Below are 57033 nucleotides of genomic sequence, written 5' to 3'. Positions count from 1 at the left end.
TTCGCGGGCCTCGGTGTTGTCCTCGTCGGCGAAGACGGCGTGGTTGAGCAGGGTCGCGGCGAAACGCAGGTCCCCCTCGCGCACGTAGCGGCGGGCGTGTGCGACGACGGCCGCGGCGCCGCCCAGGCACTCGACGTAGCGTCTGGCCTGCGGAACGGGCGGATGCTCCCACAGGTGGGCCGGGTTGCCGTCGAACCAGCCCAGGTAGCGCTGGTAGATCGCCTTGACGTTGTGGCTGACGGATCCGTAGTAGCCGTGGGTGTGCCAGGCCTGCTCCAGGGCGGGCGGCATCCGCATGGTCTCGGCGATCTCGACGCCGGTCAGGCCGTGGTTCATCAGCCGTACGGTCTGGTCGTGCAGGTAGGCGTACAGGTCACGCTGCTGCGACAGGAAGGCGACGATGTCGTCCCTGCCCCAGGTGGGCCAGTGGTGGGAGGCGAAGGCGACGTCGGCCTTGTCGGTGAACAGCGTTATCGCCTCGTCCAGGTAGCGGGCCCAGACCCGCGCGTCACGGACCTCGGCGCCGCGCAGGGTGAGCAGGTTGTGCAGGTTGTGGGTGGCGTTCTCGGCCATGCACAGGGCCCGCCGGTCGGGGAAGAGGAAGTTCATCTCCGCCGGGGCCTCGGTGCCCGGGGTGAGCTGGAAGACGATCCGTATCCCGTCGATCGTCTCCTCCTGCCCGGTGTGGGTGACGTCGACGGTGGGCGGGATGAGGGTGACCGTACCCGCCGAGGTGCCCATCCCCAGTCCGCAGCCGAGCTGGCCCTCGGCGGTGCGCGGCAGGAGCTGGCCGTACATGTACAGGGCCCGGCGGTTCATCGCGGTGCCCGCGTAGACGTTCTCCGAGACGGCGTGCTCCATGAAGCCGGCCGGGGCCAGGATCGGGATTCCCTCGCCGTCGGTCACGCCGCGGGCTCCGCCGAAGTGGTCGACGTGGGAGTGGGTGTAGATCAGGCCGGTGACCGGCCGGTCGCCCCGGTGGTCCCGGTAGAGCCGCAACGCCGCCGCCGCGCACTCGGTGGAGATCAGCGGATCGATGACGACGACGCCGGTTTCGCCCTCCACGATCGTCATGTTCGACAGGTCCAGCCCGCGCACCTGGTAGACGCCCTCGGTCACCTCGAACAGCCCCTGTTTGGCGCACAGCTGCGCCTGCCGCCACAGGCTCGGATGCGCGTCCTGCGGGCAGTCGCCGTCCAGGAAGGCGTAGACGTCGTTGTCCCAGACGACCTTCCCGTCGGCTCCCTTCACCAGGGCGGGGCTGAGTTTCGCGACGAAGCCACGGTCGGCGTTGTCGAAGTCGGCACGGTCATGAAAGGGAAGGTCTGCCATGAAACCGTGCTGCCCCCACCCCCTCCAACCAAAGGCCAGGAAAAACCCAAAAATCCCCTTATACGGGCTTCGACACCGTCGTGGCGGCGACTCGCGTCCAAGGACGACGCCGCCGTGTCGGCAACGACACCGCGACCCCGGCGATCCAGATCGTCAACGACGGCTCCGTCCTGCCCGACCGCCTCGTCCGGCCCGGCCGTCGTCCGGCGCCCTGGCCGGGAACCACAACGAGGACGGCCGCTGGAGCGGCACCGCGGGTGACCGGCCGGACCGGGCCCGTGGGTGGTACGGCCCGCGGACCCGCGCCCCGCACCCGGCGCGTTACGCCGTGACGGCCTGGGCGGGCTGGGGCAGGCCCGCCGTACGGTCGAGGGCGGCGACGGCCGTGGCGCAGGCGAGACCGATCACCGTCAGGGCCAGCCACGACAGGGCGGGCAGGCCGGTGAAGGGACCGGACGACAGCGGGCGCGCCTCGGTGGCGGGCGCCACCGTCGCCGCCCCGCACAGGCTGTGGTCGTGCTCCGGCGGATCGGGGGCGGGGCAGCGCTCCGGCACCCGTTCCCGCGGTGAACCGGCCACGGTGACGGAAATGCCCGACTGCCCCGGGCCGGGTCCGTGATGGTGGTGCGCCACCCGGGTGTGGGCGGCGGAGAGGATCAGATGCGCGAGCAGGGCCGCCGCGAGCGCGGCCAGGCACAGCACGAGGGAGAGACCCGCGCGCTGTACGGCTCGTCGCATCGGTGCGATCACCCCACAACCGCACATCACCCTTCGCCATCAACTGATGACAGAGGGTAGCCATTCGGACCTGGGGTCAGCGTGGCGGTTGCCAATGCGACATTGGACGGCAAGATGGGACATGTGCCGCCCTTACCGATGACGTTGCGCCTGCTACGGGCGTTGGCGTTCACCACCGCCTGCCTGGCGGTCTCGGCGGGCGGGCACGCCTTCAGTGCGGGGGCCTCGCTTTCCGTCGCGGCCCTCGCGGCCGGCGCGGCGGGCCTCCTGGTCGTGGTGTTGCCGCTCGTCGGCCGTGAGCACCCACCGGCGGCGGTGGTCGGCACCACGATCGGCGCCCAGGTGCTGCTGCACGAGCTGTTCGCCCGCACCTCCGGCGGGTTCGCCGCCCAGGACGGGCACGGGCACCAGGCGGTCGGCATGGCGCTGGCCCACCTCGCGGTCGGGGCGATGAGCGGCTGGTGGCTGCACCGGGGCGAGAGCGCCTTCTGGCTCATGCTGCGCCTGCTGCGGCCCTCGTGGCCCCTACTGCTCCGGCCGCCGTCCGCCGCCTCCGACGACCCGCCGACGCCTCGGCCTGTCGCCCCCGCGTCGTGGCCCCCCTCCGGCCTCGCCCGGCGGTGGCTCACCTCCACGATCCACCGCCGTGGACCTCCCGCGGACGACGCCGCCCCCTCCGGGGAGCGGCGCACCCGTGTCATCGACGCCCGCACGCACGGACGTCACCTTCGCCCCGGCCATCGCCGGGCCGTCTTCGGGAGTTCCCACCTTGTCATTCCTGACCTCGGCGGCATCGCCGCGCCGAACCGTCGGCACCGTCCTGGCAGCCGCCGTCGGCTGCCTGCTGGTGCTGATCGGCACCGCCTCACCGGCGTTCGCCCATGACCGTCTCAAGAGCAGTTCACCGGCCGCCAACGCCAAGGTGACCAGCCCCGAGACCGTCACCCTGGAGTTCTCCTCCCGTATGCGCTTCGCCAAGGTCGTCCTGACCGGCCCCGGCGACGAGACGACCAAGCTCGACGCACCGGACGAGGGGAGCACGATCCGCGCCAAGGTGCCCGACCAGCTGGCCCCGGGTCGTTACCAGATCGCCTGGCACGTTGCCTCCTCCGACGGTCACCCCATCAGCGGCCAGATCCCCTTCACCGTGATCGCCGACCCCGACAGCCCCTCCCCCACCCCGGAGTCCCCGTCGCCGTCGGTCTCCACACCGGCGAGTACGGCGGAGGCCTCCGCCGACCCCTCCGAGGCCGTCCCTCCCCCGGCCGCCAGCGAATCCTCCGCCGCCGAGCCCTCTCCGGCCGCCGCGTCCGAGCCGAACGGCACCTCCGGCCTGCCCGGGTGGGTGTGGCCGGTCGGCGCGGTCGTCGTACTCGCCGGGGCGGGCGCGTGGCTGATCACGCGCCGCAAGGGGACCCAGGGGTAGGTCCCCCGCGCTCTCGGACACCCCGGCGTCATCGTGGGCATGGCGGCGGGGGCCGGGTGAGAGAGCGGCGGTGGCGCACCACGGTGTGCGCCACCGTCCGCGGCGTGCGCCGTACCGACCGGACGGACCAGCTGTGCCGACCGGGGCGGACCAGCCGTACCGACCAACAGGGACCAGCCGTACCGGCCAACGCGGGCCGGCCGGGCCGACCAGCACAGGTCAGCCGACCCGGCCACCGCGGACCCGCCGTACCGGCCCGGCCGACGCGGGCCGGTTGACAGCCCGGTGACCCCACTCGCTAATCTGCTCATATGAATACCTATTCAGATGTTCCATCGATTGACGGATGTGTCGTCAGGAAGGTCGATCCCGACCGGGTCGCCGACGTGCGGGAGCGCATGCCCGCCCCCCGTGATCTCTCCGACGTGGCCGACGTCTTCGGCCTGTTGTCGGACGCCAACCGGTTGAGACTGCTGGTCGCCCTGCTTGAGGGGGAGATGTGCGTGTGCGACCTGGCCGCGGTGACCGGGCAGAGCGAGTCGGCCGCCTCGCACGCGCTGCGGCTGCTGCGCGCCCACCGTGTCGTGACCAGCCGCCGCGCGGGCCGGATGGTCTACTACCGGCTGGCGGACCCGCACGTGCGGATGCTCCTCGACGTGGCGTTGGTCCACATCGAGCACACCGAGCTTCTGCACCCCGAGCGCGACGGAGAGGGCTGAGATGGGAACCGGACACGGCCACGGGCACGTCCAGGGACACGCGGGAGGCCGTCACCGCAGGCGGCTGGCCCTGTCCTTCGTGCTGATCGGCGCCTTCTTCGTCGTCGAACTCGGCTACGGACTGGTCTCCGGCTCGCTGGCACTGCTCTCCGACGCCGGGCACATGGCCGCCGACGTGGTCACCCTCGGCGCGGCGCTGGTGGCCACGAAGATCGCCACCCGGCCCGACACCACCGGCAGGCGCAGCTACGGCTCCTACCGGGCCGAGGTGTTCGCCTCCCTGCTGGCCGTGGTGCTGATGCTGGGCGTCGCGGTGTACGTGGTGGTCGAGGCCGTCGGCCGTATCGGCCAGACCGCCGAGGTCTCCTCCGGCCCGATGCTCGTCGTCGGCGCCATCGGCCTGCTCGTCAACCTGGTCGCGTTGCTGCTGCTGCGTTCCGGCGCCGGTGAGAGCCTCAACGTCAGGGGCGCCTACCTGGAGGTCGTCGCGGACACCGCGGGATCGGTCGGCGTCATCGTCGCCGGTTGGCTGGTCGCGGCCACCGGCCAGGTGCTGTGGGACACCGTCGTGGCGCTGGCCATCGGCGTCTTCGTCGCGGTGCGTGCCCTGTCGCTGGGCCGCCAGGTCTTCGCCGTCCTGGGCCAGCACGTGCCCGAGGGCATGGACGCCGCCGCGGTGGCCGCGGACCTGGCCGCCATCGACGGGGTACGCGACGTGCACGACCTGCACCTGTGGACGCTGACCTCCGGCATGAACGTGGCCACCGCCCACCTGGTCGCCACCGACTTCGCCGACGGCCATGCCGTACTGGACCGCGCGCGTCACCTGCTGCGCACCCGCCACGGCGTCGAGCACGCCACCCTGCAGATCGAGCCGGCCGACCACCGGGGCTGCGACGAACTCGGCTGGTAGCCGCGCCGGGACCATCGGCGCCGGTCGCGGGACCAATGGCCCTCTTTCGTACGGACTCGGCGGAGGAAGGCTGAAGGTACCTCTCGGGAAGGGGACCGACGATGATGTGGGGTTACGGAATCGGCTCCTGGCTGGTCATGGGCATAACGACGATCCTGCTGTGGGTGTTGATCATCGCCGGGATCGTCGCGCTGCTCCACTACGTCAGCGGCGGGCGGCGGACAGGCTGGCTCGCGGCGGGCGGGCGGGTCCCTCCGGAGGAGGTGCTGGCCGAACGGCTGGCCCGGGGAGAGGTCGACGCCGAGGAGTACCGGCAACGCCTTGAGGTGCTGCGAAACCGGCGATGACCGCCCGCTAAATCCCGTTGCGGGGCTTACACACGGCTCACCATGCTCGGGGACATGACCATCCCCTATCGCCAGATCCGCGCGGCCTTCACTGAGGAGGCCATCACCGTCTACCAGGCCTACGACCCCGCCATCGCGGACCCGGCCGTCGCCGCCCAGCGGTTCGTTCCGCCCTTCAAGCGCGAACGGATGACCTGGATCAAACCCTCCTTTCTCTGGATGATGTACCGCTGCGGCTATGCCACCAAGCCCGGTCAGACCAGGGTCCTGGCCGTCGACATCAGCCGGGAGGGCTTCGAGTGGGCGCTCCGGCACTCCTGCCTCAGCCACCCCGGCGACGGCGTCGATCCCGAGGTCTGGCGTCGGCGCCTGCGGGAGAGCCCGGTGCGCGTCCAGTGGGACCCCGAACGCGGCCCGCGCCACAATCCCCTGTCATACCGGTCGATCCAGATCGGCCTCTCCGGCGACGCCGTGACCCGCTATCTCGACCGGTGGACACTGCGGATCACCGACCTGACCGGCCGGGTCCACGACATCCGTCAGGCACTGCGCGACGGCCAGGACATCACGGACATGCTGCCCGTGGAACGCCCCTATCCCCTGCCGGACGAACTCGCCCGGATCACGGGGGCCTCCGAGCGTGCCGTCCCGGCAGGCCGGTGACGCCGATCGTGCCGCCTACGGGCGGCCCTCGCCGTACTCGGGGACCGGCACCCGCGTCTTCCTGTGCGCCCGGTTCCGCACCTGCTGCGGGAGCCGTATCCGGGGGGAGCGCGGTGCGCCGTCGCCGCCGGGGTGCGCCGGAAGGCGGATGGTGAACGTGGCGCCGGCGCCCGGCCGTCCGTCCACGCCGACCGTGCCGCCGTGGGCGTCCACCACCTCGCTCACCAGGGCGAGACCGATGCCCAGGCCTCCCTGGTGGGGCTTGCCGACGTGTCTGGCGAACAGGTGCTCACCGTCACGCGGGTCCAGTCCGACGCCGTCGTCCCGCACGCTGAGCTGGACCCATTCGGGACCCGAGCGGAGGGTCATCCAGATGTCGCCGCCCTCGCGGGCGTGCCGCAGCGCGTTGTCGAGCAGCGCGGAGATCACCCGGCGCAGCGCGGACCGCGCTCCGCGCACGACGTGCTCGCCGGGACCCTTCCTCACCTCGATCGTCACCCCGCGCTGCTCGGCGCGGGCCGCCTCCGCCGTGGCGAGTTCCTCGGTCAGCGCGGCCAGGTCGACCGGGCCGAACGGCTGGAGCCGCCGTCTGAGCTGGGTGGACAGCAGCAGGTCCTCGATCACCTCGCCGAGTTGCCCGATGCCCGCGGCCAGCTGGTCGACGTCGCCGACGGCCAGGAGCGGTTCCGACCCCCGGCGCAGGTGCCGGGCGGTGAGCTGGGCGCGGACGTGCAGCCGGGTCAGCGGGGTGCGCAGTTCGTGGCTGACGTCGGCGGTGAAGCGCCGCTGCCGGTCGAGGGCCTCGCCCAGTGGCGCGATCGCCCGGCCCGCGAGGACCTGGCCGATCAGCAGCGCCGCCAGCAGCCCGGCGAGTTCGGCGGCGCCGAGGGTGCTCAGCAGCCGTTCCCGGTCGGCTATCCGGAAGCGCAGGTCCATCACCGCCTGCACCACGACGTCGTCACGTCGCTGGGTCCTGATCAGGTAGGTCAGCCCGCCGACCTCGGCGACCTCGACCCGGGGCCGCCCGTCCGCGGCGACCAGGTCCATGAACGCGCGCACCGGCAACCGGTCCGGGGACCCGGGAGACCTCCGTACGGTGCCTCCGCCCAGCTCGAACAGCCACATGCAGGGCGGGGGCTGGGTGATCGAGGCCGACCGTGCCGCCACGAACAGGTCACGCCGCGCGGCGACGTCCTGGCCGTTGACCGTGACGTAGTAGACCATCGCGCCCATGAGCGCGAGCACGAGGGTGAATCCGCCCGCGATCTGCACGGTGATCCGGCGGCGGGTCCGGATCAGCAGCCGCCGTTCCGGGTCGAAGCGCCGCCGCCCGTTCACAGCTCACCCAGGCGGTACCCCACGCCCCGTACGGTGCGTACGACGCCGTGCCCCAGTTTGTTGCGCAGGTAGTAGACGTAGGTGTCCACGACCGACTCGGTCTGGGCGCCGTCGAAGACCCGCTGCCGCAACGAGTCGCGGGTGTGCACCTGCCTCGGGCGGACCGCCAGCGCGTGGAGCAGGCGGCACTCCTGACCGGACAGGGTCACCTGCTCGCCGGAGGGCAACCGTACGAGGTGGGAGTCGGAGTCGAGCCAGGCCGCGCCGAGCGGCAGCAGTCTGGCCTGGTCCAGGTTCCTGCGCCGCAGGGCGCGCACCCTGGCCAGCAGCTCGTCGATCTCGAAGGGTTTGACCAGGTAGTCCTCGGCGCCAGCGTCGAGTCCGCTGACGCGGTCGGCGGTCGTGCCGAAGGCCGTGAGCACCAGCACCGGCACGGTGACGGCCTGCCTGCGCAGCCGTCGCAGCAGGTCGAGCCCGTCGATCGCGGGCAGTCCCCGATCGATGATCATGATGTCGTAACCGCGGCTCAAACCCAGGTGCAGGCCACGTTGCCCCTCCGGTGCCAGGTCTACGGTGTATCCCTGGTCGGCGAACACTTCGGCCAGCATGTCCGCCAGATCACGGTCGTCTTCGACGAGCAGCAGCCGGGAAGAGCGCGGTTCGGATGTCGCCGGTATCCGTGCCACTGGTCAACAATTGCACTGATATTGGTAAATTTCTAGTCAACTCTGGCGCAAAGGCAGGCGTGGCGCAGGCGTGGCGCGTGCGTCGCGCCCGCGCCACAGCCCGTCACGGTCCCGGCGACCAGGCATGATCATCAGCTCACCGGTGTCGCCTCCCGTCCGCGCGCCCCCTCACCGGTCCCGGCGGGCTCTTGGATGCTCGCCCGCTCGTGGCGCTCGGGCATGGCCAGTTTGTACAGCGGCAGCGCCCCCGCCGTGGTGAGCACCGCCACCAGGACGAGCATCGCGAAGACCTCCTGGGTGATCAGGCCCTGGGCCAGGCCGATGTTGATGAAGATGAGGATCATCAGCCCCCGGGCGTTCATGATGGCGCCGATCGCCCACGACTCACGCCAGCCGAACCCCAGCGCCCTCGTGGACAGCGCGCAGCCGAAGTACTTCCCGCAGAAACCCGTGAGCAGGATCGCGACGAGCACCAGCAGCATCGAACCGCCGGTGATGCCGCCGAGATGGGTGTTCAACCCGGAGAAGGCGAAGAAGACCGGCAGCAGCAGCGTCGAGACGACGTCCATCATGCGGCCGTGCAGCGCCTGACGGAACGCCGCCTCGCGAGGCATGGCCAGCCCGGCGACGAAGCCGCCGAACACCGAGTAGACGCCGATCCAGTCGGTGAGCCAACCGGCCGTGAGCGGCACCAGGACGATCACGTAGACGGCGCCGGCGCCGAGACGGCCGGTGCGCTCGACCTCACGGCCCAGGGGGCGCAGCAGCGGGGCGACCACCCCGAGCATCACCGCCGCGAACACCACCGCCAGACCTATGGTGCGCAGCGCGTCACCGCCGCCCGTGCCCAGGTGGACCGCCGAGAGCACCGCGAGCAGGCACCACGCCACGGCGTCGTCGATGGAGGCCGCGACCAGGGTGATCCTGCCGATGCGGGTGTTCTCAAGGCCGCGTTCGTACAGGATCCTGGCGAGCATGGGGAAGGCGGTCAGCGACAGCGCGCCGCCGAGGAACAGGGCGAACTCCACACGGCCGACGTCGGGCCGGGAGAGACGATCCCACAGCAGGAACCCGAGGGCGCTGCCGAGAACCAGGGACGGAAGAATCCCCGAGGCGGCCAGCGCCATGGCCCTGCGCGTCTCCCCCGGCGTCCGGACGCTGTGGTCCATCCCCGCCCCGACCAGGAACATGTACAGCGTCAGCCCGATGGTGCTGAGCACGTACAGGATCGGCCGGACGTCGGCGGGGAAGAGGGCCTCCTGCGCGCCGGGGAACACGGCGCCCAGCAGCGTCGGCCCGAGCAGGACCCCGGCGACCATCTCACCGACGACCCGTGGCTGCATCACCATGGTCGCCAGCCGGCCGCACACCGCCGCCGCCAGCAGGATCACGACCAGGGCGGGCAGCACCCTGAGGACCAGCCCCAGGTTGGGATCGACCGGGGAGGCCTGGGTGAAGGCCAGGAAACCGCTCATGACTCGTGCCTCCGTACGCCGACCGGATGGGGTTCCTGCGCGAAGTGGCGCTCGCACAGCCGCAGCCTGCGCGCCTCCCACACCATGTAGGTGCCGAGGACGAGCTGCACGAGGCTGCGCCACACGTCCTCCCAGCGGTCCCTGAACCGCATGAACAGCAACTTCACCCGGACCTCCGGGCCACGCCCGGCTCCCAGCGGGGTCAGCAGGCACGGCCCCCTGTTGGGCAGGGACCGGGTGTGGGAGGCGGTCGAGTCGAGTTCGCAGGCGTGCAGGGTCTCCCGTACGGCCACCCGCAGGGCGATCGGTGCCAGCCGCCACGCGGGGCAGGGCCGGTTCGCGGCCATGCCGAAGGGGATGTGGTTGATCTCCCTGGCCGGACGCGCCGCGAAACGGGCCGGGTCGAAGTGGTCCGGGTCGGGCAGGCCCGCGCGGTGGAACTCGGGGTAGTTGAAGCACAGCACGGAACCGGCCGGGATCGCGGCGCCCTCGCCGAGGGGGATCTCCCCGGTGGTGACGCGGTGGGCGATGCCGAACAGCGGGTAGAGCCGCAGCGTCTCCGAGATCACCTGGTCCAGATACCGGTCGTCGCCGCCCCGCGCCGCCTTCTGCACCCCGGGGTGCTGGGCCAGGACCATCAGCACATGGGCCGTCGCCTCCGACATCTGGACGACCGCCGTGTTGAAGAAGGCCCCCTGCAGGTACAGCGCCTGTTCCCTGGCCGACAGGCCCTGGGGAAGCTCGTGCCGCACCTCGGGCAGCCGTTCGACGAGGTATCCGGTCAGCCGGTCACGCCGGTCCATGTGCCGCAGGCCGCAGCACTTGAGTGAGGTGACGACGTCGTCCGCGTTGCCGACGATCAGGTCACGGGCCTTCGGCGGACACGGTTCGCCGAAGACGAGTTCGTAGGAGAACTCCGCCCAGACCGGCATCATCAGGTCGCGCAGCCGTACCATCCCCCGCCTGTCCCGCAGCGCCCGGTTGACGCAGCGGCGGGTGAGCTCCTCGACCCTCGTCCGGGGCACGGCCAAAATCCGCCGGGTGGCCAGGGCGACGGCGTCGTAGCGCTCCCCCGCCTCCAGGTGTTCCTGGTGCATCTCGGGTCCCGGTGCCAGCCAGTACCAGAACAGGTCGGACAGGACGGCTCCCCTGCTCCGGCCCGAGGCGGCCGGGTGGGAGTAGACCTCCCTGAACCGGTCGACGCCGACCAGGTCACCGGGGACCGGGATGCTCTCCTCGCCGTTGATCCTGGTGAGGACGCGCACCCGCAGCGCGACGATCCGTGCGGGAAGCCACCAGGGCAGGCTGATCAGGACGGCTGCGAACGACACGGTCAGCGCGGTCAGCATGGCCGTACCAGCTCTGGGTCGAGGTCGTGCGCCGACGCGGCGCCGCACAGGACGAGGGCCCGCTCGACCTCCTCGCGCAGCAGCCCGAGCACCCGGGCCACGCCGCGCTCGCCGTCGGCCGCGAGACCCCAGAGCACCGGGCGGCCGACCGCGACCGCCGAGGCTCCGAGCGCCATCGCCTTGACCACGTCCGCCCCGCGCCGGACCCCACCGTCGAGCAGCACCGGTACGGCCCCGCCGACGGCGGCCACGATCCCCGGCAGCAGGTCGGCGGTCGCCGGGAGGGTGTCGAGCTGCCTGCCTCCGTGGTTGGAGACGAACAGCGCGGAGACGCCGTGGTCGAGCGCGCGGCAGGCGTCGGCGGGACGCACGACGCCCTTGAGCGCGATGGGCAGCTCCGTCATCCGCCTGAGCAGGTCGATGTGCCGCCAGGAGATGTCCGGCGACATGACGATCGGCCGCACCCGGTCGCCGTCGCGCAGGTTCTCGCAGCACATGCCCTCCGGCAGGTCGTCGAAGCCGTTGCGCAGGTCCCGCTCCCGCCGTCCCCTGCCGGGAGAGTCGACCGTGACGACCAGCGCCGTGCATCCGGCCGCCTCGGCGCGCCGGACGATCCTCTCGGTGAAGGCCATGTCCGGCTGGACGTAGAGCTGGAACCACAGGGTGGCCTCCGGAGCCGCCGCCGCGACGTCCTCGACGGCGACGGTCGAGGCCATGCTCACGATCATGATCGTCCCGGCGACGGCCGCCGCGCGGGCCGTGGCCTTCTCACCCTCGGGGTCGGCGAGCCGGTGGAACGCGGTCGGCGCGACCAGCACCGGCATGGCGGCCCGGTCGCCCAGCAGGGTGACCCCGGTCCTCGGTTCGCCCGCGCCGCGCAGCACACGTGGCAGCAGGGCGAGCCGCGCGAACGCCGCCTCGTTGGCCCGGACGGTCGTCTCGTCACCGGCTCCACCGGCGAAGTAGTCGTAGTGCGCGGGATGCAGGCGGTCGCGGGCGGCCTCCTCGAACTCCCTGACGTTCAGTGGGGGGCGCATGGCCGTCACGCCGGGACCGGAAGGCTCTGGCGCTGGAAGAACTCCCGCAACGGCCGCAGGTGGACCTCCTCGGAGGTCCAGTCGTTCTCCAGGTTCTCGGTGACGTGGTGTACGGCCACGACCACTCCTCCCCGGTAGTGGCGCACCACCGGGTGCAGGTAGTGACCCTCGTGGGCCCGGGAGGCGTCGCCCTGCCTGATCCGCGACACGGAGATGTCGAACGGGTCGACCTTGTCGTGGTCGGGGCCGTACTCCAGGGTGATCGCGAAGTGGCCGCCGTCGCCGATCGGCGGGCCCTGAAAGTCGACCGGCAGTTCCTCCAGGTAGCGCGCGCCGCCGTCGCCGTCCGGGACGATGACGTCGGCCAGCACGCCGAACTGCTGGAACAGCCCGGAGCTGCGGTTGACCCGTTCGAGTACGGCGTCCGCGAACGCGCCGGGGTCGGCGGGCAGGTCCCGGCCCGGCCAGGGGGCGTCGTGGTGCCTGGTCTCCAGGATGCGGTGCAGGGCGCGGGCGCCGTACCGGAAACCGTGGATGAAGGCGTTGGTGCCGCGCTTGAAGTCGCGGGACTGCGTGATGGTCCCGGCGAAGTACAGGCCGGGCACGTTGACCGACTCGTAGGCGGGGGTCAGCGCGGGGAAGCGGTTCCTGATCGTCAGCTCGGGACGGCACTCGGGGGAGAAGATCGAGGCGTCGAACCGGAACCCGGTGGAGACGATCACCCGGTCGTACGGGATGTCCTTGGTGACCTCGTCGGCCCTGGCGAAGCTCACGGTCACCAGGTACGTGCCGTCCGCGCGGCGCTCGATGCGCCTGACGTCGCCGTCCAGCACCGCGTTTCCCAGTTTGAGCTGGTAGGTGTCGAGAAAGTTGCTGTTGACCGCGCGCAGGTGCCCGAGGAAGTGGGTCCGCCAGGCCAGCCGTACCGAGTGGGGGCCCGCGACGTGGATCACCGCGGCGGTCTCGATGAGGTTGTCGGCCGTCTCGAAGGCCGAGTTGCCCTTGCCGATGACGAGCACCCGCTTGGCCGTGTAGTCCGCCGGGTCGACGGAGGCGGTGTCGTAGCCCTCGGCCGTCTCGATGCCGGGGATCTCCGGGACGTTGGTCTTGGAGACCCCGGTGGCGACGACCACGTGCTCGGCCTGGTGGGTCCGGCCCTGCCCGTCGATCACCCGGAACGGCCCCTTCGCGTCCGGGCGGGAGACGTCGACGACCCGGGCGCCGTAGGTGATCCGCAGGTCGAGGGCGGCGGCGAAGTCACCGAGGTAACGCACGAGGTCGTCGGCGCCGGGGAAGAAACGGTCGCTGTAGCGGGTGAACACCAGATCGGGGTCGTCCGAGAGCAGCGAGTTCCAGTCCACCCGGAAGTTGAGCTCCGGGTCGTGGTGTCCGGTGTGCTTCTTGTTGATGGAGATGAGCATCCGGTGGCGGGGGAAGGTCCGGAAGAACTGGCCGGGCTCGGGGCCCGCCTCCAGGATCCGGTACCTCCGCCCCGCCCGGTGCAGGAAGTGGCCCAGTTGCAGGCCCGCGGGCCCGGCGCCGATCACCAGATAGTCAAGGGTGTTGTCAGACACTGATGCCTCCGTCACTGCGTACGGTCGAACGGGACGACATCAGTGTTGGCGCGTGATTCTCAGAGATTGATCAGAGTCGTCCTGCCTCCTCGGCACGGCCGGAGCCGTACCGTTCGAGCAGGGCGCGCTTGTCCGGTTTCCCGCTGGCCGCGACCAGCGGGGCGGGGATCGACATGATCGTCCGGGGGACGCTGTCGGCGCCGAGTTCGGTGCCGACCAGCGCGGTCAGCTCGCCGAGGTCCGGGACACGGCCGGGGGCGGGCACGACGAAGGCGTGTACGGCCTCCCCGGTCCGCTCGTCCATGGCGCCGGTCACGTACGCCTCGGCCACGTCGGGGTGACCGGCCAGCACACGCTCGATCGGCCCGGCGTAGACCACCATCGCGTTGACCATGATGACGTCCCTGGTCCTGCCGACCAGGTAGAGCAGGCCGTCCTCGTCGAGGTAGCCGAGGTCGCGGGTGCGCAGCCAGCCGTTCCGCAGCACCGCGCGGGTCTCCTCCGGCTGCCCCCAGTAGCCCGCGATGAGGTAGTCGTTGCGGACGTGGATCTCCCCGGTCCGTCCCGTGGCGACCGGACGGCCCTCCTCGTCGAGCACCCTGATCTCGACCCTGGGCTGCGGGCGGCCGACCGAGGCGAGGGCTCGGTCGGGGAACCTCGCGAAGTCCCCGGGGGTGAGCATGGAGATCATCCCGGCCTCACTCGACCCGTACGCCTGGTAGACGACGGGCCCGAGCCGCTCGACCGCCTCCGCCAGCCGGTGCGGGCTGATCGGCGACCCGGCGACCATCAGCGCCCGCAGGCTGCTGACGTCGACCTGTTCCGTGCGGAGCAGGTCGAGCATGCGGCACAACCTGGGCACCGGGAGGATGGCCCCGGTGATGCGGTGGCGCTCGATCGCGTACGGGAACGGCGGCCGTCCGTCGTCCTCGGGGATGACCGCGACACCGCCTCCGAGCAGGCACAACGCCAGGAACTCCTGGACCACCAGGCTGGACAGGGTGCCGAGCAGCAGATAGCGCCGGAACGCCCCGGCCAGCTCGGTCGCCAGCGGCGACCAGAGCCTGGGCTGCCACGACCAGCTCTCCCCCAGCGCGCGGTAGGTGAGCGCGCACCCCTTGGGCTGCCCGGTGCTGCCGCTGGTGAAGGCCATCAGGGCCACGTCGTCGGGGTGCCCCAGGAGGGCGGGCAGCCGCACACCGCCGTGGTGGGCCAGCAGGTCGACCGCGCCGGGAACGTCCCCGGGGAGGGGGCCGAGGGTCAGTATCGTGGCCGCCCCCGCGGCGGCGAACACCTCGGGATCCGCCGTCGAGGCGTCCACGACCACGGCGTCCACCCCCGTGTCGAGCATGTGGGCGAGCTGGCCCGGCGTCTGTCCCGGGCGTACGAACACGACACGACAGCCCAGCACGTGCGCGGCCGTCTGCGCGGCGAACGCCTCCGGCGAGACGCCCGTGTGGACGGCGACGCCCCGGGCGGGGTCGAGCCCGGCGTCGAGCATCGCACCGGCCATGTGCCCGACGAGGTCCAGCAGCTCACCCCGTGAGACGACTCGCGTCCCCTGCTCGAAGATCGGACTGTCGGGCGAGCTCCGCAGCGCGTCAAGGAGCGCGTAGGGGAACGGCGGTTCGGGGGACCCGGCGGGCCGGACGGACTCGGTGAACGACGGGAACTCGTACATGACTGGCTCCTCTTGTCTTCTGCCTTCTGCCTTCGTGGACCTGTCCGGTCACCGGACCGTCGGTGCGGAACCGGTGCGTTGTCCGCGACAGTAGGCAGCGCAGATCAGAGCCAGATCAGAACGACCGGTCGCCGGAGGGTGTCTCGCCCAGGTCCAGCACCCCGACCGTCTCGCCCCCGGACGTCTCGCCCGTCAGCTCGAACCCGAGCCTCCGGTAGAAGCCCTCGGGGCCGTCCTCCCCCGGCTCCCAGGTGACGTACATCCGCCTCTCGCCCCGGCGCCGCACCTCGGCGGCCACCGCCTCGACGGCGAAACGGCCGACCCCACGTCCCTGCGCCTCGGGAACCACGTTGAGCCGCCACAGCCCGGAGCGGAAGTCGGCCCCCTTTCCGTCCCAGTCGATGTTCAGGAACGCCATGAGGAAACCCACCGGACGATCACCGTCGAGGATGAGACGCGGCCAGGCCACCTCCCCGTGCGCGTAGGCCTCGGCCAGCGAGGTCGCCACCGGCGAGACGAACCGCTCCTGCTCAGGACGGACGTTCACCTTCATGGCCGCCTCGACGTTGGCGGGCGTGATGAGCTCAACCCGAAAAGTCACAGAACGACCATAACGGCCGTCACACAAGCACCTCCGGCAATAATCTGAACGCCGACGCATGTCGAGGGCGAATCAGACTGAAGTCCCTCCGGTCGATCGTCGCGACCTGGGTGATGCCCAGACGTTCCGCTCACACTGAGCGATTGAACCGCTCCACCAGCAGATCTTCGACCCGTTCCGACAGATCGCCCTCACCGGACGCGCCGATTCCGGCAATCGACAGCCGACGACGCCGAACCGGGCCGGACCGCTCCTCTTCTGTCGCTTCAGCCAGCTCCGGATCTGTCTTCACCAAGCGCAGGAGCCGACGCGCCTGGTCCGGCGACAGCCGATCCACCAGGTGGTGAAGCTCCTCATACGCATGCCCGGCGCTCATGACCACAAGTCTACGCTTACGGATCCAGCAGACGGATGCTCAGCTCAAGTCGTACCCGAACAGCGCGATCGGTGAGTTTTCAGTCGGCTCCTGTCACTTGCCCCACTGCTTTGTCTTCGGCTCGGTCTTAACACGCGCCTCCCGGTCAGCGGCTGCGCGACGACCTGCATCGCTCCCGCGGTTCCGAATTCTCCGTCATCTCCCGAGAGCGGGGGCCGGGTAGGCGGGGCGGCGGTCGATGCGCAGGAGGACCTCCTGGGAGCCGAAGTGGCGGTCGATACGGCGGGTGGCCTCGGCCCAGTCGCCCATCGACCGGGCCGACGACAGGGCTTCGGCCACGAACGGGTCGCTCCAGCGTGCGACGGCGCGCCGCCACAGTACGGCGGGCTCCTCCGTCAGGAGGCTGCCCACGGTCCCCTCGTAGATGGGCATCGCGCGCACCTTCCCGTCGGGCTCGACCTGCATCAGGGGAATCACGAAACCCTGCTCGACGAAGGCCGGACGCATCTGGAGGATGACGTTGTCCGAGGCCGACACCCGCACCGACGGCGGCGCCGCCGACACCAGGCGCTCGACGTGCTCGGCGCCGGTCAGCGCGCGGATCTGGTCGTTCGTGAGCAGCTCGTGCTCGGCGAAATCGGCCCGGCTGGCCAGACCGGACGGTACGGCGGCGCCGAAGTTCAGGAACCGGACGTGCGGGAAGCGAGGCAGGACGGCCGTGCAGAACTCCTCCGTCTGGTGGAGGTTGCTCCGCACGACCGCGCAGTCGATCCCGAACTCCACGGGGTCGGCGCCCTCCGCGACACGCCTGCCGGAGACGTCGTCGAGGAGGGCCAGGGCGTTCATCGCCCGGTCGAAGGAGCCCGCCCTCCCCCGGATCCGGTCGTGGACGGCGGCGTCGGCCCCGTCGACGCTCACGGTGATCCGGGAGAACACCCGGGTGGCCTGCTCGGCCATCCGTGCGGTGAGCGTCCACCCGCCGGTGTAGAGGTTCACCTGGACGCCTGCCCGCCTGATGTGTTCGGCGACGTCGAAGATCTCCCTGACCAGCAGCGGTTCGCCCCCGCCGAACTCCACCGCCTCCGGGCGCAGGGAGACGATCGCGTCGGCGACCCGGAGCATCTCACCGTGGCTCAGCTGCCGGGCCGGACGCCTGCCCGACTCCGAGTAGCAGTGCGCGCAGCGCAGAGGGCAGGCGTAGGTGACGTCCCAGATGACGTCGGTGGGTCCGGAGAGGATGTCGTCCATGTCAGAGGTTCCTTTCGTCGTTGCGGGCACGGCTCCGCCCTGCCGCCGTCGGCGGCGGGCGGAGCGGAAGGTCAGCGGGAGCCCTCAGGCGGCCGGTGCCCCGACGGGTCACCGCCGTGCCAGTGGCCGACCAGGTCGGCGTAGAGGGGCGATCGGGCCGTCAGCTCCCGATGCGATCCGGTGAGCGCGGCGGTGCCGTCCATCAGCAGGACCCGCCCGGCCCGGCCCGCTGAGCTCATGCGGTGCGCGATCACGACGAGCGTGCCCCCGCGGGCGGCGAAGGCCGCCTCGGCGCGCTGTTCGGCGGCCGGGTCGAGATGGCAGGTGGCCTCGTCCAGGACGACGATCCTGGCCGGGGAGGCGTGGACGCGGGCCAGGGCGATGAGCTGCCGTTCTCCGGCGGAGAGCGCGGCGGGTTCCTCGATCGTGGCCCGGAGCCCGCCGAGCCGTTCGACGAGCGCTCCGGCTCCCACGGCCTCGGCCGCGGCCTCCAGCCTCTCGCCGGCGACCCTCGTGCCCTCGGGGCGGAGGTAGGCGAGGTTCTCCGCCACGGTGCCGGTGAAGACGTACGCCTCCTGCGGCACCAGCGCCATCAACGACCGCAGCCGGTGTTCGGGGACCGCCTCGATCGGCAGGCCGCCGAGCAGGATCCGGCCCTCGGTGGGGCGGCTAATCCCGGTCAGCAGCATGGACAGGGTGGATTTGCCGATGCCGCTGGGGCCGACGACGGCCAGGTGCTCGCCCTCGGCGATCGTGAGGTCCAGGTGACGCACCACAGGTGTGGCCTCGGGCGCGTAGGCGAAGCCCACGTTCTCCAGGCGCAGCCCGTGGCCGACCGGCTTCGCGTCCACGACGGCCGCCGGGGCGACGCCGTACGGAGAGGGCGGGACGGGCGCGGGGACGGACGGTCCCGGCTGCGGTGCGGTGCCGTACGGAGCGGGGGGAACAGGTGCGGGGGCGGACGGTTCCGGCGGCGGGGCGATGGTCTCGCCGAGTCTGCGCAGGGTGACGGCGAGGGTCACGCCCCAGCCGCCGACGACGCCGGTGAGGGCGCGCAGCGCCGGGTCGAGGCCGGTGGCCAGGTAGGTCGCCGCTCCGACGACCTCTCCCGCGCTCAGGTGACCGTCCCCGATCAGGGGCCGGGCGGCGAGCAGCAGGGCGAGCAGCGGCAGGTGGGCGCCGAGCGCGACGACCAGACGGCGGCTCAGGCCGGCCCAGGCCAGGGCGTGGGTGGCCGCCACCTGGGTGTCGACGGCCGCCCGTACGGTCGCGTAGGCCTGCCGGCGCGCTCCGCAGGCGGCGACGTCGCGCAGGCCCGTCAGGATCGGGGTGGCCTGTCCGGTGAGCTCCTCGTCGGCGAGGATGAGCGCGCGCTGACGGGCCACGAGCACGCGGAGCAGCCGGACGAAGACGACCAGCGCCACGGTGACGGGCACGGCCGCGACGGCGGCGAGCAGGGGCGACAGGAGCAGCAGGCCGCCCAGCGCGGCGACGAGCGAGACACCCAGCGCACGGGTGCTCCGCAACAGCGCGGAGACCAGGTTTCGCACCGTCTCGACCTGTTCGGTGAGGCGGGTCACGGCGGCGGCGTCCGGTGGCCGCGCGCTCTTCGCGGCGCGGGTGACGGCGGCGGTGACGACGGCGGTGACCAGGTCGTCGCGGAGCGGTTCGACCACCGCCGCCAGGGCGGGGAACATCATCCGGACGGCCGCCGCCTGGACGAGCATCGTGAGCCCGAGAAGGCCGAGCCAGGCCAGACCGGTCCCCGGGCTCCCGGCCAGGAAGCCGCGGTCGACGGCGGTGGCGATGAGGAGGCCGGACAGCAGCGTCGGCAGCGCCTCGACGACGGACCAGAGCGCGGCCACCGCCAGGGGACGCGGGCGCGGACGCAGCAGCGACACCAGCAGCCGGAGCCCGCCGTCCCCCGTGAGACGACCGTCGTACGGCGGGGCCTGCGCGGGGGCGGCCCCGGACGGCGGGATGTCCCGCCCGGGCCGTGGGCGGGTCAGGGACGGACCGGGCACGGTTCCTCCTCGTGGAGCGGGTCGCCGCCGGTCGGCTCCCGACCGGCGCCGGACACCGGGACGCCGGACGCCGGAGCGGCGGACGCTGAGGCGCCGGGCACCGGGGCGGCGGCGGTGAACAGGGCGCGGTAGGCCGGGTCCCGCCACAGCTCCCGGTGGGGACCGCGGGCCCGCACCCGTCCGTCGTCCAGCCACACGACCAGGTCGGCGCGGGCGGCGGTCGTGGCGCGGTGGGCGACGACCAGCCGGGTACGCCCGCGCATCTCCTCCGTCAGGGTCCGGATCACCTGGGCCTCGGTCGCCGTGTCGAGACTGGAGGTCGCGTCGTCGAGAACGGTCAGGCGGGCTCGCCTGACCAGCGCGCGGGCCAGCCCGAGCCGCTGGAGCTCACCGCCGGACAGCGGGGCCGTGTCGGCGGGCGTGCCGTACCCCTGGGGAAGGCGGCTGACGACGCCGTCGACGTGCGCCGCGCGCGCCGCCTCGCGGACGTCGGAAGCGTCGGCGGGCAGGCCGTAGGCGACGGCCGACAGGAGGTCGCCGCCCAGCAGCACGGGGCGTTCGAAGGCGTAGGCGACGGCGTTCCTGAGCGCGTCGGGGTCGGCCTCCGTGAGGGGCAGGCCGTCGAGCAGCACCTGGCCGTGGTCGGGGTCCATCAGCCGTCCCGCCAGCAGGGCGAGGGTGCTCTTGCCCGCGCCGGAACGCCCGACGACGGCGGTCAGCGCCCCGGCGGGGATCTCCAAGTCGACGCCGTCCAGGAGCGGCGGGCCGTCGCCGGCCACCGTGACGGCGCGGAACGAGAGCGCTCCGGCGCCCTCGGGCAGCGGGCGGGAGCCGGGAACCTGGGCGGGCAGGGCGAGCACCTCCCCGACCCGCCGGGCCGCGGAACGGGCGTGGGCGAGATCCATCAGCGAGTCGACCCTCTCGACGACGGCCAGGGCCAGCGCGGTGTAACCGGCCGCGGCCAGCAGTCGGCCCGGCTCAAGACGCCCGTCGGCGATGCCGAGCCCGGTCACCGCGAGCACGAGCACCTCGACGAGCAGCAGGAACAGCGAGAGCTGCCACACACTGCGGGCCTGGGCGCGCCACAGGGCGTGCCCGCTGGCGGACAGCTCCGCCAGCGGGGCGAGCACCCGGGAGATCTCGCGGTCGGCGGTGCCCGAGGCCCGCACGGTACGGATGCCCGCCAGGGCGTCGGTGAGGCGCGCGGCCAGGCGGCCCTGCGCGTCCTGGTAGCGGTCGTACAACCCCGAGACCCGGGCGACGAACACGCGGATGACGACGATCGCGACGGGCACACCGGCCAGGAAGGTCAGACCGACCCGCCAGTCGATCAGGAACAGCCCGACGGCGCCGCCGATGGAGGTGAGAAGCCCGGTGACCGTGTACAGCAGTGTCAGCGGGACGTATCCGGAGATCGCGGTGTTGCTCACCAGGCGGTTGGCCAGTTCCCCGGTGGGGAACCGGCGCGCCTGGACGGTGTCGAGTCCCAGGACGTGGGCGGTGAGGCGGGAGCGCAGGGCCGACGTGGCGGACGCGGTGGCCGTCACCCCGGCCAGCGCGCCGGTGACCTCGGCGCCCGTGGCGACGGCGATGACGAGGGCGAGCCATGTCACGGCGTCCGCCGTTCCCCGTCCGGTCAGGACCGCGTCGACCGCGGCGGCGAGTGCGGCGGGCAGGGCCAGCGCGGCGGCGGAGGAGGTGAGGACGGACACCGTGGCCACCGCCAGCGGCGCCCACGCGCCACGCGTCAGCGACCAGAGGAGCCGGTCGCCGTGCTTGTGCGTCACTCGCTCTTCCGGCGCGTCCGACGCATGGTCTGACATCGTTGCCCTCTCTCGGTTCTCCGGCGGCGTCACTGCTGGGGAGCCACCCGGCCGGGAAGGGCCGCGCCCGGTTCGGTGACCGGGCGCGGCGCCGTCATGGCCGTCCTCCCGGGGAGACGCCGGGCTCCGGCGCCTCCCACGAGGCGGACGTGCTCAGGTGGTGGTCATGCTGCAGGTGCGGCCCTTGCAGGTGATGCCGCAGGTGGGGCCGCTGCACTCCCGCAGCTGGGACTCCTCCGCGGCGGCGGGGAGCAGGTCCAGGGCGACGATGTCGAGTTCCATGACTTCTGCCTTTCCATGGTTGGAGTCGCCGCGGGCGTTGCCGCCTCGCGGGCGATGTTCAGGTGTGCCTCCTGCGGGGCGCGTATCGCCCCGGAGGAGGTCCGGGCCACCGTGGTCGTGACGGCCCCGAGCGGGGCCGTCGTCCCCCGGGACCCTCCCGACGCGGGAGGCGTCAGAAGGGGTTGGTCCAGTCGCAGGTGGGACCGGTGCAGGTGTGCTCGCAGGACTTGCCGCTGCAGGTGACCTGGCACGGGTACAGGGGGCTCTCCTCCTCGGCGGGGAGCAGGTCCAGAGCGGTGATGTCGAGTTCCATGTCTTCTTCCTTTCCGTGGTCGGAATCACCGCGGGCGTGGACACGCCCGCGGTGTCCTTCTGGGAGGTGCGGACTCCGGGGATGGTCCGTGACGTTCCTTCGCCTCGGAGATCCGCGATCTCCTCGCGTTCCTCCCGCTGGGGAGGAGGTGTCACCGGTTGGTGCCCTCGCAGCTGAGCTGGCAGTGGTAGGTGTACTCACAGGAGTGGTTGCACGGGTACAGCCGGGACTCCTCCCTCTCGGGGAGCATGTCCAGGGCCGTGACGTCGAGGTCCATCGCCTTCTCCTCCTTTCTCTCCGGTCGCCGTCAAGGTCCGCGGGTGCCCGCCTCTTTCCCGCTCTCTCGGAGCGAGGAGAGGCGTCAGCTGCTGGTGACCCGGCAGGTGCCGCCGATGCTGCAGGTCCTGGCGCAGGTCACCGTGCACACGTAGAGGGGGGACTCCTCGGCGGGGAGCAGGTCCAGAGCGGTGATGTCGAGTTCCATGGTTTCTGCCTTTCTTGCTGTTTTCTGGGAGATGTCCGGCGCGAAGGCGCACCCTCTCCGGCGGTGTCGCGTGAACACCACCGCGCCGGAAGGGGCCGCGCCCAGGCCGGTGCCCGGGCACGGCGCCGTCAGGACCGTCCTCGGAACACGCCGGACACCCGGCGGCCACACGAGGACGGACGGCCTCAGGCCGAGGTGACCATGCAGGTGCGGCCGTGGCAGGTGACGCTGCAGGAGATCTCGCACAGCTGCAGCGAGGACTCCTCGGCGGGAAGCAGGTCCAGAGCGGTGATGTCGAGTTCCATGGCGATGCCTCTCCGTTGATTCGGTGATTTCGATGCCGGGTGACGCGAGGAAGACCTCACGCGGAGGTGTACAGGCAGGTGGGGCGGTTGGTGCCGCAGGTGCGCGGAGAGCAGGTGTTGTTGCACGGGTAGAGCGGGGACTCCTCCTGAGCGGGGAGCATGTCCAGGGCCGTGATGTCGAGTTCCACGGTGGTGCCTTTCTGCTGATCCGCTGGTTCTGATACCGATTAGTGCGAGGGAGACGTCACCATTCGGTGATCTGGCAGGTACGGCCGGTGCCGCAGGTACGCGGGTAGCAGGTGACCTGGCACGGGTAGAGCTGGGACTCCTCCTCGGCGGGGAGCAGGTCCAGAGCGGTGATGTCGAGTTCCATCGTTTTCCCTTCTTTGTGGTGGTCGTCAGGGCCGGCCGCCTTCGATGACGACGACCCTCCGTACCGGCCGGTCCCGGGTTCCTCCACCGGGCGAGCCCGTGGAGGTGCCCAAGCCGGCCGGGGCTGTGGCCCCGTCCACGCCGACTAGGCGGACGGGGGCGTCCCGGTGCGCAGGAAGCCGACGAGGCCGTCGCGAACGACCTTCCCGTCGCTCTCGGAGAGCGGGTCGTGGCCCGCACCGGGGATCTCCAGGTAGGCCGGGCCCACACCGTGGTGGCGGCTCCGGAGCAGCCGGTCGCGCAGGCGCCGGGAGTGGGAGACGGGGATGATCGGGTCCCGTTCGCCGTGGACGATGAGCAGGGGCGTTCGCAGGCGGTCGGCCAGCCGCAGCAGGTCGCGGGGCCCGAGGTCGTCGTGGATCTCCTCACGGCCGCCGAGCCGGTCGAGCATGGTGCGCACCGTGGTGGGCCCGTCCTCGTACAGCTCCCGCCCGGACAGGAACGGGGCGACGACCGCGGCGCGGGTCCACAGGTCCGGCCGCGCGGCGGCGGCCAGCAGCGCCAGGTAGGCCCCGTAGCTGGCGCCGTACAGCGCCGGTCGCTCCAGGAGAGGCCCTCGGGCGGCGCCCAGGGCGCGTCCCAGGTGGAGGACGTCGGCCAGGTCGGGGCCGCCCCACGCGCCCTGGATCGCGTCGCGGTGGGCGGCGCCGTATCCGGTGCTGCCGCGCTGGTTGGGGGCGACCACCGCGATCCCCTCGGCGGCCAGGCTCTGGAACAACGGGTCGAAGCCGAGCTGCCAGGCCGCCTCGGGGCCGCCGTGCAGGGCGATCACGACCTGCGCGGCGGTGGCCGGCTCGCCGTACACGACGGCCTCGATGGCTCCGGCGGGGCCGTCATAGGTGTGGACGCGGGCACCGGCCCAGCGGTGCCGGGACGGTTCGGGGACGGACGGGATCCGGTGTGCCCGCCGGGACACGGTGATCGGGCCGGGGGGCCGGTCGGGTGTGGTGTGGATCAGGTGCAGGTGGGTGTCGCCCCAGTGCGCCAGGGGGAACAGCGTCCCGCCCGGCAGGCCGCTCTCCTCCGTGACGTCCCCGACCAGGTCGTGCAGCAGGAGGTGGGAGCGGGCGCGGCGGGTGACCGCCAGGGCCAGCCGTCGCCCGTCGGGGGACAGGGCGAGCGGTGTCACGCCGCCCTCGATCGCGTTCAGCCGGTCGGGGAAGACGGTGGGCCTGTCGTCGTGCAGGAGACGCACGCCGAGCCGGTACGCGCCGTCGCGCCGGGCGGCGGTGAGCAGCGCACCCGTACGGGGCGCGGCCAGCAGCAGGTGCTCGTCACCGGACAATCCGGTCAGAGGTTCGAGGGCGCCGCGCGCCAGGTCCAGGACCGCCGTGCTCGCCCCCGTCCTGGAGCGAACGGCCAGGCGTGTGCCGTTCTCGTCGAGCCAGACCCCTCCGCCGACCAGGTCCGGCAGTACGGTGACCAGCTCGGGCGGTTCGGGCCTGCCGGACAGGCGCAGCACCCTGCTCTGCTCGACGCCGGTCGCGAAGGCCACGGCCGCCGTTCCCCCACCTGGCCCCGCGACGACCCCGAGGCCGTTGCCGAGGACGGTGCCCAGTTCGTGCTCCTCGGGCCGCCCGCCGTCCCGGGAGGGGACGGCGAGCAGGACGCGGTGCACGCCCTCGGTGCCGATGTGGCAGAGCAGGAGGTGCCCGTCGTCGGTGGCGACCGGCACCGTCATCGGCGTCTGCTCGTCGCGGACGCGCAGTTCCCGGGATTCCCGCCCGGTGTCGGTCAGGTCCCACATCTCGGGGGCGAGGCGGCCGTGACCGTGGTCGGCCAGGCAGGCGAGGTACCGGCCGCGCCCGGAGAAGCGGAAGTTGATCCGGCGGACGTCGGGAAGGCGGTCGGCTCCGGTCGCGAGTTCTGCCGCCGTACGGTCGGCGTCCGCCGTGCCGAGTTTCATCGCGCCCGGCCCGTGGCCGCCACGGGCACCGGAACGCCCTTCGGCTCGTCCGCCATCCATGGGCGTGGCCCACCGTGGCGCAGTCTCAGCAGGAAGTCCAGCACACCCGCCATGCCGGTGTTCCAGCCGAGGCTCACCTCGTGCCCGCCCTCGTCGGCCACGACCAGCAGCCCGTCGCGGAGCATGGCGCGTGCCCACAGGCACGCGGCCAGTTCCTCGGCCCGCTCGCGGTAGGCGGGCTCGTCGAGCAGGTCGGCCATGTCCAGGAGGAACTGCCCGTCACCGGCCAGCCCGTGGCAGGCGGCCGTACCCATGTGCAGGCGGCCGGAGTGCACGGCCACCGCGGCGGCCTCGGCCGCGTCACGGAAGCGCGGTTCGCCGGTCGCCGCGTACAACCGGACCAGGAACGTTCCCACCCCGGAGGAGCCGCTGCACCAGTGGGTTTTGCGGGCCACGCCGCCGGGGCTCTCGGCCCACCAGGCGGCGTCGTCCTGGCGGATGGCCGCGGCCAGCAGGGTCTCCCCCGCCGCCACGGCGGTCTCCAGGCAGTCGTCCCGGCCGAGCGCGGTTCCCGCCGCCAGCAGGTAGGCCCCGATCCCGGCCACGCCGTGGCCGAAGCCGTAGTGCAGCACTCCCGCCAGTGCGGAGTCGAAGTCCGGGGGAATGCGCCACAGCACGGCCTCCGGGGTGCGCTGGGCCACCTTCAGCAGGGCGTCGGCGCATCTGTCCGCCTTGTCGCGGAACTCGGTGTCACCGGTGGCGTGCCAGAAGTGCAGCAGGGCCAGTCCCGTTCCGGCGAGGCCGTGACAGATGTCCGGGTTCGGCCAGTCGTCCGGCAGGCCCCGGGCCATGTCGAGCCCCTGGGCTCGCAGGGAGGCGTCGTCGAGCGCGCGGCCCGCCTCGTACAGGCTCCACGCGATGCCCGCCCGGCCGAAGTACAGCCCCGGCGAGGGCCGCGGCTCACCGGCCAGGCGGCGCACGGTCCAGTCCGCCACCTGCCGCAGCCCCGCCGTCAGGTCCTCGCGTGAGCCCGCCAGGAGGTCACCGCCCGTGCCCGGTTCGGAGGACGACGGAAGCTCGGGATCCACCACGGCGGCGAGCAGGGTGAGCACCCCGGCCGAGCCGTACTGCAGGGCGCACGGGTCGGCGGTCGTGCCGAACCCGGTGACGGGCCACAGGGAACCGCGCCGCGTCACACCGCCCCCGGGTCCGGACGGCGATATCGTCCGCAGGACGTGGGCGAGCCCGTCCCCGAGCAGACGATCCTGGTCGGCCACGCTCAGGCGGTAGGCGCCCCCCGCGGAGGGAGACGGCCCGGCCCCGTCGGCCATCTCGTCCAGGAACGCCCGCACCCGGGTCAGGTCCCAGCGCAGGGAGGGCTCCTCCCTCATCAGTCCCAGGATCATCGGTGCCAGCGCGGTCGCCGTCGCGTCGTCGGCGGTCACCACGCCCAGCAGCGTGCGCAGCCGGGACTCCCACGGCCTGACCTCGGGGGACAGGTCCTCGGGAACCGACGGCTGGCAGCCGGTGGCCAGGAAGAACAGGGTCGTTCCCAGCGCGAACAGGTCGACCGTGGCATCGGGCGCGGGGCCGTAGTGGGCGGCCCGCACCTGCTCGGGCGGGGCGTAACCGGGTGTGTAGGCCCGGCCGACCGGCGTGCCGGGCACGGCGGCCATCTCCAGGTCGATCAGCAGGCACTCGTCGTCGGGGAGGACCATGACGTTGTTCGGCGTCAGGTCGCGCAGCACGTATCCCTGTTCGTGGACCGTCGAGACCAGCGCCGTCATCCTCCGCGCCAGGCCGACCACCGTCTTACGCCACTCCGCGCCGGGCAGGGAAGGGCGCCGCTCGTTGACCCAGGCGCTGAGCGGGGTCCCGGTGAGGTGCTCCTGCGCGAGGAACAGGTTGCCGCCGGTCTCGAACAGCGCCACCTCTCGTGCGGTGACCCCCAGCGGCCCGAACAGTTCCAGCATGCGGGCCTCGTGACGCAGCAGATCGCGTTCGTCGCGTCCGTCGATCGAGGCGCCGAGGTGGGGGCGGGCCTGCTTGATCACGACCATGCCGCCGTCGGTGCGGTCCTCCGCCAGGAACACCCCGCCCTTGGCGCTGTGCCGGAGGGCCTGGCGCACCACGAACCGGTCCGCCAGCAGGACCGCCTCGGGCGCGGTGGTCCTGACCGTCGCCTGTCCCGACTCGAAGGGGCAGGGCGCCCACGCGGGCGGGGAGTACCAGGCGTTGCGTTCGTCGGTCACCGGGGTGCCGTCGGGGGCGGTCAGCCGGGAGGCGTAGGTGCCGTCGTTGTCGAGCTCGCTGAGGGCGGAGAACACCCCGAAGCGGTAGTGCACCAGGCTGCCGGGCCGGTAGGCGCGGTCGGACAGGATCGGCGGGCCCGGCAGACCGTACGTGGCGGTGTGCAGTTCCTCGGCGATCGCCACGGCAGCCTCGTCGTCGGGCGGGTAGACCGTGACGAACTTGCCCATCGACCCGCGGTTCTGGTCGCGGGAGACGAGTCCGCTCAGTTCCGTGAGCGTGGCGGCGAACTTGAACGAGCAGCGGTGCCGGGCCAGCACCTCCACCACCCGCGCCAGCACCAGCGGCGCCGACAGCGGCGTCGCCGAGACGTGGAGTTTCCAGCCCTGCGGGCGGGTCACCGCGCTCTGCGGTGTCACGTAGGTCCAGGGCTCGCCCTGCTGGATCTCCCAGCCCGGGACGACCCCTCCCTCCGCCCGTGGTTGCGCCTCGCCCGGTCCGCTCACGGCCCTCGCCAGCGTCGCCGTGGCGACGTCCCGCAGGACGTGACGATCCTCATCGAACCGGTTTCCCCCGTTGACAGCCTGCATGTCCACGTTTCCCCATCGTCTTCACTCGATCTCGATCCGCGTCGTCCACGACGGACGCGAACGGCTCACCGTCCGGGTTCGGCTCCGGGTGAGCGGCGTCGGCACCGGTCTGCTCACCGGTCTGTCGAGACCACCGTTTGAGCAGGCCGGCCCCCGGCCGAGGCCGTCGTGGGATCCGCCGGCACCACCCCTGCCGGCCGGCCCCCCGATGCCGAACTTGACATCGACAAGATACGACGCGGATTCAATCTTGGCAACGGCAAGATTGAGGTGGGTCATTCCGGGGCCGATGTCCGCCCGGCCCCGAGCCCGTACGGCGAGCCGTCCGGCACGGCGGGCCACGCGGCCCTCGTCCCGGTTCTTCTCCGGCCGCCGAAGGGAGCCGAACGGGACCCGGCGAAGCCGTGATCCCGGAGGCGGCCCGCGTCGTGGGTTCCCACGAAAACCGGGACCCGGGGCGGCCGCCCGGCCGATGATTGAGCAGGTCCGCAGCCCTGAGGGGGCATTACGGCGTTCAGGCGGCCCCGGTAGGCTGATCGCCGTGAGTAAGCAGTCCTATCATCACGGGGACCTGCGGCGGGCCCTGCTGGACGCCGCGCTGGAGGCCGTCGCGAAGGACGGGCCGGTCGCGCTGAGCCTTCGCGAGATCGCCCGCCGGGCGGACGTCTCCCACGCCGCTCCCACTCACCATTTCCGCAACAAGGCCGGCCTGCTCACCGCGATCGCAGTCGAGGGTTACCACCTGCTGGCCGACGAGCTGGAACGGGTCCGGGTCACCGGCGGACTCGTTGAGCAGGGCGTCGCCTACGTCCTCTTCGCCACCGCCCACCCCGCCCACTTCGCGGTCATGCGCGTCCCCGACCTGCTCAACAGCCGTGACCCCGACTTCGTGGCCGCCCGCGACCGGGCCTGGCACCAGTGGCTGAGCGGCACCACCATGCCGGACGGCTCGACCGACTGGACCGCCGCCGTCGCCACATGGGCGATGATGCACGGCCTGGCCAACCTGCTCGTCGAGGGAAACGTGCAGCCCGAGCCCGGCGGTGACGTCGAGACACTGGCCCGTGCCGTCGGCCGCCACCTCGCCCCCCTGAAACCGCGGGCACCACACCGCGACTGAGATCCGGCGCCCTTACCGGCGACTTCCCTAACGCCAGCGAATTCCAAGTGGCTCGCAAGAATGTCCTCCAGCGAATTCCAAGTGGCTCGCAAGAATGTTCGGTGAACCTGGCGGCATCGGAACAACGCAGGTTTCCCCTCCGGACCGAGCCGCTCGAAGAAGAGCGCCGGCACGCTTCGTGTTTCGCCCGGTTCCTTCGACCCGGCGAACGCGTCCGGAGGCGGCCGACGAGAAGTCCGGACCGGCGGTGTCACCGATCGTCCTGAGCGACTCTCCGAGATGGATGACCGACTGCAGATGAGCGGCACACCCCTGCCCCCCTTCGAGGGCGTCCTCACCGCCGAGCACGAGACCCTCGTCGCCGGTATCCGTGACCAGTGGATGCGCGACGGCCTGTCCACCCGCCCCGTCGACAGGGGCGAGGCGGAGCGGGCGGTGCGCGAGATGTACGCGCTGGTCGGCCTGGAGCCGCCCCTTCTCAAGGTGTGGGTGGACTCGCCACCCGGTTGTTTCCCGATGGTCTCCGCCCTTGGCGGCTCCATCGTCCGCTGTGGGCACTTCGAGAACCGGCTCAAGGAGTGCCTGGAGGGCCGGCTCAGGGACCGGCTCGGGCAGCGGCTCTTGGACCGGCTCCGATGTCAGCTCCGCGCCCGGCTCTGGGAGCCGCTGTGGGGGCAGCTCCGCGCCCAGTTACGGGGGCAGCTCCTGAGCCAGTTGGGCGACCGGGCCGGATCCGATCCGTCCAGGTACGTGTGGGGGGCCAAGGACATCTGGAGGGACGCCTACTGGATCGCGTTCTACACCTCCGCCCTGCGTGTGGCCGGGGCGGGACCCGACGAACGCCTGGACGCGCTGGCGGAGGTGACCCGCAGACTCGGCTGGTGGATCCCCCTGGCCGGCGCGGTCGTCATGTCCGGACGTCCCGTCGCGATCCGGCGTGACGGCGACCTGCGGCTCCACTGCGAGAACGGGCCCGCGCTCTCCTGGCCCGACGGGCACACGCTCTACGCCTGGCACGGCACCCGCGTTCCGAAGTGGGTGATCGAGGCCCCGAACTGCGAGGCCATCGCGGCGGAGAAGGACGCCGAGGTCCGCAGGTGCGCCATCGAGTCCCTCGGCTGGGACCGCTACGTCGCCGAGACCGGGCTGCCGCTGGTCGCCTCGGCGGAGGACCCCCGCGATCCGGCCCTGACCCTCGCCCTGTACGAGGTGCCCGAGGAGGTTCTGGGGGAGCCCGCCCGGGTCCTGCTGCGCGTCGGCGACCCCACGGGCCCCGGCGGGTCGCGCGGGAGGGCCGGGCTGGTCGTCCCCGTGGAGACGGCCACCCCGCTGGAGGCCTCCGAGTGGGATCACCTCCGGCTCTCCTGACGGGACCACGACCTCGTCAGACGGGAGAGGCCGCCCTGCCGTACGCCCGTCCTAGACCACGGCGCACCCGTAGGCCGTGGTGAAAGGCGTGAGATCGGGAACGCCGAAGGTTTCGCACATCGCCTTGAACGCGACGACCTTGTCCTCGCCGAAGCGCCGGACCCGGGTGGCGTAGGACGCGGCGGAGACGAATGTGGGCGGGGTGGACTTGCTGTGGAACTTGTCGGCGTACATCACCAGTCTCTCCTCACCCGACTCGGCGACATAGTCGGCGACGGGGATGGGAAGCCCCTGGTTCCGCACGTCGTCCCGGCTGATCCCCACTCCGGTGTGGCAGGAGCAGAAGCGGCAGATCTCCTCAGGAAATCCCTCCTCACGGAGGAGTTCGTGACCGAGTACGCCATGCCGTACGTAATGTGTGTGATCGAGTTCTCCGTCGGCGCCGTAAAGCCGGTAGACCCCGATGTCGTGAAGCAGGCTTCCCGCCCGCACAAGGTCCCTGTCGAGGTCGGATCCGGTACGCGCGAGAATCTGCTCGGCGATGCCGCACACGATTTCGCAGTGGGTGAAGACGAGCTCGAACGCCTCCCGCGTGGGCGCGTACTTCTCGTGGAGCGCGCGAATCTGTTCGTCTCCAGGAATCCGCATTCCGGGAGTCTAACAACGGGTGAGAACGGCGTTCGAGTGGCTCAGCCGAGGGTGCTCGCGTAGGCGAGCAGGCCGACGACCGCCGTGCCGAGCAGGGTGAGCAGGACGGAGCGGCGGCTCGGCCTCGGCCCCTCACGCACGAGCCTGAACCCCAGCGGCAGGAACGCCACGCACAACCCCAGGGTCCCGGCGATCGTGAACGCGTCCGTCCCCTTGAGCACGCCGAGCGGCACCGTCCCCATCGAGGCGAGCGCGATCGAGCCGGTCAGGCCGAGGACCCGGCTGCGGTAGGCGCCGAAGGCCAGGACGTACCAGCCGAACATGATCGTGAACGACAGGTAGCTGAACAGATGGGTGTCCTGGTAGGAGTCCTGGACGAAGGCCGTCGCGGAGTCCAGGCCGCGCCGCAGCACCAGCCGGAACGCGGTCTGGTTGATCCCGGCGTGGAAGGTGCGCTCGAACAGCCCGAAGATGACGAACGCCCCACCCCACGCGGCCCACATGGGATGGGTCCGCCCGATCCCGCGGGCCAGCGTGACGACGGCGGGCCACATCAGCACGTTGCCCGCCAGGAACGCGGTGTAGCCGCCGATCACCAGGCCGGGAGCCCGCGGTACGGCCGCCAGTTGCTCGGTGAAGGAGAAGGGGAACGGCACCCGCGTCAACGCCCCCGCCAGCAGGAGCAGGGGTCCGACGATCATGGAGACCGCGCTGATCCGGCGGCCGGGGAAGCTGTGGTCGGTTGGCATGGCCCGACGATCGCACCGCGTCCACCCGGGGCGGATCAGCCCTCCGTGGACACTTCCCGGTCAGCCCCAGGGCTGTCGTTCATCCCCAGGGATGATCCTCCCTGGGTGGATGTGTCCTGGTTCGGCGGCGCGTTACCGTACCGGTCATGCCCGCAGAGAAGCCCACCCGCCGTCAGGTCGCCGCCGATGTCATGACGGCCGTCGCGCTCCTGACCGTGGACATCGGTCTCGCGGGCAACCTGCTCATGGACCAGACCGGGTCCCCGTGGCGGCTCCCGGTCTCACTGGCCGTCGCCGCCGCGATCGCCGTACCGCTCGCGCTCAGGCGGTACCGGCCGTTCGGGGCGTTCGTCGTGATCATGGGGCTTTCGGTCCCCGCCGCCGCGCTCGGCCTGCTGTGGGACCCGTTCGTCGCCACGGCCTGCGCCCTGTACACGCTGACACTCGGCGCCCGCAGGGAACTCGCGGCACGGGCCATGGCCTGCACCGCCGCCGCGACGGTGGTCGCCGCCGCCGTCGGTGACCTGCCGCTCCCCGGCGGCGCGTGGTGGTACGTCCTGGCCCTGCCGCTGCTCGGGGGTGCCTGGCGGCGGGCGCTCAACGTGCGTGAACGCCGTGACCAGGAGGCACGCCTGGAACGGCAGCGTGAGCACCAGGTGCTGGTCGACGAGCGGCTGCGGATCGCCCGTGAGCTGCACGACGTGATGACCCACGGGATGGAGTTGATCGCGGTCAAGGCGAGCGTCGCCAACCACCTGGCGCGGAACCGGCCGGAGGAGGCCCTCGACGCGCTGCGGGTCATCGAGGCGACGAGCAGGCAGGCGCTCACCGAGACGCGCAGACTGCTCGGGGTGCTCCGGGAGGACACCGGACCGGCCCCCGTGCCGACCCTCGGCGGCCTCACCGAACTCGCCGAGCGGGCCGCCATGGCCGGGGTGGACGTCGAACTGTCGGTCGAGGGCGGGGACGACCTCCCGGAACCCGTCGAGCTCGCCGCCTACCGGATCGTCCAGGAGGCCGTGACGAACGTCGTCAAGCACGCGGCCCCGGCCCGCTGCCGGGTGAACGTCCTGGCCGGGCAGGGGGTCGTGACGATCGAGGTGACCGACGACGGCCACGGCGCCCCGTCTCCCGCGACCTCCCCGGGACACGGCATCATCGGCATGCGGGAGCGGGTCACGATGTACGGCGGGCGGTTCGCCGCGGGGCCGCTGCCGGATGGGGGATTCCAGGTGAACGCGACCCTGCGCTACGAAGAGGCGCTGTGACCGAGCCGATCCGGGTGCTCGTCGCCGACGACCAGGCCCTGCTGCGGGGCAGTTTCCGGGCGCTGATCGAGAACGAGCCCGAGATGACCGTCGTCGCGGAGGCGGGCACCGGCGCGGAGGCCGTCGAACTCGCCCTCGCCCACCTGCCCGACATCGTGCTCATGGACGTGCGCATGCCGACGATGGACGGCATCGAGGCCACCAGGCGGATCTGCGGGACGCCGGAGACCCAGGGGGTGCGGGTCCTGATCCTGACCATGTTCGACCTGGACTCCCACGTGTACGCCGCGCTGCGCGCCGGGGCGGGCGGGTTCCTGCTCAAGGACACCCGGCCCGCGGAACTGTGCGACGCGATCCGCCTCGTCGCCCGGGGAGAGGGGCTCCTCGCCCCGACCGTCACCCGCCGGTTGATCGCCGAGTTCGCCCGCTCCCCCGAACGGCCCCCGGTGCTGACCCGCGAACTCCAGCTCCTGACCGAAAGGGAGCGGGAGGTCCTGACCCTGGTGGCGCGCGGCCTGTCCAACACCGAACTCGCCGAGCGGCTACAGCTGTCACCGGCCACGGTGAAGACCTACATCGGACGGCTGCTGGCGAAACTCCACGCCCGAGACAGAGCCCAACTCGTGATCATCGCCTACGAGTCAGGCCTGATCAGCCCGAACCGCTGACCTCCCTCCCCGAAAACGGCGTTCCGCGCCCTGACCGGACGCCGGTCAACGCCGCTCCTCCTCACCGGCCAGGAGATGGACGATGTCGAGGTCGCGGAGCCGGTCCGGATCGGTTTCGACGGCGATGCGGGTGATCTTCCCGTCGTGGACGGTGAACGTGATGACGGCCTTCGGCCGGCCCCGGTGTGACCAGACGGCCGCCGGGACGCCGTCGACCAGGGCGAGCCTGGCGGCCTGGGCCCGTCCGGCGAAGAACGCCGCCACCGCTTCGGCGCCGCGGATCTCTATGGCCACGGCCTCCGGATCGAGCAACTCGACCAGGGCGGTGAAGTCCCCTCCTCTGGCCGCGGCGAGGAACGCCTCGACGATCTCCCGCTTCGCCGATCGCGCGGCGTCGGAGGCGTCGGCCGTTCCCCGCACCTGGCGCCGGGCCCGGCTCGCGAGTTGCCGGGCCGCCGCCGGGGAGCGGTCGAGGATGGCGCCGATCTCGGTGAACGACACGGCGAAGACGTCGTGCAGGACGAACGCGAGCCGCTCGGCGGGAGTCAGCGTGTCCAGCACCACCATCAGCGCGACACCGACCGAATCGGCCAGAAGCGTCTCCTCCTCGGGGGTGGCCTGGCCGACCGGGTGGGTGCTCGGTCGCGGTTCGGCCGGTTCTGGCGGCAGCGCCCCGGCCGACTCCTCACGCCGGGCCCGGCGCGTCTCCAGCATGTTCAGGCAGACCCGGGCGACGACGGTGGTCAGCCAACCGGCCGGGTTCTCCACCTGGCCGGTTTCGGCGCGGCCGACCCGCAGCCAGGCCTCCTGCACCGCGTCCTCGGCCTCGGTCGAGGAGCCGAGCATCCGATAGGCCACCGCGTACAGGCGGTTCTGGTGCTCGGCGAACCGCTCGCTCAGCCAGTCCTGCTCAGCCATCTGTCACATTCCTCCGTCCGTGCCTGTCATACCAATTGACCGGCGAACGCACGCCGATGTGACATCCGGGCCCCGGCCCGGATGTCCGGCCCGCCGGCGCACACCACCCCACGCACAGGGAGCAAGGCATGAAAGCGCACGTCAGCTCGATCCTTCTCGGAGTCCGGGACATGGACCGGGCCAAGCGGTTCTACACGGAGGGACTCGGCTGGAAGATCAAGAACGACTACGGCATCTCGGTGTTCTTCGAGTCGGACGGCGCCTCGCCCGTCGGTTTCTACGGTCGCGAGGGCCTGGCCGACCAGGTGGGCACAAGCCCTGAGGGCAGCGGCTTCAGCGGACTGGTCCTGACCTACGTCGTCCGTGGTGAGGCGCGGGTCGACGAGATCATGGCGGAGGCCGAGAAGGCCGGCGCCACAGTCCTCAAGCCCGCCGGTGCCCTGCCGTGGGGCGGGTACGGCGGCACCTTCGCCGACCCGGACGGCTACGTCTGGAGTCTCGGTTACAGCCCCCGGGGAACGGACCAGCCCTACGCGGAGTGACCGCGGCCTTCTGCGCCAAGCCCGGGACGGCGGGACCACGCGCCGCCGTCCCGGACGGCTGCACCCCGGTGCGGGGCGTGTCGCGATCCCAGCGAAGAGAAAAGACGCCTCCGGCAACGCGGAGGTCTGACCTGCCCCGAAAGGGGAGAGCACATGTCGAAACACCTGAAGACTGGCCTGCACTGGTTCATAGCCCTTCAGTTCATGCTGGGCGCCGTGACCAAGTACTGGCCGGGAGACACGATATTCAGCACGGCGTACTCCGTGAAGTTCGCCGACTGGGGCTACCCCTCCTGGATGCGCTTCGTGGTCGGCGCCCTGGAAGGTGCCGCCGCCGTCCTGCTCGTGATCCCCAACCGGCGAACGCGCTTCCTGGGCGCCACAACGCTGATGTTCGTGCTCACCGGCGCGGTCACCACCCACATCGTCAACCACGACCCGGCGGTGGAAAGCTGGGCCGCGCCCACCCACCTCCTCATCATGGGCGTTCTCGCACTGGCCAACTGGCCCGCCGGCTGGCGGGACCTTCTGCGGGCTCCTACCGCCTCACCGAACGGATCACGGTCCTGAGCGTCCTGGTGGCACGCGACCTGTCCGGCACCGAATTCGCCGAGCGGCCACGGTGAGGACCTACATCGGACGGCTCCTGGCGAAACTCCACGCCCGAGACAGAGCCCAACTCGTGATCGTCGCCTACGAGCCAGGCCTGATCAGCCCGAATCGCTGAGAACACCCAGACCCCGAGGTCACTCGGCGGAGCGCCAGTCGCTGTAGGTGGTGGTGAAGTCGGCCCGGTAGATGCCGGCGCTTCCGGTGGGGAAGCTCCAGACGAGGTGGAACGCCTTCGGCCTGTCGTGCGTGTCAGTGGTCAGCAGGTAAGTGAGGTACGAACGAGAACCCTCCTTCATGACGTCCCCACCCATCCACGAGTCGAGAAGCTCCCGCAGGAGCCCGTTCGTCTTGTCGACGGCCAGGGTTCCCGAGTAGGTGTGTCCTTTGCGCTCCATCCGGGTGGAGTTGGCCACCACCTCACCGATGACGGACGGCCCGGCTGTTCCCGCGACCATGAGCACGGCCCACTCGGCGGTGCCCGCCTTCAGGCTCAACAGGTTCTTCTTACCGGGATAGAGGACACCGTCACGGACGACGACGTGACGATCATCGAACTCGTCGCCCCCGATCTTGATGTCGAAATCGTCACGGCCGGCGTGAGCGGTACGGTTCACCACCCTGCCGGTCACCGTCGCGACGGCGGAACTCTGGGTGAAACCGCCCTCGTAGGAGAAACTCGCCGAAGGGGTCATGGTCAGCGCCAGGTCGAGGGCGGCGGCAAGGTCGGCGGTCGTCTCCGGGGCTTCCGGCCGTATCTGAGTGGCCGGGGTCGTCGAAGGTGGCGGGGGCGTCGAGAGAGTCGTCGAGGCGGGCACGGTCGACGGGCTGGACGGTGGGGTGGACACCGGGGCGGACGGTGGGGTCGACCGTGGCGTGGACGAGGGCGCGGCGAACAGGCCGGCCCCGTCCGGCAGGGACCAGAGGACCGCTCCCACCACCCCCACGACGGCGACGGCCACGGTACCGGCCAGCACGCCCCGGCGACGGCCGCCCTTCCGCGTCTCCCGCCTGCCCTGCTCCCCCTGCTTGTCCGGGCTGTCCTGCTCTTCCTGCCCGGCTTGCTCCTCCTCTTCCTCCTTCCGCCAGGGGACGTCCTCGACGGGAGGCTCCCAGGTGTGGTCGAGCCGTGTCGTCAGTTCGTCGGTCCCGTCGATCCGCCACGCCTGCGACGCCTCCGCCAGGATCTCCCGCGCGGAGGGCCGCGACGCCGGGTCCTTGGCCAGTGCTCTGCCGACCAGCTCGCGCAGGGGTTCGGGGACTTCGGAGGTGTCCACCGGGTCGTTGAGGACCCTGAGCGCGAGGACCTCGGGACGGGCCGTGCCGTAGGGCGGTCTGCCGGTCGCCGCGTACACGGCGAGCAGTCCCCAGCCGTAGACGTCGGCGGCCGGTCCTGCCGACGTGCTGCGGTACTCCTCCGGGCTCAACCAGCCGGGGGTGCCGACCAGAGCCCCGGTGCGGGTCACGGACGTCCCGTCGAGGGCCCGCGCGATCCCGAAGTCCACGAGCTTGGGGCCGTTCGGCGCGAGGATCACATTGGAGGGCTTGATGTCACGGTGCACGACGTCCACGGCGTGGACCGCGACCAGCGCCTCGGCCAGCCCCACCACGAGGCCGAACCACTGATCCCCCGTCAGGGGGCCGTCGGCCCGGACGTGGTCGCCCAGCGTCCGCCCCGGCACGTACTCGGCGGCCAGCCAGGGGCGTGCCGCGTCCGCGTCGGATTCGAGGATCCGCGCGGTGCACAGGCCCCGTACCCGGGTGAGGACGGAGATCTCCCGCGCGAACCTCATCCGGAACTCCGGGTCTCCGGCGAGGGAGTCGTGGACGAGCTTGACCGCGACGCGGGCGCCGTCCGGGGCAAGACCGGCGTACACGACCCCCATGCCGCCCGCTCCCAATCTGCCCATGATGTGGTACGGACCGATTCGCCGAGGATCAGTGCCATCGATCGGGATCACTGAGAGTTTGTATCTCATTCCCGCCGTTGTGTGAACGAGCTGGCGGTCATCAGTGTGAAATCCGGCGCTTCCCTTGATAACGCCCCTGCCACAATGGTGGTGAATCGTGACCTTTGTACCGCCCCAAAGGCACACTAGGGTCAGGCGAAAACAAGCGCCGGAAAGCGGGAGTGGGATGGCGTGGGCAGCCAGGGCGGTCACCGTCGTCCTGGCCGTGGTGTCTCCGTTGCTCGTGACCGCGGCCATATGGATCTACGCGACCCTCCCCGAGGAGTGGAAGTCGCCCGAGACCGTCACGCCGCTGACGGCGGCGGGGGTGACCTTCCCCGCCGTCGGCGCGTTCCTCATCGCGCACCGGCCCAGGCTCAAGCTGGCGTGGCTGATGTGCCTGGGCGGGCTCGGCGGCGCCGTACACGACTTCTGCCAGGCGATGATGCTGCTGACCGCCTCGCACGGGCACCTCACGCTCGCGGGGTTCCTGAGGTTCGCGGTGTATCTGGGCTGGGGGGTCTCCGGGCTCGCGCTGGAGATGCTGCTGCCGCTGTACTCCCCGGACGGCAGGCTGCCCTCGCGGCGCTGGCGGGCGGTGGTGCTGCTCGGCGTGGTGTCCACCGTCGCCGAGACCACTCGCCAGTTCATCCGCCCCGACCCGCCGCTTGAGGGTTACCTGTTCCCTGCGGTCATCCACAACCCGCTGCAGATCCCCGAGCTGGCGCCGTACCACCAGACGATGCTGGTGGTGAACTGGACGGGGATCCTGGCGACGCTGCCGCTGGCGGCGCTGTCCATGCTGCTGCGTTTCCGCGGGGCGGACCCGGAGGTCAGGCGGCAGATCGGCTGGCCGCTGCTGGCGTTCGCCGGGTACATCGTGTTCATGTTCGTCGGCGTCGCCGCGCCTGAGCTGACCTGGCTGTCGATCCTGTGGGCGATGCTCATCCCGGTCGCGCTGCTGTTCTCGGTGATGCGCTACCGGCTGTACGGCATCGACACCATCGTCAGCCGGACCTTCGTCGCGGCGGGGCTGCTGGCCGTGGTCGGTGGGGTCTACTTCGGCGTGGCCGCGCTGTCGAGCCTGCTGGTCTCCGGCCTCGACCAGATCGCCGGGCTCGCCGCGGCCCTGTTCACCGGCGCGTTCTTCCAGCCGTTGGGCCGGACGCTGCAACGGTCCATCGACCGCCTGCTCTACGGTCCGGTCGGCGACCCGCGTGTGCTCGCGGAACGGCTGGTCCAGGAGGTACGCCGGGGGGATCCGGCGCAGGCGCTGGCGTCGGTGATCGGCGTGCTGCGTGAGGGCCTGGCCGTACAGGGGGTCACGGTCGAGGTGACCGGCGGCGAGCCGGGACAGCGGGTCGGCGTGGCGAGCGCGACCAGCGGGCAGATCGGCGACGCCCCCCGTGAGGTGCCGCTGGTCTGGCACGGCGAGCGGGTGGGGCGGCTGCTGGTCGGACCGCCGACCCCGCGCCGCTTCCCCGCCGCGCACGACGAGCGGGTGCTGGCCACGCTGGTCCCCTACGCGGCCGACGTGGCGCACGCGCTGCGGATGTCGGCCGACTTGCAACGTTCCCGGGAGCGCATCCTGAGCACCAGGGAGGAGGAACGGCGGCGGCTGCGCCGTGACCTGCACGACGGCCTCGGGCAGACGCTCAGCGGGCTGGCCATGACCATCAACATGGCCCGCCTCAGCCTGAAGACCTCCCCCGACGCCGCCGACGGGCTGCTGCGTGAGCTGCGCTCCGGCATGGACTCGGTCACCGGCGACATCAGGCAGCTCGTCTACGGCCTGCGCCCGCCCGCCCTCGACGACCTCGGGCTGGCCGCCGCCGTACGGGCGCTCGCCGGACCCGCCACCCCCGAGGGACCCGTCACCGAGGTGAGCGTCGAGGGCGAGCTGGACGACCTGCCCGCCGCCGTCGAGGTGGCCGTCTACCGGATCGCGCAGGAGGCGCTGACCAACGTCCGGCGGCACGCGAACGCCACCCACGTCCGGGTCGAACTGCGCCGCGAACCCGAGGCGCTGCGCCTGCTGATCGTCGACGACGGCGCCGGGCTGGCGCCGGATCGCCGCGCGGGTGTCGGCCTGACCTCCATGCGCGAGCGCACCTCGGAGCTGGGCGGGCTCTGCCTCGTCAGCGGCGGCCCCGGGGAGGGCACCACGGTCGAGGTGACGCTCCCCCTTCCCGCGGTCCCCTTCGCCGACACGCGGCCGGTGCCCCAGCACGGGTAGCCGGTCCCGCGACCCGGGGTCCGGGCGTGGCGCCGGCCGAGGGCCTCACAGGGAGGGCACGTGGCCCTGGTCGTTCGTGGAGCGCTCCCGGGCCTCGTCGAGCGCCTGGGCGAGGCTGTCGCGGATCATCAGGATCCGCGACAGGCCGGTCAGGTCAAGGACGTGGCGCATGAAGGGCTGCGGGGCGACCAGCAGCAGCGTCACCCCCCGCTGCTGGGAACCGGTGAAGGCGGCGACGAGGCGGCTCAGGCCGACCGAGTCGCAGAAGGTGGTTCGTTCCAGGTTCAGCAGCAGGTGGTCGCCGTCCAGCTCCTCCCACAGCCTGTCGATCACGGCGCCCAGCACGGGAGAGGTGTCGTAGTCCAGCGCACCGCACACGTGCACGATCGTCGGATAGCCGTCTGTACCGGCCTCCACGGTGAAGGCCTGCTGCGCCTGCCCCGTCTGGTCGTTCTGGTCGGCGTGGTGCGACATGGCTTCCCTTCCACTGACAGGCGCCCCCTGCCGGTACACGGCTCTGGGACCACGGTAAGGCACATCCGGGCGTCCTGTGCGCCGCGCCGGCCCCGGGTGCCCGCCGGGCTCAGGCATGCGGACGGAGCGGGACGCGTACGGCGAGCATGGCGACGTCGTCGTCGGCCTTCGGCCCGGCCATCTCGTCGGCCAGTGTCTCCAGCAGCTCGGGCAGCGGCCGCTCCCCGTGGGCGGCCAGCAACGCGCGGGTGGTGCCGATGGCCTGCTCGACGTCCCGGCCGGGCCGGTCGACGAGGCCGTCGGTGTACAGCAGCAGCGTCGAGCCGGGCACCAGATCCATGCGGTGGTCGGTACGCGGTGGATGGCCGAGACCCGGATAGAACAGCACGTCGTGCTGGTCGAGCCGCCGGGTGCTCCGGTCGGGCAGGAGCAGCAGCGGAGGCGGGTGACCGGCGTTCGACCAGGTCAACGCCCATCCGGCGTCGCCGTGCTCCAGACGGGCGTGCAGGATGCTGCCGGTCGCGGGCAGCCGCAGGCTCAGGCAGGCGTGTTCGAGAGCGGTCAGCGCGGCCGCGGGCCCGAGCGCGGGGTGGTCGAGTACGGCCTGACGAAGCATGCTGCGCACCTGTCCCATCAGGGCGGCGGCCCGTATGTCGTGGCCGGTGATGTCGCCCACGGTGATCGCCAGGGAGGACGTCACCGGCCCGCCGGGGACGCCGGGCAGCGGGAAGCTGTCGTACCAGTCGCCCCCGACCATGTCGTCGGTGGCGGCGGGCCGGTACAGGGCGGCGCTGTCCAGTCCGGGTGTGGCGGGCAGGTCGGTCAGCATGGCGCTCTGCAGCTGGCGGGCGACGGTGATGCGTTCGCCGAGGAACAGTGCGCGTGCCACGGTGTGCGCGGTGTAGCTGGCCAGCGCGTTCAGTGTCGCCTGTTCCACCAGGTCCGGCTGGTGGTGCCGATTCCAGCCGACCATGAGCACGCCGACCGGGCCGCGGCTGGCGATCAGCGGCAGGCACACCGCCGAGGTCAGGCCCAGGGAGTCGAACGCGGCCACCGCCTCGGGGCTGTACCGGGCCGCCAGGTCCTCCCGGCTGGGGATGGCGATCATCCGGCGATCGCGCAGCGCCCGTGCCGAGGGGAAGGGCGCCTCGGTGTCGTACTGGCCGAGGACCTCCTCGACCTCGTGCGGGCCGTCGGTGTCGGGCACCCGCGTCAGCCTGCCGTCCCGCAGCAGGCTCAGTCCGATGTAGTGCGGCGCCAGGGCGCCGATCACCAGGTGGCGCAGTCGCTGCCGCACGTCCTGGACGCTGGTGGCCTCGGCCATCTCCTGGGAGGCGCGCAGCAGCATCGCGGCGTTGGCCTGGGCGGTCGCGCGCGCCTCCTCCGCGGCCGCGCGGGCGTCCTCCGCGGCGCGGGAGGCCAGGCGCAGCCGCAACTCACTCGAACACGCCGCGGCCAGGTCGGCCAGGTCGGTCAGTTCCGCGTCGGTCCACCGGCGGGCGGTGGTGTCGACCGCGCACAGCGACCCCAGCACCCGCCCGTCCTCGTCGGTCAGCGGCATCCCCGCGTAGGCGACCATCCCCAGCTCGGCGACGGCCGGGACGGCGCGCACCCGCTCGTCGAGGCGGGCGTCGGTCAGGACCAGCGGTTCGCCGTCCGTCACGACGTACCGGCACAGCGAGTGCGACAGCGGACTCTGCCGGCTCTCGGCCCATGGTCCTGTCAGGCCTGCCAGGCCGGGGAAGACCTGACGGTCTCCCTCGACCAGGGACACCAGCGCCACCGGTGCCCGCAACGTCCGGGCCACCAGAGCGGCGAAGCGCTCCATGTTCGTGTCCGCCCTGGCCGACAGGCCGGTCCGTCCTCGCTCTTCGCACCGCCTGCCCTCGGCGCCCTTGGTCGACATCGGTGTTCACCTGTCTTGTGTGATGCTTACTGGTCGTGGCGACGAGCGCCGAACCGGTTACTGCCCATGGACGGCCGATATGTGCCTGCGCTCCGGGGTGGATTCTCCTGCCCCGGGCCCTCAGGCCCTGGCCACCGTACTCCCGAGGGGTGCTTTTCGTACCTCGTCGGCCCGGCCACACGCACCGGAAAAAGACCGAATTGTCCTACAATGGGTGAAAAAATAATACAGCGGCCAAGGTAGCGGGGCGATGCCGGTGTTTTCTTCCCCACATCGGCAAGAGAACGGGACGTGCATCATGGGCCGTGGACGCGACCGGGACGAGTGGCGGCTTCGGGATCCGGTCAGGTGGGTGAAAGGGCGTTCGGTGACGCGTTCTGAAGACGCTGGGCGTGAACCGTCGGTGACGGCGGGAGCCGACGTGTTCGCCGTCGACGGCGAGATCGGCGGTGATCTCGCCCTGGTTGACTGGGAGGCGACCCCCCTCGGGTCACCGGCTCGCTGGCCGCAGAGCCTGCGGACGGCGGTGAGCATCCTGCTGTCGTCCCGGTTCCCGATGTGGATGGCCTGGGGGCCGGACCTGACGTTCTTCTGCAACGCCGCCTACCGGCGCGACACGCTGGGCCGCAAGTACCCGTGGGCGCTCGGCCGCCCGGCGAACGAGGTGTGGGCGGAGATCTGGGACGACATCGGCCCCCGGATCGACACCGTGCTGACCACCGGCAGGGCGACCTGGGACGAGGCCCTGCTGCTGTTCCTTGAGCGGTCGGGGTATCCGGAGGAGACCTACCACACCTTCTCCTACAGCCCCCTGCGTGACGACGACGGCCAGGTGGTCGGCATGTTGTGCGTGGTCAGCGAGGACACCGAGCGGGTCGTCGGCGGACGGCGGATGACGACGCTGCGGCACCTGGGCTCCGACCTCAGCGTGGTGCGCACCGAGCAGGAGATGCTCGCCTTCACCGGCAGGCAACTCGGCCGCAACCTGCGGGACCTTCCCTTCACGCTGACCTACCTGTTCCAGGACGACGGCTCCGCCCGGCTGGCCAACGCGACCGGCGTCGCCCCCGGACATCCCGCCGCCCCGGCGGCCCTGCCCGCCGGGGACACGGACGGAGTGTGGCCCGCCGCGACACTCGCCCAGGGAGAACCGGCGCTCGTGGACCTCGGGAGGGCTCCGTTCACCGCCCTGCCCACCGGGGACTGGCCACAGCCGCCCACGCAGGCACTGGTCCTGCCGCTGCTGCGACAGGGCGGCGGGCCGTACGGGTTCCTGGTGACCGCGCTGAACCGGTACCGGCCGCTGGACGACGGTTACCGTGGATTCGCCGAGCTGGTCGCCGGGCACATCGCGGCGGGGGTCGCCAGCGCCCGCAACTACCAGGCCCAGCAGCGGCGGGCCGAGGAACTGGCCGAGCTCGACCGGGCCAAGACCACGTTCTTCTCCAACATCAGTCACGAGTTCCGCACCCCGCTCACATTGATCATGGGGCCGCTGGATGAGCTGCGCGGGCAGCTCGCCGAGGCGGATCCCCGGATACGCCAGGAGCTGGAGACCGTCCACCGCAACGGGCTGCGGCTGGGCAAGCTCGTCAACACCCTGCTGGACTTCTCCCGCATCGAGGCCGGCCGTATGCGGGCCCGCTACCAGCCGGTCGACCTGGCCGCCGTCACCTCCGACCTGGCCAGCGTGTTCCGCTCGGCCGTCGAGAAGGCCGGTCTGTCCTTCGACGTCGACTGTCCCCCGCTGGACGGTCCGGTCCACATCGACTACGGCCTGTGGGAGAAGGTGATCCTCAACCTGCTCAGCAACGCGCTGAAGTTCACCTTCGACGGCTCCATCCGGGTCCGCGTGCGCGCCTGCGACGGCCACGCCGTGGTCACCGTCGAGGACACCGGCATCGGCGTGCCCGCCGGGGAACTGCCCAGGCTGTTCGAGCGCTTCCACCGCATCGAGAACACCCGGTCCCGCTCCAACGAGGGAAGCGGAATCGGGCTGGCCCTGGTGTGGGAGCTCGTCGGTCTGCACGGCGGCACCATCACCGCCGACAGCGTCGAAGGAGAGGGCACCACCTTCACCATCCGTCTGCCCTTCGGGCACGCCCACCTGCCCCCCGAGGCGCTGACCCCGGCCACCGGTACGACCCCGTCCCTCGCCGGGTCCCTCTCCGTGACCTCCGCCGCGGCCGACCCCTACCTGCAGGAGGCGCTGCGCTGGCTGCCCGACGATCCGGCCGCCGGGACGACGGAGGCGGCGGGGGCGGCTCCGGCCTCCGACCCCCCGGCACGGGTGCTGATCGCCGACGACAACGCCGACATGCGCGAGTACCTCGCCCGCATCCTGCGGGGGGCCGGTTACCTGGTCGACGCGGTCGGCGACGGACGGCAGGCCCTGCGGGCCGTCCGCACGACCACTCCCGACCTGGTGGTCAGCGACGTGATGATGCCCCACCTGGACGGCCTGGGGCTGGTCGCGGCGCTCCGGGCCGACTCGCGCACCGCCTCGGTTCCCATCCTGCTGTTGTCCGCCAGGGCCGGGCAGGAGGCCTCCATCGAGGGCCTGCGGGCCGGTGCCGACGACTACCTCGTCAAGCCGTTCACCGCGGCCGAACTGCTGGCACGTGTACGGGCGAGCGTGGAACTGGCCCGGTTGCGCGGCCACCACGCCCGCTGGCGCACCGCGCTGATCGACTCCCTTCGGGAGGCGTTCTTCGTCTGTGACGAGAACGGCGCGGTCATCGAGATCAACGCCTCCTTCGCCGACATCCTCGGCTACGGGGCCGACGGCCTGCCGTACGCGCCCGCCCATCCCTGGTGGCCCGACGCCGAGACCGATCCCGAGGCGCACCGGCAGGTCGCCGAGTCCTTCGCGGACCTGCTCGGCCAGGGCCGGGGCAGCCACACCCTGCCCGTCACCCACCGCGACGGGCACCGGCTGTGGATCAGCGCCACCTTCAACCAGGCCCAGGACCCGGAAACCGGCCGCAGGGTGACCGTCGGCACCTTCCGCGACGTCACCGCGGAGCACTACGCCGTCCAGCGGGAGAGCGCCCTGGCGTCGCTGAGCACGTGCCTGTCCCGGGCCACCAGCCTGGACGACGCGCTGCGCGGCGCGCTGACCGAACTGAAGAACCTCTGGCGCGCCCGGTCGGTGCTGGCCGCCGTCTTCGACGGCGACGACGAGCCGGCCCTGACCGCAACCGACGGCTCACCCGTCTGGCGGCTGCTGCCCGAGCGGCGCCGTGACGCCCTCACCGAACTGCGCGGACGGCCTCCGCTCTCCTCGGTGACCGACCGCACCGGGGCCGGCGTCCTCCTGGAGCACCCCGAGGGCCCGCTGGCCCTGTGGATCGACCTGGGTGACCACCGGCCCTTCACCGGTGAGGACCAGCTGCTGCTGTCGTTGCTGGCCGGGCATCTCGCCCAGGGCCTGGTCCGCGCCCACCAGATCGACCAGCAGCGCGAGACCGCCCTCGCCCTGCAGCGCGCCATCCTCGGCCCCTCCAGCCTTCCCGACGGTTTCGCCGTCCGCTACGAACCGGCCACCCCTCCCCTGGAGGTCGGCGGCGACTGGTACGACACGGTCGCCCTGCCCGACGGCCGGATCGGCATCGTGGTCGGCGACTGTGTCGGCCGCGGGCTGGAGGCGGCGGCCGTCATGGGGCAGCTGCGCAGCGCCTGCCGCGCCCTGCTGCTGCAGGACGCCCGGCCGGGCCGGACCCTCATGGCCCTGGACCACTTCGCCGCCGACCTCCCCGGCGCGAGGTGCACCACGGTCTTCTGCAGCGTCCTGGATCCGCGCACCGGGCACCTGACCTACTCCAGCGCCGGGCATCCACCGGCCATCCTCGCCCACCCCGACGGCACCGTCCGCCTCCTGTCAGAGGGCCGCTCCGCCCCGCTGGCCGTCCTCCCCGGCAGGGCGCGTCCCGAAGGCGAGTGCGACATCCCCGCGCGCGCCACCCTGCTGCTGTACACCGACGGCCTCGTCGAGCGCCGTCGCCGCCCCCTGACCGCGGGCATCGACCAGGCGGGCGCGGCGGTCCAGGCGGGCCGGAACATCGCCGTCGACGATCTCGCCACCCAGGTCATGACCCGCCTGGCCCCGGAGGGGGGTTACGACGACGACGTCGCCCTGCTGCTGTACCGGCACCCCGCTCCCCTGGACGTGGTCTTCCCCGCTGAGTCGTCCCAGCTCGCACCCATCCGTACGGCCCTGCGTGGCTGGCTCACCCAGTGCAGGCTCTCCCCACCGGTCCTGCAGGGCATCCTGCTCGCCGCCGGTGAGGCGTGCGCCAACGCCATCGAGCACGGGCACCGCGACGCCCCCGGCGGCACGATCCGCCTGCGTGCCGAGGCCTCCGTCGACGATCTGCGGCTCACCGTGACCGACAGCGGCCACTGGAAGCCTCCCCGTCCCGAGACCAACGCCCATCGCGGCCGTGGCATGGCCCTGATGCGCGCCATGATGCAGCACGTCACCGTCACCCCGGGTTCCACCGGAACCACCGTCGACATGCACACGAGGATCACCTGATGGCCACACCGCTCACCCTGGTCCCCGATCTCCGCCCGGACGGCGTCGCCCTGCTGACGGCCGTCGGTGAGATCGACATGAGCAACACCGACGTCCTCGCCGCCGCCCTCGAACGCACGACGGGCGCGGTCGTCCTCGACCTGACCTCCGTCGGTTACCTCGACAGCGCCGGCCTGTCGGTCCTGTTCGCCCATGTCGACCGGATCGAACTGATCGCCCCTCCTCTCCTGCTCCCCGTCCTGAACATCTCCGGGTTCACCGACCTGGCCCCCGTCCACGCCTCGCCGGGCGTCTGATCCCCGCCCTCGGGGCGCGGGGTGCTCCGGCGGCGTGGCGCCCAGGGCCCTCTCAGGGCTTGAGGACGACCTTCTCGCAGTCCTCCCGCTTGTTCTTGAAGATGTCGAAGCCGTACGGCGCCTGTTCGAGCGGCAGGGTGTGGGTGATGATCCGGGTCGGGTCGAGCTCGCCCCGTTCGACCAGCCTCAGCAGCGGCTCCATGTACCGCTGCACATGGCACTGCCCGGTGCGCAGGGTGAGCGACCGGTTCATCCACGCCCCCGCGGGGAACTTGTCGACCAGCCCGCCGTACACGCCGATGACCGAGACCACTCCGCCGCTGCGGCACGACAGGATGGCCTGCCGCAGGGCGTGCGGACGGTCGGTCTCGGAGCGGACGGCCTGCTTGACGCGGTCGTAGGCGCCGATGTGGGCGCTGCCGTGCGTGGCCTCAAGGCCGACGGCGTCCACGCACTTGTCCGGGCCGCGTCCGCCGGTCAGCTCCAGCAGCCGGGAGCGGACATCGGTCTCCTCGAAGTCGACCGTGGTGTGGCCCGCCTCCTCGGCCATGCGCAGCCGGTACGGTTCCCTGTCGATCGCGATGACCTCGGCCGCGCCGAGCAGTCTCGCGCTGTCCATGGCGAGCTGCCCGACCGGGCCCGCGCCCCACACGGCGACGACGTCGCCGGGCTGGATGTCGCACATCTCGGCGCCCATGTAACCGGTGGGCAGGATGTCGGACAGGAACAGCACCTGCTCGTCGCTCAGCTCCGACTCGATCCGCAGCGGCCCGACGTCGGCGAACGGCACGCGTGCGTACTCCGCCTGCCCTCCGGCGAACCCCCCGGTCAGGTGCGAGTATCCGAAGATCCCGGCGACCGGGTGGCCGAACATCTTCTCCGCGATCCCGGCGTTGGGGTTGCTGTTCTCACAGCACGAGTACAGCCGCGCCGCGCACGCCGCGCAGGCGCCGCAGGCGATCGGGAACGGCACCACGACGCGGTCGCCGACACGCAGCCGCGACGGGTCGACGCCGTTTCCGACCTCGACCACCTCGCCCATGAACTCGTGGCCCATGACGTCGCCGTCCTGCATCGTCGGCACGTACCCGTCGAGAAGGTGCAGGTCGGAACCGCAGATCGCGGTCGAGGTGATCCGGACGATCGCGTCACGGCCGTTGAGGATCGTCGGGTCCGGCACGTCGCGGACCTCGACCTTGTTGCGTCCGGCCCAGGTGTTGGCCCTCATGCCCCCGCCCCCTTCGCGAGTTCCTCCGCCGACAGGGGCCGCGCCGGACGCTGCGGGAACTCCCGGCGGGCGCGTTTGCCCCAGGGCGCCCCGTCGGATCGCATCACCTCACCGGTCTCCAGAACCTGCTTCAGCCTGCGCAGGTCGTCGTCGAGCTGCTGGTGCGGCTCCTCGCCGAAGTATCTGGCGACCGCCTTGCCGAGCGGGCCGCCCGGGATGTCGTAGACGAGCAGTACGTACACCTCCGTGCTCACGCCGTCCGGGGCCGGCGCGAACCGGACCCTTCCCGCGTTCGGCACGTCGGCGTCGCCGGTCGAGCGCCAGCCGATCAGCTCTCCCGGCACCTCGTCGGTGATCTCGGCGTCCCATCCGACCGTCCGGTCGAACGGGGCGCTCGCCGTCCAGTGACTCGTCCGTTCGCCCGTGACACGTACCTCGTCAAGGTGGCACATGAACGTCGGGAGGTTCTCCAGGTGACGCCAGAACGCGTAAACGTCCCGCGCCGGTTTGCGGATTGTCGTCGTGGCCGTCAATTCCATGGCTCCCCCTCTCCTGACTTCAGGTGCTACCGACCTCAGGGAGAGTTACACCTGTTGAGTGAGGAATAGTCGGATATATCCATATATTTCCGGTGCAGGCGAGCCACGAGGGCGCCACGCGGGGCGAGAGCGGCGGAAGTCCCTGATCGGCGGCCCACCCGGCGAGGGCGGGCGACGACAGGGGCCGTCCCCGGCGAACGGCCATGCCCCGCCCGCCGAGAGAGCGTGCAGAAACCATCAACAACCAATACAGAAACCATCAATGACATTCCCGTCATAAAACGACAAACTGGCCTCGCACCTCCCCAGAACCTCATGCTCTCCCGAGAGGCGCGTCTGGAGAACAGGCGTCTCGGCCCCGTCGAGCTCAGCGCGTCGACGCCTCCCGGTTCGTGACCCCGGCCAGGTCGCCGTCAAACGGCTGTGGGCTCTCTCCCGCCCACGCTCCTCCGGGCGGCGCCCCACCGATCCCGACGCACTCATCCCCGTACTGGAGGGCGTATGTACCGTGACCGACTGACACGCCGGGCGTTCGTGAACCTGGTCGGACGCGCCGGTGGCGTGGGAGCCGCGTACGGGACGCTGACGGCGATGGGCCTGCTGGCCGTACCCGAGGCCTACGCCGGACGGCCGGACCTGGCACGACACGGCGGCGGGCGGGGCGTCAAGGTCGCGGTGATCGGCGCCGGCGTCTCCGGCATGGTCGCCGCGCTCGAACTGTCGGCCGCGCAGTACGACGTGCGGGTCTTCGAGGCGCAGGAGCGGGTCGGCGGCCGGATCAGGACCTACCGCGGCGGGGACACCGTCGTCGAGAACGGCTCGGTCCAGCGCGTCGACTGGGACCGCGATCCGGGCCTCTACTTCAACGCGGGCCCCGCCAGGATCCCCCACCACCACGAGGCGCTCCTCGGGTACTGCCGCGACTTCGACGTCCCCCTGCAGGTGTTCGTCAACGACAACCGCGCCGCCTACCTGCACGACGCCGCCGCGTTCGGCGGACGGCCGCAGCGCGCCCGCCGGGTGATCACCGACACGCGGGGAGCCGTCGCGGAGCTGGCGGCGCGCGCGCTCAAGCAGGACCTGGACCGTCCCATGTCGGAGGAGGACCTCGCCCGGGTGCGTGACTTCATCCAGGGGTTCGGCGGGCTCGACGGGAACTACCGCTACACCGGGTCGCCTGACGCCGGATACTCCGAGCCGCCGGGGGGACCGGAACCGGGCCAGGTCCTCGAACCCCTCGACCTCGTCGAGATCTCCAAGGGCTCGTCGCTGCGCTGGCGCGCGCTGTTCAGCGAGCAGTACCCGCAGCAGTCGACCGTCGTGGAGCCGACCGGCGGCATGGACGCCGTCGCGCGGGCCTTCTACCAGCGGACCCGGCGGTTCATCACGCTCAACGCGCAGGTGACGAAGCTCAGGCGCGCCGGGTCCGGCGCCCAGGTCACCTGGCGTGACCGCGTCACCGGGCGCGTGCAGGTCTGGGACGCCGACCACGTGATCGTGACGGTCCCCCTCACGGTCGTCAACGCCATCGACAGCGACTTCTCGCCGCCCGTGAAACGGGCCGTCGAGGCGGCGGTCCCCTACTACATCCCGGCCGTCAAGATCGCGTTCCAGGCGGACCGGTGGTGGGAGAAGGACCACCAGATCTACGGCGGCATCTCGTGGAGCAGCCGGGACATCACCCAGATGTGGTACCCCAGCTCGAACCTCCACGCCCGCGAGGGCATCCTCGTCGGCGCCTACATCTGGACACACGACATCGGGAACTCCTTCTCGGCGATGACGCCCGCGCAACGCGCCGCCGCGGCCGTCGCCGACGGCGAACACCTCCACCCCGGTTACCGGAACCTGGTCCGGCGTCCCGTCTCCGTCGCGTGGCCGAACGTGCCCTTCCAGGGAGGTGCCTGGATCGACTGGGGGGACGACCCGGCCACCCGCCGCGACATCTACTCCGTACTGCTGCCGCCGGACGGGCCGTACTGGTTCGCGGGCGAACACATGAGCCACATCAACGGCTGGCAGGAGGGCTCCATCCGCGCGACCCACAACGTGCTCCACGGCATCCAGGCCCGCGTCACGCACGGGTAGCGCAGGCTGTACCCCGCCCCGGCAGCGGGCGGGATCGATCACGGCGTGCCCCCGCCGCCATGCTTGCCCCATGACGGCCGGCCCACGAGGGCCGCGACCAAGGACCGCCTGACAGGCGTGTCCTCCCCACCAGTGCTCCGCGGCCGAGGAAGGTCCCTCCTCGGCCGCGGGAAAGTCACGTGGACCTCCCCGGGGGAGGTCCGGTGTCCCGAACTCCGGCGGACGCTAGGAGAACACATGTCCCATGCCCTACGACGTACTTCCTTATCCCGGGCACTCGTCGGCGTGCTCGCCCTGCTGTGCCTGCTCCTCCCCCAGAACGTGGCGAACGCCAAGCCGTACGAGCCCGGCAAGATCACGGCGAAGGCCCGCGCGAGCCTGAAGGACGGCAAGGCCGCCCTCTGGGTCCGGCTGAAGGGTGAGGCCGACCTCAGCCCCGCGTCCAGAGCCACGACGAAGGCCGCGAAGGGCAAGGCGGTCTACGACGCCAAGACCGCCTACGCCGACCGGTCCCAGGCCGGGCTCCGCGCGCTGCTGACCAGACGGAACGCCGAGTTCACGCCGTTCTGGATCGTCAACGCGGTGAAGGTGACCGCCGAGGAGATCGCCGTCCTGCCCGAGGTGACCGCCGTCGAGCCGGTGGCCAAGATCGATATTCCGAAGGAGCCCGGACCGAAGCCGGACAAGGCTCGTTCGAAGGCGGCGGCCGGGGTCGAGTGGAACATCGACATGGTGAAGGCCCCGCAGGTGTGGAACGACCTGCACAACCGGGGCGAGGGCATCGTCATCGGTGTCATCGACAGCGGAGTCGACTTCACGCACCCGGCGCTGATCGGGTCCTACCGCGGCACACGGGCCGACGGGTCCGTTGACCACAACTACAACTGGTTCGACGCCTACGGGAAGTGCCCCTCCGCCGCTCCGTGTGACTCGATGGGGCACGGCACACACGTGACCGGCATCGCGGCCGGAGCGAACGGCATCGGGGTCGCGCCGGGTGCCAGGTGGATCGGCTCCAACGGCTGCGGCAGCGACTGTACGGAACCCGGGCTGCTGGCGACCGCCCAGTGGATGATCAGGCCCACCGACCTGAACGGCGAGAACCCCCGCGAAGATCTCGCTCCGGACGTCGTCAACAGCTCCTGGGGCTGGGCTCCGAACCAGGTCGGGGTCGACTTCCGGGCCTCCGTCAACGCCTGGATCGCCGCGGGGATCTTCCCGGTCTTCGCCAACGGCAACGAGGGGAAGGAAAAGCCGTGCGACACGAGCCGTCACCCCGGAAGCTACCTTGAGACCTACAGCGTGGGCAATCTCGACTCCACCGGGAACGTCTTCGACGAGTCCAGCCGAGGGCCGGGTGAGAACGGGGACATCAAGCCCAACATCTCCGCCCCCGGGACGGAGATACGCTCCTCGACCCCCGACGGGGGTTACGGGCACATGACCGGAACCTCCCAGGCGGCTCCACACGTGGCGGGCGCGGTCGCGCTCGTCCTGTCCGCCGCCCCCTCCCTGCGGAAAAACGTCAGCGCCATCCGGGCGCTGTTCGACGACACCGCCGTCGACATCCCCGACACGAGTTGCGGCGGGACGGCCGACGACAACAACGTCGCCGGTGAGGGCTCCATGGACGTCCACGCCGCCGTGCTGGCCGCGCCGGACGATCCGCTCGGCGACCTCCACGGCACCGTCACGTCGAACGGGCAGCCCGTGCCGGACACCGAGGTGAGGGTCACCGGTCCGTCCGGCCGTACGGCGGTCAGCGGCCAGGACGGCGCCTACTCCATGCCGCGTCTGTCTCCCGGCGTCTACCAGGTCACCGTCTCCAGGTTCGGCTACCAGGACTTCACCGGGACGGCGACCGTCACGGACGGCCAGACGGCGACCGCCGACGTCACACTGACCCAGAAGCCGGGCGGCGTCGTCTCGGGGACGGTCACCGTGGCGGGCGCCCCCGCCGCGGACGCCACGGTCGTCGTGACCGGCACGGGGGCCAGGACGGTCACCGACGCCACGGGCCACTACCAGATCAGGCTGCCGGACGGCTCCTACCACCTGCTGGTCGGCGCCTCACGGTGCGACACCTCCGCCGACGAGCAGATCACCGTGGCCGGGAACATGACCAGGAACGTCAGCCTTCAGCGGCGCACCGACGACTTCGGCTACACCTGCGAGGTCGGCACCGAACCGTACGTGGCGGGCACCCAGCGCCTCGCACTGCCCCCGGAGACCACGACCGAACGGGTGGCGCTGCCGTTCCCCGTGCCGTTCTACGGCGCTTTGAAAAACGAGATCTGGGTCGCCCCCGTCGGCCTCGCGACCTTCACCGAAGTCTTGATCGTCGGCGGCGAAAACGATCCCCTGCCGTACGCCGATGTTCCCGATCTGGCGATCTATCCGTTCTGGGACAGCCTCATGCTAAGCGGCAACGCGGGCGTCTACACCGCCACGGTGGGTACCGCTCCGCACCGGTCCTTCGTGATCGAATGGCGCGATGTCGCGATCGTGGGTTCGGATGATCACGTCTCGTTCTCCGCGCTCCTCGGTGAGGACGGCACGATCAGCTACCGCTACAAGGGCATCGGCACCGAACGGAGCGGGGGCAGAGGCGCCACGATCGGCATCGAGAACGCCGACGGCACCGACGCGCTGCTCTACTCCTACAACACGGCCTCCCTCACCGACGGGCAGAGCCTGACGTTCGTCGCCGCCGACCACGGCGTGGTGCGCGGTACGGTCACCGACGCCAACGACGGCCGGCCGGTGGCCGGGGCGACGGTGACCTTCCCCTACGTCGCCACGTTCACCACCGGCCAGGACGGCGCCTTCTCCGGTCAGATCCGGGCCGGGAACCACACCGCGCAGGTCTCCGGGGAGAACTACGGCACGACCACCCGGCAGGTGACCGTCGTCGCGGGCGACAGCACCACCATGGACACCGAGCTGATCACCGGAAAGGTCGTCGCCGCCCCCACCCAGGTGAGCCTGACCGCCCCGCCCGGCACCACCAGGACCGCGACGGTCACCCTCACCAACCAGGGCTGGCCGACCCCCTACGACGTCACCGCCGAATCCACCCAGTCCGGCTGGCTGAGCGTCTCGCCCCTGACGGGCGGACTCCTCAAGAACCAGTCGGCGACCCTGACCGTCACCGTCTCGACCGCCGGTCTCGCCCCCGGCGACACGCGGGAGGGGGAACTCGTCATCCACTCGACCAGCGCGCGCCAGCCGGTCGTCAGGGTCCCGGTGGCCCTGACGGTGCCCGAGTAACCGGGTCTCCCGGGATTCCCGGTCGTGCGAAGCTCGTCTCCCCAGTCATCCAGATAACCGGGAACCAGGGCTTCCTCCCGAAACAGCCGTCATGGAGATGACGGTGAACACCGCGGGCCTTGAGTTGTCCCGATCGATCGCCAGGTGGCTCCTCTCCGTGATGAGGAGCCACCTGAATCCTGTTCCGCATGGATACGGTCGCCGGCAGCCCTAGGGTGCGATCTCATGAGACGAAGCACGTGGACCATGTGGACGAGGTCGGCGCTCGTGCTGGTGCCGGCCGTCCTTGGGGCCGCCTTGAAGTCGCCGGTGGCCACCGGTTCGTCCTTGAGGCGTACGACTCCCACGACTGGGACGGGGACTGGCGCTGCGCCTGACCCGATCGATCGGGCCGGAACCGTCCGCCGCCGGACCGGGTGTGGTCACGATGCTCGGATGCGCGCCCTCGTCGGCCGGTGGGTGAGGTGCTCTCAGGGTCGCGCCGATGAGCCTCCGGATGACGAGCGTCCTGGCCGGTGATTCTTTGGCGGCCGAACTTGTCACGCGTGATGTCTCCTTTGGCTCGTTCGGCGGCGCCGCGGGGAACTTTCGTCGCCATGCCCGGACGTGACGAGCGGCAGGGGCCGAGGCCCGACCGTGATTTTGGGTTGAGGCGTCTGCACCCGTGGTCGGTCCATCCGCATCTCGACTGAATTGCACCCGGGGCGCCGTAGCACCTCTGGCCTGCGCTGATGCAGGGAAAGGGGGGGCTTACTCTGGCGCTATAGAGACTTGGAGTGATGGATCGCTACTTTCGGTGACGTCCAGCCCGAGGGGATGACAAATCTGGACGGTCCCTCTTGGGCATTCGTTTCCTCTACGCGATCGGGAGACTTTCGCATGCGCAAGATCACCGCTGTGACGTTGGTCGGCCTCGTGGCCGGTGCTGTCGGTTTCGGCGGCGCCGCTGTCGCCTACGCGGGGCTCGGCGGCGCTCAGGGTCCGGGCGTCCGCGCCGCCGCGGTCGTCAAGGCCGACGGCAGCGTGGTCCGCTCGAAGGGCATCACCGGCGTCCGCAAGCTCGCCACCGGCCGGTACTGCATCGAGTTGGACGCCGACTACAACGCCGCACGTAGCGTTCCGGTCGCCACCAAGCAGTGGAGCGCCCCATGGAACTCCAGCGTGTTCGTCGAGTCCGACACGACCGCCTGCGGCAGCGCCGAACGGTACGTCCTGGTTTCCGGCGGTAACAACGGGGCCGCTGCCGACCTGGCCTTTCACGTGATCGTGCCCTGATCCGGCAGAGCCCGACCCAACAGCCCGGCGCGCGGTGGTTGGCGTGCCGGGCTGTTGGGTCGTCAATGAAAAAGCGTGTGTTCTGTGTGAGCGCGCCGCTGGAGGCGTGAGTCTTCCGGCGTACAGGACGGGCCAGACCGAGCGAGGAGCCCATCCAAGGCATTACGGAGATTTCCTGAAACAAGCGGCAGACGATCCTCCCTGGCCGCACCCGGAGGGGATCGTTCGGCGTTCAGAGGGTGCAGTTCTTCTGGGTGTCGGTGCGGACGCTTCTGCCGGTGAACTCCTCCAGGATCGCGATGTTCGCCGGGGAGTAGTTGGTCGCGGTGATCCGGTCGGCGTCGGCGCTGCCCAGCTTGCCGGTGTACGGCGCCGACTTCTCCAGCCAGTAGGCCGTGCGCAGGAACTGCGTCAGGACCAGCTCACGCAGCTTCGGCTCGTTCTTGATCCTCGTCCAGTAGTCGGGGTGCCTGCTCTTGGCCACCCGGAGGTAGAGCAGCAGGTAGCGCAGGTTGGTCGCGGCGATGTCGCGGGCGTTGCTGGCGCCGATGCCCCTGATGTACTCCTGGAGGACCGTCACCGCGGGCAGGCCCGTCAGTCCGGCGTTCAGCTCGGCCAGCACACCCTGTAGGTGATACTCCCCCTGGGTCCGGTCACGCAGGTAGATGCCGTCCATGGAGTCGCTGAGCCGGTCCTGGATCAGCGGCAGGATCTCCTTGCGGGGGAACCCGTCGTACAGCGGCACGACCGTGTCCTGCCTGGAGGCGTTGATCCAGGCCGCGGTGTGCACGTTCCACCTGGTCCGTGCCGGGTCGAGGTCCCACATGTGGGTCTCCTCGTGGATCGCCACCATCATCGACTCGGCGAAGGCCTCGAAGCTGCTCGTCTGGACGAACTGGGTCCAGTACTTGTCCCTGGCCTGGGCGACGGCCAGCGCCTGGCCGCTCGGCCACCGCCTGCCGTACACCGCCTGGAGCGTCTGCATCCAGTTGGACGAGGTGAACCTCGCCCTGAGGTCGCTCACGTCCGCGGTCGGCTGTGAGGGTTCCTCGTAACAGTAGGGGGCGGCAGTGACGGTGGCGGAGGCGGTGGTGGTCACCGCCAGCGGGGGAAGCGCGAGAAGCGCGGTCACGAGAGACAGAATGCGTTTTCGACTCACCGGGCCCTCATTCCTGAGTGGACGCGCCGCCGGGCAGGCAGGGCACGAACGGCCGCCGCTCTTTCGTCGTCACGGTGGATCGTATGAACCCGGTTTTCCTAGGGAAAATCCCATTTCGGGATAACATCATCGAGTGCCCACCCGGCCCTGACCGCCGTCCGCGCAGGTCAGAACCGGTGTTCAGGGAAGGTCGGTGAACCGCTCGATCTGCTTGGTCTTGCCGGAGACGATGATGACGTCGCCGTAGGCCAGCACGGTCTCGGCGGTGGCGTAG

General features: G+C 71.4%; 50 protein-coding genes (1 of these 50 only partly in view). 18 read left to right on the top strand and 32 right to left on the bottom strand.

Annotation, left to right across the window (positions count from 1 at the left end; genetic code table 11):
- Both ABZ470_RS27470 and ABZ470_RS27465 read right to left on the bottom strand, forming a co-directional pair.
- Positions 1-1332, bottom strand: partial view of an alkyl sulfatase dimerization domain-containing protein gene (locus ABZ470_RS27470; RefSeq protein ID WP_362914923.1) — the 5' portion only. Its footprint begins 480 nt before the window's first position; the window shows 1332 of its 1812 coding nt (coding positions 1-1332); it begins with the start codon at positions 1330-1332; its stop codon lies off the left edge, out of view.
- Between the two features lie 321 nt (positions 1333-1653).
- Positions 1654-2070 (bottom strand): hypothetical protein, encoded by a 417-nt coding sequence (locus ABZ470_RS27465; protein ID WP_362914921.1) that lies wholly within the window; start codon positions 2068-2070, stop codon positions 1654-1656.
- 123 nt (positions 2071-2193) lie between these two features.
- Between ABZ470_RS27465 and ABZ470_RS27460 the strand changes: the two genes are divergently transcribed.
- The 6 genes from ABZ470_RS27460 (at position 2194) to ABZ470_RS27435 (ending at position 6138) form a co-directional block, all read left to right on the top strand.
- The gene (locus tag ABZ470_RS27460) at positions 2194-2955 is read left to right on the top strand and encodes a hypothetical protein (protein WP_362914919.1); all 762 of its coding nucleotides are present in this window, start codon (positions 2194-2196) and stop codon (positions 2953-2955) included.
- The gene (locus ABZ470_RS27455) at positions 2918-3496 is read left to right on the top strand and encodes a copper resistance protein CopC (protein WP_362914917.1); all 579 of its coding nucleotides are present in this window, start codon (positions 2918-2920) and stop codon (positions 3494-3496) included. Before ABZ470_RS27460 ends, ABZ470_RS27455 begins: the two co-directional genes overlap by 38 nt.
- A gap of 311 nt (positions 3497-3807) precedes the next feature.
- Positions 3808-4215: a metalloregulator ArsR/SmtB family transcription factor gene (locus tag ABZ470_RS27450; RefSeq protein ID WP_362780016.1), complete on the top strand. Its 408-nt coding sequence runs from the start codon at positions 3808-3810 to the stop codon at positions 4213-4215.
- A 1-nt stretch (position 4216) separates the two neighbouring features.
- Positions 4217-5128 (top strand): cation diffusion facilitator family transporter, encoded by a 912-nt coding sequence (locus ABZ470_RS27445; RefSeq protein ID WP_362914915.1) that lies wholly within the window; start codon positions 4217-4219, stop codon positions 5126-5128.
- A gap of 101 nt (positions 5129-5229) precedes the next feature.
- Positions 5230-5475: an SHOCT domain-containing protein gene (locus ABZ470_RS27440; protein WP_352015664.1), complete on the top strand. Its 246-nt coding sequence runs from the start codon at positions 5230-5232 to the stop codon at positions 5473-5475.
- Positions 5476-5529: 54 nt separating this feature from the next.
- Positions 5530-6138, top strand: a complete 609-nt coding sequence (locus ABZ470_RS27435) for a DUF4291 domain-containing protein (RefSeq protein WP_362914913.1) — start codon at positions 5530-5532, stop codon at positions 6136-6138.
- Positions 6139-6153: 15 nt separating this feature from the next.
- Here ABZ470_RS27435 and ABZ470_RS27430 read toward each other — a convergent pair whose 3' ends face one another.
- The 21 genes from ABZ470_RS27430 to lanL form a co-directional block, all read right to left on the bottom strand.
- Positions 6154-7476 carry a HAMP domain-containing sensor histidine kinase gene (locus ABZ470_RS27430; RefSeq protein WP_362780024.1) on the bottom strand — a complete coding sequence of 441 codons (1323 nt, stop codon included), beginning with the start codon at positions 7474-7476 and terminating at the stop codon, positions 6154-6156.
- Positions 7473-8162 (bottom strand): response regulator transcription factor, encoded by a 690-nt coding sequence (locus ABZ470_RS27425; RefSeq protein ID WP_362914911.1) that lies wholly within the window; start codon positions 8160-8162, stop codon positions 7473-7475. Before ABZ470_RS27425 ends, ABZ470_RS27430 begins: the two co-directional genes overlap by 4 nt.
- Positions 8163-8293: 131 nt before the next feature.
- Positions 8294-9637, bottom strand: coding sequence for a cation:proton antiporter (locus tag ABZ470_RS27420; protein WP_362914909.1), 1344 nt, complete (start codon positions 9635-9637; stop codon positions 8294-8296).
- Positions 9634-10986: a cytochrome P450 gene (locus ABZ470_RS27415; RefSeq protein WP_362914906.1), complete on the bottom strand. Its 1353-nt coding sequence runs from the start codon at positions 10984-10986 to the stop codon at positions 9634-9636. The genes ABZ470_RS27420 and ABZ470_RS27415 overlap by 4 nt, the downstream gene beginning before the upstream one ends.
- Positions 10980-12023, bottom strand: coding sequence for an alpha-hydroxy acid oxidase (locus ABZ470_RS27410; RefSeq protein ID WP_362914904.1), 1044 nt, complete (start codon positions 12021-12023; stop codon positions 10980-10982). Before ABZ470_RS27410 ends, ABZ470_RS27415 begins: the two co-directional genes overlap by 7 nt.
- A 5-nt stretch (positions 12024-12028) precedes the next feature.
- Positions 12029-13597 (bottom strand): NAD(P)-binding domain-containing protein, encoded by a 1569-nt coding sequence (locus ABZ470_RS27405; protein WP_362914902.1) that lies wholly within the window; start codon positions 13595-13597, stop codon positions 12029-12031.
- Positions 13598-13667: 70 nt separating this feature from the next.
- Positions 13668-15278: an AMP-binding protein gene (locus ABZ470_RS27400; RefSeq protein ID WP_362914900.1), complete on the bottom strand. Its 1611-nt coding sequence runs from the start codon at positions 15276-15278 to the stop codon at positions 13668-13670.
- 115 nt (positions 15279-15393) lie between these two features.
- A complete protein-coding gene (locus ABZ470_RS27395) occupies positions 15394-15879 on the bottom strand; it encodes a GNAT family N-acetyltransferase (protein ID WP_362914898.1) in 486 nt (161 codons plus the stop codon).
- Between the two features lie 130 nt (positions 15880-16009).
- A complete protein-coding gene (locus ABZ470_RS27390; protein ID WP_352015653.1) occupies positions 16010-16255 on the bottom strand; it encodes a hypothetical protein in 246 nt (81 codons plus the stop codon).
- 195 nt (positions 16256-16450) lie between these two features.
- Positions 16451-17503 carry a radical SAM protein gene (locus ABZ470_RS27385; protein WP_362914896.1) on the bottom strand — a complete coding sequence of 351 codons (1053 nt, stop codon included), beginning with the start codon at positions 17501-17503 and terminating at the stop codon, positions 16451-16453.
- A gap of 71 nt (positions 17504-17574) precedes the next feature.
- Complete coding sequence (locus ABZ470_RS27380; protein ID WP_362914894.1) at positions 17575-19527, bottom strand: ABC transporter ATP-binding protein; 1953 nt, start codon at positions 19525-19527, stop codon at positions 17575-17577.
- Positions 19509-21314 carry an ABC transporter ATP-binding protein gene (locus ABZ470_RS27375; protein ID WP_362914892.1) on the bottom strand — a complete coding sequence of 602 codons (1806 nt, stop codon included), beginning with the start codon at positions 21312-21314 and terminating at the stop codon, positions 19509-19511. Before ABZ470_RS27375 ends, ABZ470_RS27380 begins: the two co-directional genes overlap by 19 nt.
- A 189-nt stretch (positions 21315-21503) precedes the next feature.
- Complete coding sequence (locus tag ABZ470_RS27370) at positions 21504-21632, bottom strand: hypothetical protein (RefSeq protein WP_362914890.1); 129 nt, start codon at positions 21630-21632, stop codon at positions 21504-21506.
- A 172-nt stretch (positions 21633-21804) separates the two neighbouring features.
- Complete coding sequence (locus tag ABZ470_RS27365; RefSeq protein ID WP_362780055.1) at positions 21805-21945, bottom strand: ALQxL family class IV lanthipeptide; 141 nt, start codon at positions 21943-21945, stop codon at positions 21805-21807.
- 151 nt (positions 21946-22096) lie between these two features.
- Positions 22097-22222, bottom strand: a complete 126-nt coding sequence (locus ABZ470_RS27360; RefSeq protein ID WP_352015647.1) for an ALQxL family class IV lanthipeptide — start codon at positions 22220-22222, stop codon at positions 22097-22099.
- 84 nt (positions 22223-22306) lie between these two features.
- Positions 22307-22429, bottom strand: a complete 123-nt coding sequence (locus ABZ470_RS27355) for an ALQxL family class IV lanthipeptide (RefSeq protein WP_352015646.1) — start codon at positions 22427-22429, stop codon at positions 22307-22309.
- A gap of 185 nt (positions 22430-22614) precedes the next feature.
- Entirely contained in the window at positions 22615-22734 is a 120-nt protein-coding gene (locus tag ABZ470_RS27350) for an ALQxL family class IV lanthipeptide (protein WP_352015645.1), read from the bottom strand.
- A 56-nt stretch (positions 22735-22790) separates the two neighbouring features.
- The gene (locus ABZ470_RS27345) at positions 22791-22922 is read right to left on the bottom strand and encodes an ALQxL family class IV lanthipeptide (protein ID WP_362914887.1); all 132 of its coding nucleotides are present in this window, start codon (positions 22920-22922) and stop codon (positions 22791-22793) included.
- A 56-nt stretch (positions 22923-22978) separates the two neighbouring features.
- Positions 22979-23107 carry an ALQxL family class IV lanthipeptide gene (locus ABZ470_RS27340; RefSeq protein ID WP_362780061.1) on the bottom strand — a complete coding sequence of 43 codons (129 nt, stop codon included), beginning with the start codon at positions 23105-23107 and terminating at the stop codon, positions 22979-22981.
- Positions 23108-23251: 144 nt separating this feature from the next.
- A complete protein-coding gene (locus ABZ470_RS27335) occupies positions 23252-25132 on the bottom strand; it encodes a prolyl oligopeptidase family serine peptidase (protein ID WP_362914885.1) in 1881 nt (626 codons plus the stop codon).
- Positions 25069-27912 (bottom strand): class IV lanthionine synthetase LanL, encoded by a 2844-nt coding sequence (gene lanL, locus ABZ470_RS27330; RefSeq protein ID WP_362915242.1) that lies wholly within the window; start codon positions 27910-27912, stop codon positions 25069-25071. Before lanL ends, ABZ470_RS27335 begins: the two co-directional genes overlap by 64 nt.
- 541 nt (positions 27913-28453) lie before the next feature.
- On the opposite strand from lanL, the gene ABZ470_RS27325 reads away from it, so the two are divergent.
- Complete coding sequence (locus ABZ470_RS27325) at positions 28454-29032, top strand: TetR/AcrR family transcriptional regulator (protein ID WP_362914883.1); 579 nt, start codon at positions 28454-28456, stop codon at positions 29030-29032.
- Between the two features lie 279 nt (positions 29033-29311).
- Positions 29312-30400: a DUF6745 domain-containing protein gene (locus ABZ470_RS27320; RefSeq protein ID WP_362914881.1), complete on the top strand. Its 1089-nt coding sequence runs from the start codon at positions 29312-29314 to the stop codon at positions 30398-30400.
- Between the two features lie 51 nt (positions 30401-30451).
- Here ABZ470_RS27320 and ABZ470_RS27315 read toward each other — a convergent pair whose 3' ends face one another.
- Both ABZ470_RS27315 and ABZ470_RS27310 read right to left on the bottom strand, forming a co-directional pair.
- Positions 30452-31048 carry an HD domain-containing protein gene (locus tag ABZ470_RS27315; protein WP_362914879.1) on the bottom strand — a complete coding sequence of 199 codons (597 nt, stop codon included), beginning with the start codon at positions 31046-31048 and terminating at the stop codon, positions 30452-30454.
- A 41-nt stretch (positions 31049-31089) separates the two neighbouring features.
- Positions 31090-31797 (bottom strand): hypothetical protein, encoded by a 708-nt coding sequence (locus ABZ470_RS27310; protein ID WP_362914877.1) that lies wholly within the window; start codon positions 31795-31797, stop codon positions 31090-31092.
- Between the two features lie 146 nt (positions 31798-31943).
- Here ABZ470_RS27310 and ABZ470_RS27305 point away from each other — a divergent pair, with 146 nt between their 5' ends.
- Both ABZ470_RS27305 and ABZ470_RS27300 read left to right on the top strand, forming a co-directional pair.
- A complete protein-coding gene (locus ABZ470_RS27305; protein WP_362914875.1) occupies positions 31944-33065 on the top strand; it encodes a sensor histidine kinase in 1122 nt (373 codons plus the stop codon).
- Complete coding sequence (locus ABZ470_RS27300; protein WP_362914873.1) at positions 33062-33733, top strand: response regulator transcription factor; 672 nt, start codon at positions 33062-33064, stop codon at positions 33731-33733. Before ABZ470_RS27305 ends, ABZ470_RS27300 begins: the two co-directional genes overlap by 4 nt.
- A gap of 45 nt (positions 33734-33778) precedes the next feature.
- On the opposite strand, the gene ABZ470_RS27295 is transcribed toward ABZ470_RS27300, so the two are convergent.
- Positions 33779-34651 carry a sigma-70 family RNA polymerase sigma factor gene (locus ABZ470_RS27295; RefSeq protein WP_362914871.1) on the bottom strand — a complete coding sequence of 291 codons (873 nt, stop codon included), beginning with the start codon at positions 34649-34651 and terminating at the stop codon, positions 33779-33781.
- Positions 34652-34779: 128 nt separating this feature from the next.
- Here ABZ470_RS27295 and ABZ470_RS27290 point away from each other — a divergent pair, with 128 nt between their 5' ends.
- Entirely contained in the window at positions 34780-35193 is a 414-nt protein-coding gene (locus ABZ470_RS27290) for a VOC family protein (protein ID WP_352015633.1), read from the top strand.
- Positions 35194-35346: 153 nt separating this feature from the next.
- Positions 35347-35763 carry a DoxX family protein gene (locus ABZ470_RS27285; protein WP_362914869.1) on the top strand — a complete coding sequence of 139 codons (417 nt, stop codon included), beginning with the start codon at positions 35347-35349 and terminating at the stop codon, positions 35761-35763.
- A gap of 176 nt (positions 35764-35939) precedes the next feature.
- On the opposite strand, the gene ABZ470_RS27280 is transcribed toward ABZ470_RS27285, so the two are convergent.
- On the bottom strand, positions 35940-37712 hold the full coding sequence (locus ABZ470_RS27280) for a serine/threonine-protein kinase (RefSeq protein ID WP_362914867.1): 1773 nt from the start codon (positions 37710-37712) through the stop codon (positions 35940-35942).
- A gap of 226 nt (positions 37713-37938) precedes the next feature.
- Between ABZ470_RS27280 and ABZ470_RS27275 the strand changes: the two genes are divergently transcribed.
- Positions 37939-39987: a sensor histidine kinase gene (locus tag ABZ470_RS27275; RefSeq protein ID WP_362914865.1), complete on the top strand. Its 2049-nt coding sequence runs from the start codon at positions 37939-37941 to the stop codon at positions 39985-39987.
- Between the two features lie 45 nt (positions 39988-40032).
- Here the strand turns inward: ABZ470_RS27275 and ABZ470_RS27270 are convergent, their stop codons facing one another.
- Both ABZ470_RS27270 and ABZ470_RS27265 read right to left on the bottom strand, forming a co-directional pair.
- Positions 40033-40461 (bottom strand): STAS domain-containing protein, encoded by a 429-nt coding sequence (locus tag ABZ470_RS27270; RefSeq protein ID WP_362914863.1) that lies wholly within the window; start codon positions 40459-40461, stop codon positions 40033-40035.
- Between the two features lie 109 nt (positions 40462-40570).
- Positions 40571-42367 carry a SpoIIE family protein phosphatase gene (locus ABZ470_RS27265; RefSeq protein ID WP_362914861.1) on the bottom strand — a complete coding sequence of 599 codons (1797 nt, stop codon included), beginning with the start codon at positions 42365-42367 and terminating at the stop codon, positions 40571-40573.
- Positions 42368-42734: 367 nt separating this feature from the next.
- Here ABZ470_RS27265 and ABZ470_RS27260 point away from each other — a divergent pair, with 367 nt between their 5' ends.
- Positions 42735-46904, top strand: a complete 4170-nt coding sequence (locus ABZ470_RS27260; RefSeq protein ID WP_362914859.1) for a SpoIIE family protein phosphatase — start codon at positions 42735-42737, stop codon at positions 46902-46904.
- Positions 46904-47200, top strand: coding sequence for an STAS domain-containing protein (locus tag ABZ470_RS27255; protein WP_352015626.1), 297 nt, complete (start codon positions 46904-46906; stop codon positions 47198-47200). The genes ABZ470_RS27260 and ABZ470_RS27255 overlap by 1 nt, the downstream gene beginning before the upstream one ends.
- A gap of 52 nt (positions 47201-47252) precedes the next feature.
- Here ABZ470_RS27255 and ABZ470_RS27250 read toward each other — a convergent pair whose 3' ends face one another.
- A complete protein-coding gene (locus ABZ470_RS27250; RefSeq protein ID WP_362914857.1) occupies positions 47253-48428 on the bottom strand; it encodes a zinc-dependent alcohol dehydrogenase in 1176 nt (391 codons plus the stop codon).
- A complete protein-coding gene (locus tag ABZ470_RS27245) occupies positions 48425-48967 on the bottom strand; it encodes an SRPBCC family protein (protein WP_352015624.1) in 543 nt (180 codons plus the stop codon). The genes ABZ470_RS27250 and ABZ470_RS27245 overlap by 4 nt, the downstream gene beginning before the upstream one ends.
- 501 nt (positions 48968-49468) lie before the next feature.
- On the opposite strand from ABZ470_RS27245, the gene ABZ470_RS27240 reads away from it, so the two are divergent.
- From ABZ470_RS27240 to ABZ470_RS27230, 3 genes are all read left to right on the top strand, one after another.
- Positions 49469-51055 carry an FAD-dependent oxidoreductase gene (locus ABZ470_RS27240; protein WP_362914855.1) on the top strand — a complete coding sequence of 529 codons (1587 nt, stop codon included), beginning with the start codon at positions 49469-49471 and terminating at the stop codon, positions 51053-51055.
- 237 nt (positions 51056-51292) lie between these two features.
- A complete protein-coding gene (locus ABZ470_RS27235; RefSeq protein WP_362914854.1) occupies positions 51293-54325 on the top strand; it encodes a S8 family serine peptidase in 3033 nt (1010 codons plus the stop codon).
- A gap of 879 nt (positions 54326-55204) precedes the next feature.
- Entirely contained in the window at positions 55205-55600 is a 396-nt protein-coding gene (locus ABZ470_RS27230) for a hypothetical protein (RefSeq protein ID WP_362914852.1), read from the top strand.
- A gap of 232 nt (positions 55601-55832) precedes the next feature.
- Here the strand turns inward: ABZ470_RS27230 and ABZ470_RS27225 are convergent, their stop codons facing one another.
- Positions 55833-56732: a hypothetical protein gene (locus ABZ470_RS27225; protein ID WP_362914850.1), complete on the bottom strand. Its 900-nt coding sequence runs from the start codon at positions 56730-56732 to the stop codon at positions 55833-55835.
- Positions 56733-57033: the final 301 nt, after the last annotated feature.

This window comes from Streptosporangium sp. NPDC020072, from assembly GCF_040631445.1.
GTDB lineage: Bacteria > Actinomycetota > Actinomycetes > Streptosporangiales > Streptosporangiaceae > Streptosporangium.
This window is presented reverse-complemented; position numbering and strand designations above follow the sequence as displayed.

What these genes read in the sequence shown, in the direction of transcription:
- ABZ470_RS27385 (WP_362914896.1), bottom strand. Translation starts at nt 17,503, where the DNA reads ATGGACGACATCCTCTCCGGACCCACCGACGTCATCTGGGACGTCACC.
- ABZ470_RS27250 (WP_362914857.1), bottom strand. Translation starts at nt 48,428, where the DNA reads ATGAGGGCCAACACCTGGGCCGGACGCAACAAGGTCGAGGTCCGCGAC.
- ABZ470_RS27390 (WP_352015653.1), bottom strand. Translation starts at nt 16,255, where the DNA reads ATGAGCGCCGGGCATGCGTATGAGGAGCTTCACCACCTGGTGGATCGG.
- ABZ470_RS27335 (WP_362914885.1), bottom strand. Translation starts at nt 25,132, where the DNA reads ATGGATGGCGGACGAGCCGAAGGGCGTTCCGGTGCCCGTGGCGGCCAC.
- ABZ470_RS27465 (WP_362914921.1), bottom strand. Translation starts at nt 2,070, where the DNA reads ATGCGACGAGCCGTACAGCGCGCGGGTCTCTCCCTCGTGCTGTGCCTG.
- ABZ470_RS27340 (WP_362780061.1), bottom strand. Translation starts at nt 23,107, where the DNA reads ATGGAACTCGACATCACCGCTCTGGACCTGCTCCCCGCCGAGGAGGAG.
- ABZ470_RS27355 (WP_352015646.1), bottom strand. Translation starts at nt 22,429, where the DNA reads ATGGAACTCGACATCACCGCTCTGGACCTGCTCCCCGCCGAGGAGTCC.
- ABZ470_RS27350 (WP_352015645.1), bottom strand. Translation starts at nt 22,734, where the DNA reads ATGGAACTCGACATCACCGCTCTGGACCTGCTTCCCGCCGAGGAGTCC.
- ABZ470_RS27265 (WP_362914861.1), bottom strand. Translation starts at nt 42,367, where the DNA reads ATGTCGACCAAGGGCGCCGAGGGCAGGCGGTGCGAAGAGCGAGGACGG.
- ABZ470_RS27365 (WP_362780055.1), bottom strand. Translation starts at nt 21,945, where the DNA reads ATGGAACTCGACATCACCGCTCTGGACCTGCTCCCCGCCGAGGAGGAG.
- ABZ470_RS27370 (WP_362914890.1), bottom strand. Translation starts at nt 21,632, where the DNA reads ATGGAACTCGACATCGTCGCCCTGGACCTGCTCCCCGCCGCCGCGGAG.
- ABZ470_RS27305 (WP_362914875.1), top strand. Translation starts at nt 31,944, where the DNA reads ATGCCCGCAGAGAAGCCCACCCGCCGTCAGGTCGCCGCCGATGTCATG.
- ABZ470_RS27415 (WP_362914906.1), bottom strand. Translation starts at nt 10,986, where the DNA reads ATGCTGACCGCGCTGACCGTGTCGTTCGCAGCCGTCCTGATCAGCCTG.
- ABZ470_RS27275 (WP_362914865.1), top strand. Translation starts at nt 37,939, where the DNA reads ATGGCGTGGGCAGCCAGGGCGGTCACCGTCGTCCTGGCCGTGGTGTCT.
- ABZ470_RS27285 (WP_362914869.1), top strand. Translation starts at nt 35,347, where the DNA reads ATGTCGAAACACCTGAAGACTGGCCTGCACTGGTTCATAGCCCTTCAG.
- ABZ470_RS27290 (WP_352015633.1), top strand. Translation starts at nt 34,780, where the DNA reads ATGAAAGCGCACGTCAGCTCGATCCTTCTCGGAGTCCGGGACATGGAC.
- ABZ470_RS27240 (WP_362914855.1), top strand. Translation starts at nt 49,469, where the DNA reads ATGTACCGTGACCGACTGACACGCCGGGCGTTCGTGAACCTGGTCGGA.
- ABZ470_RS27440 (WP_352015664.1), top strand. Translation starts at nt 5,230, where the DNA reads ATGATGTGGGGTTACGGAATCGGCTCCTGGCTGGTCATGGGCATAACG.
- ABZ470_RS27360 (WP_352015647.1), bottom strand. Translation starts at nt 22,222, where the DNA reads ATGGACCTCGACGTCACGGCCCTGGACATGCTCCCCGAGAGGGAGGAG.
- ABZ470_RS27450 (WP_362780016.1), top strand. Translation starts at nt 3,808, where the DNA reads ATGAATACCTATTCAGATGTTCCATCGATTGACGGATGTGTCGTCAGG.
- ABZ470_RS27315 (WP_362914879.1), bottom strand. Translation starts at nt 31,048, where the DNA reads ATGCGGATTCCTGGAGACGAACAGATTCGCGCGCTCCACGAGAAGTAC.
- ABZ470_RS27420 (WP_362914909.1), bottom strand. Translation starts at nt 9,637, where the DNA reads ATGAGCGGTTTCCTGGCCTTCACCCAGGCCTCCCCGGTCGATCCCAAC.
- ABZ470_RS27295 (WP_362914871.1), bottom strand. Translation starts at nt 34,651, where the DNA reads ATGGCTGAGCAGGACTGGCTGAGCGAGCGGTTCGCCGAGCACCAGAAC.
- ABZ470_RS27255 (WP_352015626.1), top strand. Translation starts at nt 46,904, where the DNA reads ATGGCCACACCGCTCACCCTGGTCCCCGATCTCCGCCCGGACGGCGTC.
- ABZ470_RS27445 (WP_362914915.1), top strand. Translation starts at nt 4,217, where the DNA reads ATGGGAACCGGACACGGCCACGGGCACGTCCAGGGACACGCGGGAGGC.
- ABZ470_RS27245 (WP_352015624.1), bottom strand. Translation starts at nt 48,967, where the DNA reads ATGGAATTGACGGCCACGACGACAATCCGCAAACCGGCGCGGGACGTT.
- ABZ470_RS27320 (WP_362914881.1), top strand. Translation starts at nt 29,312, where the DNA reads ATGGATGACCGACTGCAGATGAGCGGCACACCCCTGCCCCCCTTCGAG.
- ABZ470_RS27280 (WP_362914867.1), bottom strand. Translation starts at nt 37,712, where the DNA reads ATGGGCAGATTGGGAGCGGGCGGCATGGGGGTCGTGTACGCCGGTCTT.
- lanL (WP_362915242.1), bottom strand. Translation starts at nt 27,912, where the DNA reads ATGCAGGCTGTCAACGGGGGAAACCGGTTCGATGAGGATCGTCACGTC.
- ABZ470_RS27410 (WP_362914904.1), bottom strand. Translation starts at nt 12,023, where the DNA reads ATGCGCCCCCCACTGAACGTCAGGGAGTTCGAGGAGGCCGCCCGCGAC.
- ABZ470_RS27270 (WP_362914863.1), bottom strand. Translation starts at nt 40,461, where the DNA reads ATGTCGCACCACGCCGACCAGAACGACCAGACGGGGCAGGCGCAGCAG.
- ABZ470_RS27235 (WP_362914854.1), top strand. Translation starts at nt 51,293, where the DNA reads ATGTCCCATGCCCTACGACGTACTTCCTTATCCCGGGCACTCGTCGGC.
- ABZ470_RS27310 (WP_362914877.1), bottom strand. Translation starts at nt 31,797, where the DNA reads ATGCCAACCGACCACAGCTTCCCCGGCCGCCGGATCAGCGCGGTCTCC.
- ABZ470_RS27435 (WP_362914913.1), top strand. Translation starts at nt 5,530, where the DNA reads ATGACCATCCCCTATCGCCAGATCCGCGCGGCCTTCACTGAGGAGGCC.
- ABZ470_RS27230 (WP_362914852.1), top strand. Translation starts at nt 55,205, where the DNA reads ATGCGCAAGATCACCGCTGTGACGTTGGTCGGCCTCGTGGCCGGTGCT.
- ABZ470_RS27400 (WP_362914900.1), bottom strand. Translation starts at nt 15,278, where the DNA reads ATGTACGAGTTCCCGTCGTTCACCGAGTCCGTCCGGCCCGCCGGGTCC.